This is a genomic window from Deltaproteobacteria bacterium, assembly GCA_022340465.1.
Taxonomy (GTDB): domain Bacteria; phylum Desulfobacterota; class Desulfobacteria; order Desulfobacterales; family B30-G6; genus JAJDNW01.
Genome location: JAJDNW010000020.1, coordinates 57,672 through 115,342, shown reverse-complemented (window position 1 = coordinate 115,342; position 57,671 = coordinate 57,672). Strand labels below are relative to the sequence as shown.

General features: G+C 52.9%; 45 protein-coding genes, 1 tRNA gene and 1 pseudogene (2 of these 47 cut by a window edge). 31 read left to right on the top strand and 16 right to left on the bottom strand.

All coding sequences use genetic code 11. The features are described from left to right. From LJE94_03540 to LJE94_03500, 9 genes are all read right to left on the bottom strand, one after another. Positions 1-91: part of a serine/threonine protein kinase coding region (locus tag LJE94_03540; protein MCG6909182.1), annotated on the bottom strand (this coding region is incomplete at its 3' end). 1,269 nt of the annotated region lie to the left of the window's left edge; the window shows 91 of its 1,360 annotated nt. Positions 92-106: 15 nt separating this feature from the next. After that, positions 107-958, bottom strand: coding sequence for a tetratricopeptide repeat protein (locus LJE94_03535; GenBank protein MCG6909181.1), 852 nt, complete (start codon positions 956-958; stop codon positions 107-109). 53 nt (positions 959-1,011) lie between these two features. Continuing rightward, positions 1,012-3,099 (bottom strand): CsgG/HfaB family protein, encoded by a 2,088-nt coding sequence (locus tag LJE94_03530; protein MCG6909180.1) that lies wholly within the window; start codon positions 3,097-3,099, stop codon positions 1,012-1,014. A 473-nt stretch (positions 3,100-3,572) separates the two neighbouring features. After that, positions 3,573-5,042 (bottom strand): SPOR domain-containing protein, encoded by a 1,470-nt coding sequence (locus tag LJE94_03525; protein MCG6909179.1) that lies wholly within the window; start codon positions 5,040-5,042, stop codon positions 3,573-3,575. A 182-nt stretch (positions 5,043-5,224) separates the two neighbouring features. Continuing rightward, entirely contained in the window at positions 5,225-7,252 is a 2,028-nt protein-coding gene (locus LJE94_03520; protein MCG6909178.1) for a PBP1A family penicillin-binding protein, read from the bottom strand. Positions 7,253-7,462: 210 nt separating this feature from the next. Beyond that, complete coding sequence (locus LJE94_03515; GenBank protein ID MCG6909177.1) at positions 7,463-8,383, bottom strand: hypothetical protein; 921 nt, start codon at positions 8,381-8,383, stop codon at positions 7,463-7,465. A 39-nt stretch (positions 8,384-8,422) separates the two neighbouring features. After that, on the bottom strand, positions 8,423-9,559 hold the full coding sequence (locus tag LJE94_03510) for a hypothetical protein (protein ID MCG6909176.1): 1,137 nt from the start codon (positions 9,557-9,559) through the stop codon (positions 8,423-8,425). 10 nt (positions 9,560-9,569) lie between these two features. Continuing rightward, a complete protein-coding gene (locus tag LJE94_03505) occupies positions 9,570-10,490 on the bottom strand; it encodes a RimK family alpha-L-glutamate ligase (protein ID MCG6909175.1) in 921 nt (306 codons plus the stop codon). Between the two features lie 209 nt (positions 10,491-10,699). Further along, positions 10,700-11,767, bottom strand: a complete 1,068-nt coding sequence (locus LJE94_03500; protein ID MCG6909174.1) for a hypothetical protein — start codon at positions 11,765-11,767, stop codon at positions 10,700-10,702. 355 nt (positions 11,768-12,122) lie between these two features. Between LJE94_03500 and LJE94_03495 the strand changes: the two genes are divergently transcribed. The 9 genes from LJE94_03495 (at position 12,123) to acnA (ending at position 25,854) form a co-directional block, all read left to right on the top strand. After that, positions 12,123-12,962, top strand: coding sequence for a formylglycine-generating enzyme family protein (locus tag LJE94_03495; GenBank protein MCG6909173.1), 840 nt, complete (start codon positions 12,123-12,125; stop codon positions 12,960-12,962). A gap of 43 nt (positions 12,963-13,005) precedes the next feature. Then, positions 13,006-16,227 (top strand): cyclic nucleotide-binding domain-containing protein, encoded by a 3,222-nt coding sequence (locus tag LJE94_03490; protein MCG6909172.1) that lies wholly within the window; start codon positions 13,006-13,008, stop codon positions 16,225-16,227. Positions 16,228-16,393: 166 nt separating this feature from the next. After that, entirely contained in the window at positions 16,394-17,407 is a 1,014-nt protein-coding gene (locus tag LJE94_03485; protein MCG6909171.1) for a glutathione synthase, read from the top strand. Then, complete coding sequence (locus LJE94_03480; GenBank protein MCG6909170.1) at positions 17,379-19,121, top strand: ABC transporter substrate-binding protein; 1,743 nt, start codon at positions 17,379-17,381, stop codon at positions 19,119-19,121. Before LJE94_03485 ends, LJE94_03480 begins: the two co-directional genes overlap by 29 nt. A 248-nt stretch (positions 19,122-19,369) precedes the next feature. Then, positions 19,370-20,347 carry an ABC transporter permease gene (locus tag LJE94_03475; GenBank protein ID MCG6909169.1) on the top strand — a complete coding sequence of 326 codons (978 nt, stop codon included), beginning with the start codon at positions 19,370-19,372 and terminating at the stop codon, positions 20,345-20,347. 79 nt (positions 20,348-20,426) lie between these two features. Next, entirely contained in the window at positions 20,427-21,308 is an 882-nt protein-coding gene (locus tag LJE94_03470; GenBank protein MCG6909168.1) for an ABC transporter permease, read from the top strand. Between the two features lies 1 nt (position 21,309). Next, positions 21,310-22,266, top strand: a complete 957-nt coding sequence (locus LJE94_03465) for an ABC transporter ATP-binding protein (GenBank protein ID MCG6909167.1) — start codon at positions 21,310-21,312, stop codon at positions 22,264-22,266. 32 nt (positions 22,267-22,298) lie between these two features. Next, positions 22,299-23,135, top strand: coding sequence for an ATP-binding cassette domain-containing protein (locus LJE94_03460; protein ID MCG6909166.1), 837 nt, complete (start codon positions 22,299-22,301; stop codon positions 23,133-23,135). Between the two features lie 34 nt (positions 23,136-23,169). Then, a complete protein-coding gene (gene acnA / locus LJE94_03455) occupies positions 23,170-25,854 on the top strand; it encodes an aconitate hydratase AcnA (protein MCG6909165.1) in 2,685 nt (894 codons plus the stop codon). Positions 25,855-26,159: 305 nt separating this feature from the next. On the opposite strand, the gene LJE94_03450 is transcribed toward acnA, so the two are convergent. The 3 genes from LJE94_03450 to LJE94_03440 all read right to left on the bottom strand — a co-directional run bounded on the left by LJE94_03450 (position 26,160) and on the right by LJE94_03440 (position 29,536). Next, positions 26,160-26,438, bottom strand: a complete 279-nt coding sequence (locus LJE94_03450; protein MCG6909164.1) for an integration host factor subunit alpha — start codon at positions 26,436-26,438, stop codon at positions 26,160-26,162. Between the two features lie 261 nt (positions 26,439-26,699). Then, a complete protein-coding gene (locus LJE94_03445; protein ID MCG6909163.1) occupies positions 26,700-28,616 on the bottom strand; it encodes a response regulator in 1,917 nt (638 codons plus the stop codon). Positions 28,617-28,849: 233 nt separating this feature from the next. Next, the gene (locus LJE94_03440) at positions 28,850-29,536 is read right to left on the bottom strand and encodes a CoA pyrophosphatase (GenBank protein ID MCG6909162.1); all 687 of its coding nucleotides are present in this window, start codon (positions 29,534-29,536) and stop codon (positions 28,850-28,852) included. A 310-nt stretch (positions 29,537-29,846) separates the two neighbouring features. On the opposite strand from LJE94_03440, the gene LJE94_03435 reads away from it, so the two are divergent. From LJE94_03435 to LJE94_03400, 8 genes and pseudogenes are all read left to right on the top strand, one after another. Further along, on the top strand, positions 29,847-31,631 hold the full coding sequence (locus LJE94_03435) for a PAS domain-containing protein (GenBank protein MCG6909161.1): 1,785 nt from the start codon (positions 29,847-29,849) through the stop codon (positions 31,629-31,631). 7 nt (positions 31,632-31,638) lie between these two features. Continuing rightward, a complete protein-coding gene (locus tag LJE94_03430) occupies positions 31,639-33,018 on the top strand; it encodes a sigma 54-interacting transcriptional regulator (GenBank protein ID MCG6909160.1) in 1,380 nt (459 codons plus the stop codon). Positions 33,019-33,338: 320 nt separating this feature from the next. Continuing rightward, positions 33,339-33,716, top strand: coding sequence for an SHOCT domain-containing protein (locus tag LJE94_03425; GenBank protein MCG6909159.1), 378 nt, complete (start codon positions 33,339-33,341; stop codon positions 33,714-33,716). Positions 33,717-33,743: 27 nt separating this feature from the next. After that, positions 33,744-36,182 carry a heavy metal translocating P-type ATPase gene (locus tag LJE94_03420; protein ID MCG6909158.1) on the top strand — a complete coding sequence of 813 codons (2,439 nt, stop codon included), beginning with the start codon at positions 33,744-33,746 and terminating at the stop codon, positions 36,180-36,182. Positions 36,183-36,311: 129 nt separating this feature from the next. Further along, positions 36,312-36,782: a SoxR reducing system RseC family protein gene (locus LJE94_03415; GenBank protein MCG6909157.1), complete on the top strand. Its 471-nt coding sequence runs from the start codon at positions 36,312-36,314 to the stop codon at positions 36,780-36,782. A gap of 272 nt (positions 36,783-37,054) precedes the next feature. Continuing rightward, on the top strand, positions 37,055-37,411 hold the full coding sequence (locus LJE94_03410; protein MCG6909156.1) for a metalloregulator ArsR/SmtB family transcription factor: 357 nt from the start codon (positions 37,055-37,057) through the stop codon (positions 37,409-37,411). Between the two features lie 287 nt (positions 37,412-37,698). Then, positions 37,699-38,811 carry a hypothetical protein gene (locus tag LJE94_03405; GenBank protein ID MCG6909155.1) on the top strand — a complete coding sequence of 371 codons (1,113 nt, stop codon included), beginning with the start codon at positions 37,699-37,701 and terminating at the stop codon, positions 38,809-38,811. 123 nt (positions 38,812-38,934) lie between these two features. Beyond that, positions 38,935-39,150: pseudogene (locus LJE94_03400) on the top strand (ferredoxin family protein). A 521-nt stretch (positions 39,151-39,671) separates the two neighbouring features. Here LJE94_03400 and LJE94_03395 read toward each other — a convergent pair. The 3 genes from LJE94_03395 to LJE94_03385 form a co-directional block, all read right to left on the bottom strand. Further along, on the bottom strand, positions 39,672-41,012 hold the full coding sequence (locus LJE94_03395) for a hydroxylamine oxidoreductase (protein MCG6909154.1): 1,341 nt from the start codon (positions 41,010-41,012) through the stop codon (positions 39,672-39,674). Between the two features lie 71 nt (positions 41,013-41,083). After that, complete coding sequence (locus LJE94_03390; GenBank protein MCG6909153.1) at positions 41,084-41,641, bottom strand: NapC/NirT family cytochrome c; 558 nt, start codon at positions 41,639-41,641, stop codon at positions 41,084-41,086. Positions 41,642-41,673: 32 nt separating this feature from the next. Beyond that, a complete protein-coding gene (locus LJE94_03385; protein MCG6909152.1) occupies positions 41,674-41,877 on the bottom strand; it encodes a TetR/AcrR family transcriptional regulator in 204 nt (67 codons plus the stop codon). Positions 41,878-42,178: 301 nt separating this feature from the next. Here LJE94_03385 and LJE94_03380 point away from each other — a divergent pair, with 301 nt between their 5' ends. From LJE94_03380 to LJE94_03320, 13 genes are all read left to right on the top strand, one after another. Continuing rightward, on the top strand, positions 42,179-45,580 hold the full coding sequence (locus LJE94_03380) for an AAA family ATPase (GenBank protein MCG6909151.1): 3,402 nt from the start codon (positions 42,179-42,181) through the stop codon (positions 45,578-45,580). Positions 45,581-45,877: 297 nt separating this feature from the next. Beyond that, entirely contained in the window at positions 45,878-46,399 is a 522-nt protein-coding gene (locus LJE94_03375) for a rubrerythrin family protein (protein ID MCG6909150.1), read from the top strand. Between the two features lie 303 nt (positions 46,400-46,702). Further along, entirely contained in the window at positions 46,703-46,882 is a 180-nt protein-coding gene (locus tag LJE94_03370) for a hypothetical protein (protein ID MCG6909149.1), read from the top strand. Between the two features lie 169 nt (positions 46,883-47,051). Continuing rightward, positions 47,052-47,615, top strand: coding sequence for a flavin reductase family protein (locus LJE94_03365; GenBank protein ID MCG6909148.1), 564 nt, complete (start codon positions 47,052-47,054; stop codon positions 47,613-47,615). A gap of 116 nt (positions 47,616-47,731) precedes the next feature. Beyond that, on the top strand, positions 47,732-48,193 hold the full coding sequence (locus tag LJE94_03360) for a superoxide dismutase, Ni (protein ID MCG6909147.1): 462 nt from the start codon (positions 47,732-47,734) through the stop codon (positions 48,191-48,193). A 233-nt stretch (positions 48,194-48,426) separates the two neighbouring features. Then, complete coding sequence (locus LJE94_03355) at positions 48,427-48,921, top strand: cyclic nucleotide-binding domain-containing protein (GenBank protein MCG6909146.1); 495 nt, start codon at positions 48,427-48,429, stop codon at positions 48,919-48,921. Positions 48,922-49,276: 355 nt separating this feature from the next. After that, positions 49,277-50,623 (top strand): mechanosensitive ion channel, encoded by a 1,347-nt coding sequence (locus LJE94_03350; protein MCG6909145.1) that lies wholly within the window; start codon positions 49,277-49,279, stop codon positions 50,621-50,623. 189 nt (positions 50,624-50,812) lie between these two features. Beyond that, positions 50,813-51,841 carry an aldo/keto reductase gene (locus LJE94_03345; protein MCG6909144.1) on the top strand — a complete coding sequence of 343 codons (1,029 nt, stop codon included), beginning with the start codon at positions 50,813-50,815 and terminating at the stop codon, positions 51,839-51,841. Positions 51,842-52,032: 191 nt separating this feature from the next. Beyond that, positions 52,033-52,260: a hypothetical protein gene (locus LJE94_03340; protein ID MCG6909143.1), complete on the top strand. Its 228-nt coding sequence runs from the start codon at positions 52,033-52,035 to the stop codon at positions 52,258-52,260. Between the two features lie 440 nt (positions 52,261-52,700). After that, entirely contained in the window at positions 52,701-54,344 is a 1,644-nt protein-coding gene (gene hcp, locus LJE94_03335; GenBank protein ID MCG6909142.1) for a hydroxylamine reductase, read from the top strand. Between the two features lie 379 nt (positions 54,345-54,723). Beyond that, on the top strand, positions 54,724-56,163 hold the full coding sequence (locus LJE94_03330) for a thioredoxin (protein ID MCG6909141.1): 1,440 nt from the start codon (positions 54,724-54,726) through the stop codon (positions 56,161-56,163). Next, the gene (locus tag LJE94_03325; protein MCG6909140.1) at positions 56,160-56,444 is read left to right on the top strand and encodes a hypothetical protein; all 285 of its coding nucleotides are present in this window, start codon (positions 56,160-56,162) and stop codon (positions 56,442-56,444) included. Before LJE94_03330 ends, LJE94_03325 begins: the two co-directional genes overlap by 4 nt. 33 nt (positions 56,445-56,477) lie before the next feature. Next, positions 56,478-56,684: a hypothetical protein gene (locus tag LJE94_03320; GenBank protein MCG6909139.1), complete on the top strand. Its 207-nt coding sequence runs from the start codon at positions 56,478-56,480 to the stop codon at positions 56,682-56,684. 103 nt (positions 56,685-56,787) lie between these two features. Here the strand turns inward: LJE94_03320 and LJE94_03315 are convergent. After that, positions 56,788-56,863 (bottom strand) — tRNA-Thr (locus LJE94_03315). A 76-nt stretch (positions 56,864-56,939) separates the two neighbouring features. Between LJE94_03315 and mfd the strand changes: the two genes are divergently transcribed. Next, positions 56,940-57,671 carry the start of a transcription-repair coupling factor gene (mfd, locus tag LJE94_03310; protein ID MCG6909138.1) on the top strand. 2,799 nt of this gene lie beyond the right edge of the window, so only the first 732 of its 3,531 coding nucleotides appear in the window; it begins with the start codon at positions 56,940-56,942; the stop codon falls past the right edge of the window.

Sequence of the window (57,671 nt, the reverse complement as noted above, 5' to 3'; positions counted from 1 at the left end):
CCCTGCAAAGAATGCTTTTGCCCGCCGCCTGCTCCGGTACGAGCAAATCCTTTCCGCACCGGGCACAGGTTGTTTTAATTTTTTTGTGCATCGGGATATGCCCCTTTTACTGCCTGGTTGGCCCTTGATAGAGGTCCAGCTTTTCCGAGAGGTCATCGCTCTGAAAGCTTTGATGGTACTGTCCGGCCAAAAGCCGGGCGATTGTCAGGGCGCCGGATTCACTTTTTTCGTCTTGACGGCTCCGGGCCTTTTGCACCTGCTGCATGAGCCAATCCATGGCCAGCTGACAGTTGTCACGCTGCCCTAGAACGAGGGCCTGCAGCTTGTCTTTATTTCCTTCCTCGGCAAAAGCGATGAAACGGTTCAGAAAATCTTCTAGGGACAAATCATCCGTAATGGGGGTGATTACTTTCTCCCTGGGAAGATGCGCCAGATTTTCGCCGGCGATGTCGATCACCCGCTTATTGTGAGAACACCGGCCCAGTTCAATGGCTTTTTCATAGTATTCCCTTGCCTTTTCATAATCGCGATCAACGAAATGGTAAATAACCGCCAGGTTGTTCCAGGCTTCCGCCAGGTCAGGGTTCAGTTCGGTGGCCCGCTTGAAAAAGGATGCCGCCTGTTGATATTTCCCGAGCCGGTACAAGGCGTAGCCCATGCCGTAGTTGATACCGGCGTTGTCGGGATTTTCGATATAAAGCGATTCTACGAAAGCGGATCCCCCTTCCGGATCTCCCAGGGAGGCATAGCATTGAATCAATCCGCGATAGGCGGCAACAAACGACGGTTCACGGGTCAAGACTTCTTCATAACGTGCCAGCGCCGCCGTGAACTGCTTTTTCTGGAGCAGGGCTTCCGCCGCCTGAAAAGTCTCCCTGTTCTGATTCCCTGCATAAACTGCCGGATTAGCCGCCGACAGAAGGATGATGTAACCGACTGAAAAAAAATAGACTTTCAATTTCCGTCCGCATAGCCGCATTTCGTATCTTCCAAACAGCGCAGTACACGCTGTTATTTTGTTATAACCAGATCCTGTACCTGGATGTCGCCCACTTCAAAATCGGCGATTAATTTTCCTATGGACATATCTTGGAACACACTGACCACCGTGGCCACGCCCAGCTCCTTGGTATCGCTGCCCAATACCTTGCCGGTAACCGGGTGCTTGATGATTTCCCCCTGTTTGAAAACGATGAAGCGCATCTCTTTCTTGATATGCTTGAAACTGCCGAAGTCGGCATAAATTTCGTTGCCGCTGACTTTGATTACCATTCCTTCGATCAACGGGAAGCTGTGTTTGAGCTTCAAGGCCAGGCCATTGGTCAGATACTGAATCTGGGGCAGTGCCTTGTCCTGGCCGAAGACATCTTTGGTTTCCAGAACCGACGATGATTCCGTGTTGACGAGGCGGGCGAAAATTTCAATGGCATCCCCGGTTTCAAGCACGGTGCCCATGAGGACGGCTTCAGCAGCAACCAGCTTTCCAACACGTACAGCGGTTTTTTTGTCAACCAGGTCGGTTTGGCTCAGCCGCTGCTCCCGGAGGACGGCTTCGAGTTCGTCGCCCCGGGTGACGATATGAAAGCGTTCCTGGTCTACGAAGGCATCGATGAGGTAGTCGTAGACCAATTCACTGGCCACCCCGGCATCCCCTTTGAGTTGGAAGGGTAAAACGGCCAGGCTCATGCGCGATCCTATCTGCTGTACGTTGGGCACCCGGTAATTGACGACGGCGGTTTTATCGGCAATGTTGCCTTTTACGTCGGTCACCTCGATGGTGATGGCGTTCCGCCCCTCCTTTAGTTCCAGAAGCTGATTAAAATAAACGGTGCGCCCCGGAATGATCAGGAGAGGCTCGCCGTTGACGGCGACCGAATCGATTTCATAGGTGCCTGTCGCGGTGCCGTCGACATAAAGGGTGTTGTAGTAGACGGTTTGTTCCCCGGTTAGGTCTTTGAAGTTGAGGCGAAAGGCGGCCTTTGACTGAGCGGCTGCGTACATAATGCCGGCGGGAGGCGAAGAAAGCGTGTTTCCGGAAAAAGCCAGGAAGATGGGACTCTCACGGCACGCCTCGAGGAAGCGATTGCGGCCGGGGCGTATTTCGTTTGCCAGCTGGGGCATATAGGTAAGATTCAGCTCACCTGTGGTGACATTGCCAACGGCGTCGGCAGCCGCCAGCAGGATTTTATTTTCGCCTCGTTCGAGGTCGATATTCAGGGCGAAGTCGACCTCCTTTTCCTTGTCGTATGCGATCACCCGGTCGTTGACCCTCAGTTCGGTGATGCCGGTGGCATCGGCAAGGGCGCCGCTGAGGACAAGGGTCGCTTGCGCTACTTCGTCGCCGTCGGCGACGTTCTTCAGCTGCAGGGCGGGTCCTTCAAAGTCGCCGAAGACTTCGATGGTTTTTTCGGTCGTCTTGCCCAACAGGTCGGCGGAGCGAATATCGATTGCATTGAGCCCCTTTTTCAGCTTTATCTCTCTGGTAAAGGGAATTTTCTTGGCGGACAGCTCGATGAATTCGGGTACGTCGTTGATGGTGATCCGACGGGCGTAAAAATCGTCGTCCACCTCTCCCTTGATTTCGAAGCGAAAGCGGTTGGATGCGCGCTGCAAAGCGGCCGCTTCCAGCCTGATGGACGGCGGTGCGGCATCCGCTTTGGAAAGCTCCAGTTTTTTCTTGCGCACCAGGTTCAGATAGTGCTTGGCTTTACCCGTGTCCACCATATCCAGGGAGGTTTCGAGTTCGTTTTCGGCCTGATCGTACTTTTCCTGATGGAAATAGGCGACACCGAGCTCGCGGTGGGGAAAATAATCGACAAAGTGCATCCCGTAGGTGCGGGCCATGCGCTGGTCGGCATCTCTCTGTTCGACGGCCCTTCTCAGGTCGGCAGCCGCGTCTTCCCAGAACTCCCCTGCGGCGAAGGAAAGGCCGCGTTCGTAATAGTTCCACCAGCGGTGCCGGAAAGCGCCTTCGACCACGCCATATTTTTTGCCGTTTTTTATTTTAACCTGGACATCCTGTTGAACAGCGCAACTTAGAAAGATGAAAAAGGTCAAAAGCAGGCAGGGAAAGCCATATGTTTTTAGGTAGGAATACATTGGCTGTCTTGACTTCACTCAGTTCAGGTTCAATGCTGTGATGGTGGTTGATCGAACCTCGACGCTGCAACGATGCGGTGAACGCTCCCCGCGGCAAGCTCAAAGCGACTGCGCCCGTCATCGCGGTTCAACAAGCGGTAATGAAACCACTCCCCATAAATAGTCGTGCGTTTTAGATCTAACTGAATGTTATTAGAGCAAAAAAACGAACCGCAATGACCACCGGGTCTATAAGGTAGATTAACTATCTGAAATGGTGCTGAATTCACTGTATTCTACATTACAGGTCGGAATGAATTCAAGAAAAAAATAGGGATGAATGCGAAATAAACGGCACCTGATCTGCGCGCTTCAAATTTTAAGAGTGCTAATAGATAGCATTCGTCCAAGTTTTTTTAAGCATTCTTAAGATTTGAAACGTTCCACTCAGGTTGCACGCACTGACGGATGCCGCTGGCTCGACCCCGGGGGATCTATTCGGACTTCTGGCCGGGCTTCTGGTAATTGGCCACATAAAAGTCATCGATGATGCCTTTGGACTTGAGGGCCTCCCCGTGTGAGCGGGCCGCCTCTTTGGTGGGGAAATGGGATATGCGCACCTGAAACCAGTTGGATTTGGAACTCCTGGCTTCGGTGTAGTAGGCGTCCTCCCCCATGCTTTTCAGTGTGGCGACGAATTTTTCGGCATGTTCCATCTTGAGATAGGCCGCCACCTGCAGGGTAAAGGGATCGGTGACCTCGATTGCCGCCGGCGGTTTCGGTTCCGGCGGAGGAAGCGTCTTTTGGGAGGAGATCAAATGGCCGGCGGTGTTGATCACCAGGACGACCAGGATGGCCCCGGCCAGACCGAGGACGGCCCACTTCGATACCGGCCGTGTCAGGCGGTGGGTCTTAACATGGTGGTATAGGGAGGCATAGGCGCCGATCGTGGCCCGGCGGGCCGAGATGAGGGTGGCCGACAGAGCGGAAGCGGTCGTGCGGAGTGTCCGTGCAATCGTTTTGAGCGCTTCTTTTTTATCGGGCGCGGCTGCGGTTTGCGGAGGAGACGGGGCAAAATTCGCCCGCATCTTGGCAAGCGTGGTTTCATCCAGCCTGGAAATCAGCTTTGCGGCTTCCTGATACGTACGGGATGTCCGGTCACCGACCGCAAGGCGTTCGACGCAGGCGGCCATACCTACCAGAAGGCGCTTTTTATTCGTGTCGGCCTTGAAAGCCGTCAGATACGCCTGCAGGGCCAAGCGGTCCGTGCGGCGGTCATGATAGAATCTCCAGGCGATGTCGTCGACGATGCCGCGGTCGCCGGGTGCCGGGTCTTCGATAATGCGTTTGTAGATTTTAATGGCCTGGTAGTCGCTGCGTTCGGACCGAAGACAGGCATGGGCAAGCATACGCTGAAGGTCTTTGTTTTCAGGTTGGGCATCGCTCAAGGCAAAGACCAGGTCCTCGTGTTTTCCGGGCAGATTCCCACGGGAGCCGGATTTTTCGAGCCACATATCACTGGCCTCGGCATCCTCCGGATGCCTCTGCAGGTAGGCGACGACGAACCCTTCGGCTTGCGGGCCCGGCTCAGGCTGGGACAGGTATGAGCGGGCCATGCGGGATGAGATCTCGCGGGAATATGCTTCCCGGGCCACGGGTGATATGAGAAAGCTGTCGAAGATCGAGACGGCCTTTTTTAAAATTTTTCCGGATCGTCTGAAATTGCCGGCACGCTCCCATATGCCGGCTTCACGCATCAGAATGCCGATCCACCGTATGCCGAGGGTATTGCCGATCCAGCCCACCAGGAAAAAGAACACCAAAAAGCCTGCCAGGGCCGCCCAGAAAGCCAACCAGGGACCCTGTTGCCCCCCGATCACAGGGAAGCCTATGAGTACCGCCAGGCTAGTCAAAATCAGGCTGGCCCAGAGCCGTGCGGTATAATGACGAAGGAAGTGGATCATGCCTATCGATGCCTCAATGGGTCAATTCTTCAGTTTTAGGTTTTACGTTTTATGGTTTAGGCGGCTATCGGTTCTTGGTTTTTGATGCTCACAGGCCTGCGCTGTGCCTTTTGCGACTTAAAACCTAAAACATAAACCCCAGTCCGGATAAACCGGAAAAGATAAAGATCATTAAAAAGAATTTAATGTGTATTAAGATCGAAGGGGTCCCCTTCGAGGGTTTGCCCCTTCCTCAAAGCAACCCGCACGGGCTTCTCGGTGTAGTAGCCGGCTTTTTTCCCGGTAATCGGGTCGACGCTTTCAAAGTGGATGCCCCGGGGGATGTTGAATTCCCGGGACGGCTCGTCGGCCAGGGACAGCTTCATAAATTCGGTCCATATGGGGGCCGCCCCCCGTCCACCGGTAATGCCTATATTACGGCTGTCCCGCAATCCGATGTTTCTGTCGAACCCCACCCACACGGAAGTACAAAGCGTGGGGGTGAATCCGGTAAACCAGGCGTCTTTGTAACGGTTTGTCGTACCTGTTTTTCCTGCCGCCGGCATTTTAAAACCCAGGCGCCGAACCACCGAGCCGGTGCCGTCATCCACAACACCGCGCATCATGTCCACCACCTGGTACGCGATGGATGGATCCAGCGATCTTTCACCGCTCACTATTTTTTCTTCCAATACCTGTCCAAAAGGGTCCTCCACCCGCCAGATAAAAAACGGGTCGTGGCGGACACCGCCCGTGGCGAGGGTTGCATAAGCCGCCGCCATCTCCAGCGGGCTGACACCCGATGTCCCCAGGGCCACCGAGTAAACCGGTGAGAGGTGGCTTTTAATACCGAACCGTCTGGCGGTCGCGATGACATCCTCCGGGCCGGTCTTTTCCACCAGTTGGGCGGCGATGGTGTTGACCGAATCCAAAAAGGCCTGCTTCAATATCATTGGCCCTTGAAAGTCGCGTGAGAAGTTTTTGGGGACCCAGACAGGAGCGCCCGCCGGCGCAATTTTCACCGGCCGGTCTATGAATACGCTGGCGGGATTCAAATCGAGCTTTTCAAAAGCGGTGTAGTAGAGAAACGGCTTGAATCCCGAACCCGGAAGGCGGTTGTTTTGAACGGCGCGATTGAATTCCGACTGAGAGTAGTTCCTTCCGCCCACCAGTGCCTTGACGGCACCGGAATTGGTCTGTATCGCCACCAGTGCACCCTGGGGACGCTGTTCGGTCGTCAGGTCGACTGCTTCAAAATCGTCGTCAAAACCCATGGCGCCGTCAAGCTTTTCCAGGCCATCCCGGACGGATTGAGCGGCCCACGTCTGCATCTGGGGGTCCAGCGTGGTTGTGACTTTAAGCCCCCCGTGAAATACGACTTCCGGTCCGTAGGTTTTTTCCAGCCGCTTGATCACCGTGTCCAGAAAGTAGCTTCCGGTTCGTGCCCTGGCAGGGCGCTGGCGGAGTCGGAGGTCGGCCCGGAAGGCGCGGTCGGCATCCTGTTGGGAAATAAATTTAACGGCGACCATCCTCGAAAGCACCACCCGCTGCCGTTTTTTTGCGCGTTCGAAGTGGTGATACGGGTTATAACGCGTGGGCGATTTAGGGATGCCTGCCAAAAGTGCGGACTCCTCCAGGTTGAGGTCGGATGCCGATTTCCCGAAAAAGGTCTGGGCGGCATTCTCGATGCCGTATGCCCCCACGCCGAAGGGAATCTGATTGACATAGGCTTCCAGGATGTCGTCTTTGCTGTATCGGGCTTCTATTTGCAGAGCCACCATCAACTCCTGGAGCTTGCGCATGTAAGAACGTTTGAAACTGAAAAACAGGTTTTTAGCCAGTTGCTGGGTAATGGTCGAAGCTCCCTGGACCTTTCCCGGTACGAACAGAGTGATCGCCATGGCCTTGAGGGTGCGGAGCTTGTCGACCCCGTGGTGCTCCGGAAACCGGTGATCCTCGGTTGCCAGGATGGCCCTGATAAAGTCCGGGGAAACGCGGTTCAAGGGGATGGCCTCGCGCCCGCCCATCAGCATGATTCTTTCCCCCGTGGCCGCAAATATTTCGGTGGGCTCGGTCTCTATGATGCGGCTCAGGGGCTCGGGAATGCGGGGCAGGTCTTTGACGATGAAAAAGAACATGCCGGCGACGATCAGCGCACCGATGCCGGCGGTGAAAGCGGACAGATAAAAAAGCGTCGTCAGGATTCGCAGTATTTTGGTCGTTTTGGTCATAGATGTTCGGTGTTCGGTATGTGTTCAAAAAACCGTTGGACGTAAGACGTTAGGCGTGCTGCTCGTTTCACGTTTCACGGTACAGGGTATAAGGTTTGCGGTATACGGTTTACGGCGCAGGGCGCAGGGTGTCCGGAGCTCTGAAGACCCCTTGCACCTTACGGCTCACGTCTCACCCTTCACGTTTTACGTCTCACCTTTCACGTTTCATTACCGGGCTTCGTTGTTGTGCTGCCCCATGGTTCTTTTTTCCAGCCTGGACTGCAACTGCCGGACAGCTCTCTCATTACCGTTCATCAGAACAACGGCATGCCGTTCGGCATCCTCTATTTCAAATCCCAGTTCGACATAGCCGAACGTGGGCCGACGGGATATGCCCACCCTGACAATTTTCCCGGAGGAACGCAGCAGCCGGTCGGGTTGTGGTATGGCCTCCCGGCGCAGATCGCTCTTGAGGCTGTTGAGGGCGTTAAAAAAAGTGGCGGCCGGGTATATCCGATTCGAGAACTGGGGCAGGCTGTCAAGCGATTCGTCGAATTCGACCTGGCTTTCACCCATAGCGTGAAGCAATTGGGGCGGTATAGCCAGCTGCCTCAGAACCCGGTTCTCCGTGTCGAGAAGGTAAATCGTAAGCCCGTCGCCCTCTTTTTCAAAATAGGTCCGCTCCCAGTTGTTTTCATTGATGAGCATCAAAAGATCCAGCGACGGTATGATTTTTTCGGCCGCGACCGGAGCCAGTTGGAGATAGAGCCGGCGAAAGCGTTCGGGGGGGATCATGACCCACTGGTCGGGCTGGATGGTGGCGGCGATGTCATTGAAGCTTTGGGCCTGCCTGGTTTCCTCCTGAGAGGTCCGCCGGTCGGACACGATTTGTTCGAGCGTTTTTCTGGCCGTGCGTGTCTGCCGTCCGGTTTCCCAGATGGTGCCGGATTCCGGTCGCTGTCGGTTCGTGGACACCAGAAAGGAGCCCACGACTCGTTCTACCCAGTCGAAACGCATTTCCGACATGAACAGGGCAAAAATGCAGAGAAATAACACCAGGGGGCGGACGGCGATCACCCGTCGGGCCCATTCACCGATGTTTTCAGGCTCGGTCCAATGGTAGCGTTTATGATTCTTGGTGTAGTGCATATACCTTATCGAGGCCCCATATCCAAGGCCTAAATGCGTTCAGTCCACCTGGTCATTGCATAACATGCTTTTGATCGTTTGCACCAGATCGCCACGGCCGCGTTTTTCAAGCAGCGGCAAAAGTTCCCGGTAAAAAGGCTCCCGCACCCGAATGCGGATGTTGAAGCTGGCCAAAAGGTCCGGGTCCAGGTCGTCCTCGACAAAGGCCCCGGTATCCTGCAGCTTGCCGATGGCAACCAAGCCCGCCATGGTGCGCACGCATTTTTCACATTTGCCGCAGTTGAGGCGGTCTTTGACATTTGCCAGACAGACCCGGAAATTTTGAAAGGCCACCTCCCAGTCGGCTACGATTTTCAGCTTTTCCACCCTCGAGAGATGCAGGTCCCGGTGCCTGATCCTGAGATCGTAGCTTGAGAATTCCGGATCCAGCAGGGGGTGCGACCCGCAGGGGTGTATGTTGGGAAGATCGTAAGAGGACCCGATGTAGATGAGGTCGTTGCGCGGGACGAAGGCATGCCCCACGGCGGCCAGCACGGCACCGAAGAAATAATTCAGCCACAGATCCCTTTCATCGCACAGGTGGCGTATGTTGGTATACACCGGAATCAAATTGACACTGGCATCCTCGGCCACATCCGCAAGGGCCGCTTTGGCACGCTCAAACACGTGGTATTTCATACCGCGTTCGACGACGCCGCCGATGTCGAAGCCGTGTACCAGGTAGCAATCCTTGATCGAACCGGGGTGATCTGAGGGATAGGCCAGGCGGTTGAGCCTCAGGGCGGCCAGGGAGTCGAACCCGCCGGACAGGAATAGCCCGGCCTGGCGTTTGATATTCTGAAAAGGAGCCAGCGAAGCGGTGCCGGTTTCCAGGGACAGGGGAAGGTAGGCTCCGTGCGACCATTCATGCATCAAGGCCATCACCAGGTCCAGGCCTTCCTTCAGGTAGGGGCAGACGGCCGCATCGATTTTCAGGCGTTTCTCCCCGAAGTGCATGGCCGGGATGATGCATCCCACCAGAAAGGCATGCGGATTGCAGGAAAAGCTTTCCGCAAAGGTTTCCTCTGTTTCGATGTAAATGTTCTTGTCCGGCTCCCGGCAGGTTTCCCATCTGACCGTAGCGGCGGCACGCACGAGGCCGGCGGCGTTTTCCATTCTGAGGTTTTCGATGCGCATTTTATTGTGTTTAGTGTTTGGTGTTTGTTTTTTTAATTTTACCCGCCTCCCGGGCGCCGGACTTGGCTGCCGCACAATCGATCATGCAGCCGGCGATGTCCAGTCCGGTGGCTTTTTCCAGCCCTTTGAATCCCGGCGAATAGTTGACTTCGACGATATAGCTCCGGCCGTGGCCGTCTACGATCATGTCCACGCCGGCGATGTCCAGACCGGTGGCGCCGGTCGCCTCCAGGGCCAGCTTTTCATGCCCCCGGGCAAGCCGGACGGCACGGCTTTCACCGGTAAGATGGAAGTTGGCCCGGAAGTCTCCCTGCCGGGGTTTCATCTCCATGGCGCCCGCGATTCTTCCGGCCACCACCATTACCCGTATGTCACGGCGGTTGGCGGGGGGGATAAAGCGCTGCACCAGGATTCCGGCGCGCCGATCGAGTTCGTTTGCGATCACCGCCTGCGCCCGTGCGCTATCTTCCACCAGGCGGATCCCGGTACCCTGGCGGCCGCTGACCTGTTTGACCACCACGGGATAGCCGCCCAGCAGAACGACGGCCCTGTCGAAGCCGGCCGGCGAGTTGACGAACAGGGTTTCCGGCACCGGCAGCTTCCTGGTCGCCAGTGCCTGCAGGGTTAAAATTTGACTGCGGGACAGGCGGACGGCATCGGCATCATTGACCAGGGGTAGTCCCATGCAGCCGAGGTGGTGGAGGAGCGCCAGGCTGGAATCGCCGATGGTGGCTCCCTGGCGCGGCAGGACCACATCCAGGGATTGGGGATCCGGCTCTCCCTGGCATCCCAGCCCCCGGCTGTCTATCCAGGGCCACAGCCTGTAGGGGTGGATCAGCTCCGCCCGGTGGCCGCGTGCGGCCGCCGCCTCCATGAGCCGGCCGTTGGGGTGGTAGCTGCCGTCGCGTACGGTGATGATGCCAATTTGCATTTTTCAACCACAAAGACACTAAAGAACACAAAGTAAATAATTCTGATAGCGGCGAAGCGTTCAGTTTGCCGGCAATTAACAGAAAACCCCGGGGACAACCCCGCGGGAACCCCCTCACTGTACATCAAATCTGCCCGTAATAACAGCGGCGCAGCCGCGTCACAAAAAAGATTCTGTGCGCATTCCCCCTGGAATGAGCGCAGAATCGTTTACTCGGGGACCCAAACCCCCACTTCCTTGCCTGCTTTTTCACTGAAAAAGGTGGCTATCTTACGCGTCCGGTTGCGGGTCGCTATTTTCTGGGTGGCGACGTTGTCTTCGGCAATGATCGAGTAGAGTTTTTTCCCACCGGTGCGTTTGGTCAGTCCTTCAAGCAGCCGCGTTCCGATCGCCGCCCCCCTGTATTCAGGCCTTACGGAGGTGTATCCCCTCTCGAGGTAGCCAGTGAAATCGAGTCCGGTTTGCCGGTTCAGCCTCGTTATGTACGCCGGTCGGGGGTGCTTCAGGCTGGAATTGCCGACGATGCAGTTGAATTCCATGGCATAGGCGATCAGAAAGGCTCTTTCGAGGTTGTATCTGACCTGCTGCATGGCAACAGAGCCACCGGCCCCCACCATTTTGCAGATTTCTTCCATGAAGCCTTCGGGGAGTTCGTGCGGCCGACGATAACAATAGACAATGGACCGACCGATGCGGTGAACCCGGTTGTCTTTTTTCATCAGCATCCAGTTCCGAACCTGCCGATGACCGAATCGGTTCAAGAATTGTAGCAATAATTCTGGCGTGCCCAACGTTTTCCAAAGCGGCTTTCCCGGCAGCGGCTTCACCCGCGCGTATTTTTGGAGGGATGCCAGGCGCTCTTCCACCCCGGGGATGGTGGTGACGATCCGGTCAGCGCAAAAACTGTAGGAGTTGACGATATTGGGATTGTTCAGGGCAAACCCCAAAAGAGCGTCATCCGCGCGTCTGTTTTGCGCCGAAAACACAAGGTGGTTCCACACCCCGTTTCGAGAGGCCTGCCACAACACCTGCTGCATGGCATCCGCCCGGCCGGAACCGGCCTCCCAAAAAATCGATTTCAGGCCTTCAATGCCGGTGATTTGTGTCAATTGCCGGGCAGTGGGAAGCGCCCCTTCCCACATGAGGCCCAGGGATTGAATGTCGGGAAACCACCGGCAGGGGGTAGGCGACATCTCCATATCGGACGGAAAATCACCGCGGCGGATCAGCCGGCATTCAGAAGCGCCGGCCTGCGCCAGCCTCGTCAGGGTTGCCATGTCGGCAGGATTTTCAGTTTCATCTTGGCTAAAGGGCGCTGTCATGAGAAAAAGGGGAACGAATCCGGATGATATCGATTTCCATAAGTCTGTTCCGATTGAAACTCGATTACGATGGACGCTATTCGGAATGTTTTTTGGGCAACCGCTTTCTCGTTTCATTTTCCTGGCGGGAAAAATAGAGGAAGGGCAACGGCGTGTCAATCAGTTTCCCGTTCGAATCGCAACCGTGCCCCGGCCGGCGAGGGCTTGTCCGCGGATGGAAAACAGGGGTAAATTCAATTTTATTTAGCGGTAATATGTGATAATATTCAATTAACCACAACAAGAGGCGGCAACTGTGAAGGGGGATGTCATGCACACGAACAGCACAGTCAGACACACACCTTTTTATCTTGTCCTTCTGGTTTTGCTGACGGCGCTGGCGGGTCCGCAACCCAGCCTGGCCCTTGAAAAAACCTATCGCAACACCATCGGTATGACCTTTGTCCTTATTCCGGCAGGCACGTTTGTCATGGGCAGCCCGGAAAACGAAGCCGGGCGGGACAGACACGGCGGAGAGGAACAGCATACCGTCACGCTGACCAAGCCGATATACATGCAGTCCACGGAAGTGACCGTCGATCAGTGGGAAAGCATCATGGGCAAGCCGCTGATTGGGTGGCGACGGGGCGCCGGCAACATGCCGGTTACCCGCGTTTCGTGGAATGACTGCCAGAAATTTATCGAGAAACTCAACGCGAGGGGCGAAGGGGTGTACCGGCTGCCCACGGAGGCGGAGTGGGAATACGCCTGCCGGGCGGGTACGCAGACGCCTTTTTCGTGGGGGGACAAGATCGAGTGCGACAAAGCCATGTACGGGAACAAAAAGGGGTCGGGGGCCTGCCTGCAGTACCTGCATACGCTGAAGCTTGACGCCGGAAAACCGGCCCCGGTCAAGACCTTTGCCCCCAATGCCTGGGGGCTTTACGACATGCAAGGCAACGTCTGGGAATGGTGCCAGGACTGGTATGGCGATTACGATCTGGAACCCGTCAAGGACCCCACGGGCCCATCCGAGGGCAACCATCGGGTGCGCCGCGGCGGTGGCTGGGCTTCGAAATGGTATGACCTGCGTTCCGCCAACCGGGCCTATTCACACCCGTCCAACCGGATCAAGATCATCGGGTTCAGAGTGGCCAGGGAAGCGCTTTAACAAACGGAATCGTAGCCGGAATTCATCAAACAGGATGACTTGAATGCTGAAAACCCTGCGCAGCTGGCTGAACATCTATGCGGATGAAACCGGGCTGTTTTTCTGGACCCTGGTGCTGCGCTTCCTGCTGGTGGGCGGCTTCATCATCCTGAGCAACTACGCCGACACGACCTTTCTGTCACGGTACGACGTACAGAAGATGCCCATCATCATGTTCCTCAACGCGATTCTGGCGGTGGGCATCATCAGTTTCCTGTCCGGGTTCATCGCCCGCATGCCCGGCACCCGCCTGCTAGCCATTATTTTCATTTTCTGCGGCACGGCCATCGGCATCCTCCGGTTGCTGATTCCCATGGGATTCCCTCTGATCTACCCGGTGCTGTATGTGTTGAAGACGCAATTCGAGTCGGTGATCAGCCTGCTGTATCTGAATCTGACCAACGACCTTTTCAACGTCCGCCAGTCCAAAAGGCTTTTCCCGCTGATTTCCGCCGGTGCCATCGTGAGCCAGATCATTTTGAGCTTCGGCACGCCCTACATGGCGCGAACCATCGATCTGGACAACCTGCTTTTGATCTATACTCTGATCATGCTTGCCGGGGCCGTGGTGCTGGGACAGATCGGAAAAAATTTTCCCACACTGCTGGTGAAGGAAAAAAGGGGCGGCGGAAAGAAAAAAAAGCCCGGTTTCCTGGACCAGTTCAAACGGGTGAGGCCGATGATCAGGGGATCGCTGCTGATCAAGATCCTGATCCTGCTGTTTCTGCTTCCCAATGTGGTCCTGCCGATCATGAACTTTCAGTTCAATGTGGTTGTCGACGAAAGTTTCAACCTGGAGCCGGGTAAACTGGCATTCTTGAGCTATTTCAGGGGCACCATGAGCGCGATCAGCCTGGTGATCCTGCTGTTCGTGGGCAGATTCTACGGCCGCTGGGGTCTGCCCACGGCCTTGATGATTCATCCGGTGAACTACATTCTGGCCTTTGTAGGGCTGCTTTTGCGGTTTAACAAGTTTGCAGCGGGTTATGCCCGTTTGTCCACCAATGTGCTGAAATCCACCATTCACCTCCCGGCCCGGGCGGTCCTCACGGGGCTGCTGCCGTCCGACCAGCGGGCCGTGATGATGCCGTTTTTAAGGGGCTATGCCATCAAGGCCGGGACACTTACCGGGGCGGGCCTCATGGTCGTTTTCAACCAGCTGTTTCACCCCCGCTACCTCTCGCTGGTGGCCCTGCCCGTTGTGGTGGCCATGGCCATCACCCCCTACATTCTAAAGCGCAACTATTCCAGGATATTGCTGAATCTGATTTCCAAGGGGATGCTGGACCTGAAATCCATGGAAAAGCGGGATATGGACGAGCTTTTCCGGGACAGGAAGATTCGCGAACAGCTGATGGAGACTTTCCGCGCGACGCGTGGGAAAGAGTGCCTGTGGTATGCGGGCCTGATGAAGTCGCTGGCGGTCGAAGAACTGGACGCCAACATTCTGAACATGTTGCAGGAACAGGACGACCAGACCCGCATAGGACTTCTCGCCCTGCTTTCTTCGGCACCGGAGGCGGAGGCGGCCGAGGTTTTTCCCAAACTGGTCGACTATCGCAAGCCGGCCCTGATGGCCGCCATCATTACGGCGGCCAACCGGCTGGACCTGGCGTTGTCTTGGCAGCTCAATCGCGAGGCGTATGCGCAAGCGGAGGCTCCCGAGGTCAGAGCCCTTGCAGCCGCGGGCCTCTGCCGCCGGGAGCCGGAAAAGTACTGCAATATCATCGACACGTGGCTGCAGGCCTCTTCCCGGGACGACCGGCTGGCGGGTGTCATTGCCGCCGGGGCCTCGAAAGATGCCCGCTTTGTTGAACAACTGAAGGAGATTCTGGCGGAGGAAGAAAACCACTTCATGGCCCACCGGGTGATCCAGAGCCTGCATCAGCTCGACGCACCCGGTATCAACGGACTCGTCAAGCCCTTTCTCGGTCACGACGATCAACAGGTGCGCCGGTCCGCCCTGGAAGCGTTCAACATCGAAGATGATGACACGCTGAGGGTGGCGATAGCCATGATGGGCGACGCTTCCGAAACACTGCACCGCCTGGCCAGGGAAAAGATCAAAGCGGCCGAGTACCAGAACGGCCAGTTGCTGATCGAGTCGCTCAACATACCGCGGCGCAAGATCCGCGAAGGTGTTTTCGACCTTTTGGAAACGCTGAATATCGGCGATATCGAAGCCTATCGTTTTGCACGGACGCAACTGAATGCATGCTATGCCTATCTCGTGGCGGTGGCGTATGTCAAAAGGTATCCCGATTCCGAAGCCCGCAGCCTCCTGGTGGATCACCTGGAGCAGAAAAGCAGACTGGAAATCGAAAATGTGTTGCGGGTGCTGGCCTTGCAGGACAAAACCGGACAGATGAAGATCGTCGGACGGGGAATTTATTCTGCGGACGGCATGCAGAGAGCCAACAGCATGGAAGCGTTGGACGATCTTCTGGACCGGTCCCTGTCGAAGATTCTGCTGCCGCTTTTAGGGGGGGCGTCTTTCTCGGAGAAACTGGCTGTCGGGAGGCGGCACTTCAAACTTCCCGCGTTCGGTGAGGGCAAGCAAAGCTATCTGGAGTGGCTGGAAGAGCGGAATGAATGGTTGTCGCTCCACCTCTATCTGAATCTGATTGCCCCGGAGCGGTTGGAAGAGACGGACCGGGACGCCTTGATGACTCTCGAAGCGACCGCGGAAGATTCCCTGAAGAAGGCCGCCCGCAAGGTGTTGATCAACGCCGGGCTGCTGGAACGTGCAAAGGAGCGTGACATGGCCAAAGAGGTTGTCATTACCGACAAGATACTGCTGTTGAAGAAAATTGAAATGTTCGAGGGGCTCACCGTATCGGAACTGGCGGCCGTCGGATCGGTGACGGAGGAGGTGCAATATGAACCCGGTGAGATCGTCATCAAAAGAGGGGACATGGGAGAAACCATGTACCTGATCATCAGCGGGGAGGTGTCCGTTCACATCGGCGATGCCGGGGGAAACGAAATTGAAGTGGATCGTATCCGGGAGGGGGACTATTTCGGGGAAATGGCACTCTTCGAGGACGTCCCCCGCTCGGCCACCATCCGTACGGAAAGTGAGTCCCGATTGCTGGTCCTGCACAAACAGGAATTCAACGAAATCGTCAGGGAGTATCCCCAGATAGCATTGACGATCTGCAAAGTGTTGAGCAGCCGCATCCGCACCCTGCATGAAAAAATAAAGCAGGGGTCCCATCCCGGGTAAACTGTGAAAGATTAAAGATCATTTATCACGACTTGAACCGAAGAAAGCGAGCGCATTCCCCGCAGCTTGCGACGGGGAATCTTCAATAGTTGAATTTTGTATCTGTTTGCATTTTTGTTTGAAGAAAGGTATGCTGCGCGAATTATTCTCACAAACCGAGGATCGCATGGAAATCGCCTTTATGATGGACAATCTGGAAACGATTGATCCACAATGGGAAACCACCAGTTACTTGATGTACGAATGCAATCAACGGGGGCATACGGTCTATTTTCTCGAGCCCCACGATGTGTACATCAGGGACAACCGGGTGGTGGCAAGAATGTGGAACATCACCGTGCCGCCGGATCTGGGCATTGTCGACTACTGGAAGTGCCTGATTCAATGCCTGCAAAAAGACGACCTCATTTTCGAGATCCTGACGGATCTGGACGCCTTGTTTTTAAGGAAAAACCCGCCCTTGAACTACCAGGTCATGGAATTGCTGGCGCCCGTGAACGGCAATGTATTCATGATCAACAGCACCGGCGGCCAGATATTGGGCAACAGCAAACTCTACATCCTCAATTTTCCGGGTATCATTCCCGAAACCCATGTCTCCAGGGACCCCTTGCGGCTAAAGAAGATAATCGACGATTTCGGCGGTGCCATGGTGATCAAACCGTTGCAGCGGTTTGGCGGAGAAGGGGTCATCAAGGTAAGCAACCGCGACCAGGAAAACCTCAATTCCCTGATCGGCTACTATGTCAAGGACTACAAAAGGTACCCCGAACGTGAACAAATCATGGTACAGGAATACATCCATGTCGTAAAATCCCACGGCGATGTCCGCATCTTGCTGCTGAACGGCGAGATAATGGGCGCATACCGCAGAACGCCCAGAGAGGGGGATTTCCGCACCAACGTCCATGCCGGTGGAACCGTACACAAACATCGGGTCGACCGGAAGCAGCGTGAGATATGCGCGGCCATCAAGGACAAGCTCATTTGCGACGGCCTTTATTTTGTGGGAATCGATCTGATCGGAGATAAACTGGTGGAGATAAACTGCGTGAGCCCGGGCGGCATACCGAGAATCAACCGTCTCGATGGGGTCAAACTCGAAGCGGATGTCATCGATTTTATCGAACGGAAAGTGGCAGAACTGAAGCATGAGAACACAAGACCGTACAGAAAATAAAAAGAGTGCCGCCGGCAGATGGCCGGCCTGGATGCTGTTTACGCTGGTTTTGACCCTGTTTGTTGCCTGTCGGGGTGACACACCGGAGCGCATGCTGCGCATCGGTTTGCCCGAGGAGCCCAGAACGCTCAACATCTGGCTGGCAAGCGATGCGAATTCACGCAAGATTTTGACCCAGATCTACCAGGCGTTGTATATCCGCGACCCGAAGACCCTGGAACTGATACCATGGTTGGCGGTCGAAGCACCGGTGTATGATGAGGAAAACATCTCCTACAGGATCGGGCTGAGAAAAGCAAAATGGGCTGATGGATCGGATTTCACCGCCGACGATGTGGTGTTCACCGGCAGGATCATCACCGATTTTAACATTCCGGGTTATGCCAGCAGATGGAAGGCGATAAAAAAGATTGAGACACCGGATGCACACACGGTGATTTTTTATTTGAAAAAGCCTTCGGCCACCTTTTTATCCAGGGCGCTGATTGCACCGATCGTTTCTAGCAGGGAGTGGAAAGCACTGACCGAGGCGGCCCAAAAGGCCGAGAAGCCGCTTAGAACGCTGCAGAGCTTTCGGATCGAACACCCCATGGGAACCGGCCCCTTCGTGGTCAAGGAATATAAAGCGGGTGCCTACCTGCACATGGTGAGAAATCCCTACTTCTTCGGCAGCGGCCAGGAGATCGGCGGGCATTTGCTGGGGCCCTTTATCGACAGTATTCTGTTCGAGTTCTACGGGACTTCGGACGTGGCCATCCTGGCTCTCAAAAAGGGCAACATCGACATGTTCTGGTGGGGGATCCAACCCGGCTACATCGAGAATCTGACGCTTGAGCCTCACATCCGCGTATTTCACAATCAGAAAAGCGCTCTTTATTACATGGGGTTCAATGTCCGCAAACCGCCCTTTGACGATGTCGTTTTGAGGAGGGCCATCGCCACGATCATCGACAAGGAGTTTATCATTTCACGGATTCTGCAAGGGTACGGCACCGTGTTGAATTCGGTGGTGCCGCCGGGAAACGCGTTTTATCACAATCCCCGGGTTGTACGCTACGGCGAGGGGCTGGACCATGATCGGCGTGTCAAACTGGCTTATGAACTTTTGAAGGCCAGGGGATACAGTTGGGAGGTTCCGCCGGTTGACAGTCAGGGCAGGGTAACCAGGGGTGAAGAATTGCGCTTACCGAACGGAACCCCCATGCAGCGGATCACGATCCTGACGCCTCCGGCCGACTATGACCCCCGGCGGGCCTTTGCCGGGTTGATGATTCAGGAGTGGATGCGTGATCTGGGCATAATGGTCTATGCCCGCCCCATGGCCTTCAGCGCCCTTCTGGAGCAGGTGAAGGGCAAACGGGATTTCGACGCTTTTATCCTGGGGTATGGAAAACTCAATCTGGATCCTGATTACGTGGGGACGTTTTTCTATTCGAAGCAGGACAAGGAGCGCGGCTGGAACATGAGCGGCTACCGGAACAAGACATTCGACGCACTCAGGAACAAGCAGCGCGGACAGATGGATCGATACAAACGCCGTGAAACCATATGGGAAATGCAGCGGATACTAATGGAGGACGTTCCCTATATACCGCTGTACAACCCCAACGTGCTGGAGGCGGCCCGCACGGATCGTTTTTCCGGATGGGTGGAGATGGTCGAGGGGATCGGCAACATCTGGTCGTTCTGTTGCGTCAAACCCATTGATGGCTGATGCGTGTCGCGGGTTGTCCTCCGGCAACCGGGATTAAAACTACTGATAGATCCCTGCAATACATGGTTTTCTGGTTCAGGCTAAGTAGACCGAGGGTCAATTCACGTGTCATACGATTTGCCATTTGAAAATAAAAACGGGGCAGGAACGTTATATTTTCTGCTCGGTGTCACGATGTTCAATGGCCGTGTGGAACGGACAGGCTCAAAGAAGTAGGGCTTCCGCATATATATACAGAGGCAGAAAATATGGAGCTCAGAAAATTCATACTCAGGAGGCTGGTGGAAATTGGCGTCATATTCTTCGTGATACTGACGGTTCTGTTCGTGCTGTTTCGGATCGCGCCCGGTGATCCCGTTGCACGCATGGTGGACCCCATGTGGACGCCCGAAGACGTGCAGCACGTCATTTCTCAGTTGGGATTGGATCAACCCATATGGACACAGTATCTGTACTATCTGAAAAATTTCTTCGGCGGCAATTTCGGCATTTCGTTTCACTACGGTGAACCCGTGCTCGATATCATCTGGAAGCGCCTGCCCAACACCATTCTTCTCTTCACCACCTCCACTATCCTGGCAGCGCTGGCCGGTGTGTTTTTAGGTAAGATTGCCGCCTGGCACAAGGGCAGGAAAAGTGACACCTGGATGACGCTCGGTGCGCTTGTCTGCCATACGCTGTTTGTTCCCTGGTTCGCATTGATGCTGGTGTGGATCCTGGGATACAAGGTCGGGTGGTTTCCGCTGAACGGTATTATCTCACCCGAAGTGTGGGTCAGGGGAAATTCCAATTTTCTGGTAAAGGGGTTGGATGTGATCCACCACATGCTGCTCCCGTTAATGACCCTTTTCGTGATTCAGACCGGATCCTATCTGCTGCTCATGCGCAGCAGCATGCTGGGAACGCTCAAGGAGGACTACATCGTCACGGCCCGCGCAAAAGGGCTGACGGAAAAGGCGGTGAGAAACCACCATGCAGCCAGGAACGCGGCGCTTCCCGTTATAACCAGCGTCGGCTTGAGCCTGGCGTTTTCCATTAACGGCGGTGCCTTGACCGAAACCGTTTTTACCTGGCCGGGTATCGGCAAGGAGCTGGTGTTTGCCGTAAGCAACAATGATTACCCTCTGGCCCAGGCCTGTTTTTTATTGATAGCCGCGGTCGTGTTGACGGCTAACCTGATTGTCGACGTGCTTTATGCGTATCTGGATCCGCGGATCCGTTACTAAAAAGTGCGGCGCATTTTTTAGGTAATTAAACTTCGTTTAGTGAGAAAACCAAATGAGTAACCTATCGGAAAGAGTTCATTTGTTTGACAGGTTGGCCAAGGGGTGGGCTATTTTCAGGGAAAATCTTCTGGGAAAGATCGGGTTGACGCTGCTGGTTCTTTTCGCGCTTATGGCCGTGGCCAGCTTTTTTACACCGCTTTTCGGCCCGATGTATGATCCCATGACCGGTGTGGATCCGCTGATCTCGCACGCTACCGGACCGGGCTGGCGCCACTGGCTGGGTACGGACTTCATCGGGCGGGACATATTCACACAATTGTTGGAGGGCGCCAAAATAGCCTTCATGGTCGGCCTTTCGGCAGCCTTCATCAGCATCGTGCTGGGAACGATCGTCGGCATGCTTGCCGGATATATGGGCGGATTCGTGGATATGCTGCTCATGCGGCTGGCGGATATGATCATGGTCATGCCGTCCCTGTTGATCCTGCTGCTCCTGGCGGCACTGTTCGGGCAGCTTAACATATGGCTGATCGTGCTTTTGATCGCCCTGTTGCGCTGGCCGGGGGTTTCCCGCGTTATCAGGGCGCAAACACTGACCCTCAAAGAGCGGCCGTTCATCGAAGCGGCCAAGGTGGCGGGTGCGTCGCACATCAGGATCATATTCCGGCACATTATGCCCAATGTTCTGCCCCTGTCATTTCTTTACATGACGTTTCGAGTGACTTCCGCCATTCTTGTTGAGGCGGCGCTGGCATTCCTGGGATTCGGCGACCCCAGCCAGGTGAGTTGGGGGATGATGCTGCAGTGGGTTTGGAAAACGGGTCACATGTTTCAGGCACCTTACTGGCTTTTGCCGCCGGGGATCTGCATCTCCTTGATAACCCTTTCTTTTTACATGTTGGGAAGGGCCATGGACGAAGTCCTTGATCCGCGGTTGAGGAAAGAGGAGTTTTCGGAATAATATGACGTTGATATCGGTCGAAAATTTATGTGTCAGCTATCAAACCAAAAAAGGGGTGCTGAAAGCCGTCGACGACATTTCGTTTGAGCTCGAAGAGGGCCGCTCGCTCGGCTTCGTCGGTGAGTCGGGCTGTGGAAAGACGACCCTGGGCATGGCGCTGATGCGCCTTCTTCCCGAAAACGGCCGGGTGACGCGGGGCAGGATCCTGTACGGTGGCCAAGACCTCGTTCAACTGTCGGATAAAGGCATTCGCGAGGTTCGCTGGAATGAAATCGCCATGATCTTTCAGGCGGCCATGAACGCACTGAACCCCGTTCACCGTGTCGATGCGCAGCTGCGAGAGGCTATCGCCACCCACGAACCCGGCATATCGAAGGAGGCGTTGCAGGGACGCGTCGAGGCACTCTTCGACCTCGTGGAGATGCCCAGGGAGCGCATGAGGGCTTATCCGCATCAGTTCAGCGGCGGCATGAAACAACGGGCCGTTATTGCCATGGCCCTGGCATGCAACCCCAAACTGGTCATAGCGGACGAACCCACAACCGCTTTGGACGTCATCGTACAGGATCAGATCCTGCAGGAGATCCGGTCCATTCAGGACAGAATGAACATCAGCGTGATCTTCATTTCTCACGATATCGCCGTTGTGGCCAATGTCTGCCATGATATCGCCGTGATGTATGCCGGGCAGATTGTGGAGTTCGGTTCCCGGGAGGAGGTGTTCAACACCCCCATTCACCCCTACACGCGTCTTTTGCTTACTTCCTACCTGACGCTGGAGGGTGACCGGCCGGCACCGCTGGAAATGATAGGGAGAACGCCCGACCTGATTGCAGCGCCGACCGGGTGCCGGTTTTATAAAATGTGCCCGCATGCATCGGCGATGTGTGAAAACCGTGCGCCCGAATACCGGCAGGCGACACCGACCCACAGGGCCCTTTGTAGCTTGACTTCTTAGCGCCAACCTTGAAAAACAAGAGGACGGAGAAGATGGCGGCAATTGAGAGCAAGACGATCATGCGGTTGAACGGCATATCGAAGACATACAAAGCGAGCACAGGTCTCTTCGGTGATTCCGGGCAACGGGTGATCGCTTTAAACGATGTCTCCCTGGAAATAGGCAGGGGGGAAATCTTCGGCCTTGTCGGACAAAGCGGCAGCGGCAAGACCACCATGGGGCGTTTGGTGGTCAAGCTGGAAAATCCCGATAAGGGGAGCATCCGCCTGGGAGACGATGAGGTTGGGCACCTTAAGGGGGCGGGTTTGAAGGCATTCCGCATGAAGGTGCAGATGATTTTCCAGGACCCTTACCAGTCGCTCAACCCTCACCTTTCGATTCTCGACACGATTGCGGAACCGCTGGCCATACACGGCAAGGGATCGAGGAGGGACCGGCGGGACAAGGTGATGAAATCCCTGGAAGTGGTGGGCATGTCCCCGGGCACCGATTATTTGTACCGTTATCCTCATCAGCTCAGCGGCGGGCAGCGGCAGCGCGTGGCCATCGCCCGTGCCATGGTGTTGAAACCCGAATTCGTGGTTGCCGACGAACCCGCTTCCATGCTGGATGCAACCATCGCTATCCAGTTGTTCCGTTTGCTTTTGGATATCCGGGAACGCCATGGCGTCACTTTTTTATTCATCACGCACAATCTTGCTGCCGCGCGCTATTTATGCGACAGAATCGCGGTGATCCATCAAGGCGAAATCGTGGAGACCGGCAAAACCGAAGAGATCATCCGCGCCCCGCAGCATGCGTACACCCGCCGGTTGATTGCGGCCCAGCCCAAGTTTGCCTATGGTGGCGCCGAGGGCAAGGCACGGTAGAAAACCGGTTGCATCGAGGAGATGGAGAATCATCATGAAATCTGAGTCGTATGTACGCACGATAGAAGTGGACGGAAAAAAATACAACATTGTCGACATATCCTTACTTGAGAAAAACGGAATCGCCGACATTCAGCGGCTGCCGTATTCCATAAGGGTTCTGGTGGAAAACCTTCTGAGAAAGATGGACGGCAGCATCGTCGGCGAGGATGACCTTAAACATATTGCCGGTTGGCGGCGGCATTACCCGGAGCCGGTGGAGATTCCGTATCACCCGGGCAGGGTGTTGATGCAGGATTTTACGGGAGTTCCGGCGGTTGTGGACCTTGCCGCCATGCGGGATGCCGTCCGCGAGCTTGGCGGCGACCCGGGAAAGATCAATCCCCTGGTGCCCGTGGAACTGATTGTCGATCACTCCATCCAGGTGGACTACTACGGCAGTCCGGACGCTCTGGGAAAAAATGTCGCCATGGAATATGAGCGCAACCGGGAACGCTACGAACTGTTGAAATGGGCCCAGAAAAGCTTCGACAATTTCAAGGTGGTGCCCCCCAATTCAGGTATCTGCCACCAGGTAAACCTCGAGTACCTCGGCCGGGTTGTCATGACCGAAAAGTTGCCGGACGGATGGATCGCCTATCCTGACACACTGGTGGGAACCGACAGCCACACCACCATGATCAACAGTTTGGGAATCATGGGCTGGGGGGTCGGTGGTATCGAAGCGGAGGCGGTCATGCTGGGGCAACCCTACTACATGTCCATCCCCGAGGTCGTCGGGGTTCGCATGACCGGATCCTTGCGGCCGGGGGTAACCGCCACGGACCTGGTTCTGACGGTTACGGAAATATTGAGAAAGAAACGGGTGGTGGAAAAGTTCGTGGAATTCTTCGGCGAAGGGATGCAGAGCCTGACGCTGACCGACAGGGCAACCATCGCCAACATGTCCCCCGAGTTCGGTGCAACCATGGCTTTTTTCCCCATCGATGAAAATACCATCAGCTACCTGAAAATGACCAATCGGTCCGGGCAGGCCGGGATCGTGGAACGCTATGCCCGGGAGACCGGCCTCTTCTATGAGGGCGAACGCGATCCCGATTACAGCGACATCGTGGATATCGACCTCGCCTCCATCGAACCGTCGGTTGCCGGCCCCGCAAGGCCGCAGGACAGAATTACGGTCGGCGCCTTGAAGGCGCGCTTTCAAACGATCTGTGCCGGTGCCGCCGATGGCGCAACTGCAGCTCCGGATGGCTTGTGCGTCAAGGATGTCACCGTAAAACTGGAAGGCGGGGAAGAGGAAATCGGCAACGGCAGCGTGGTGATCGCCGCCATTACTTCCTGCACGAACACCTCCAACCCTTTTGTGATGATCGGTGCCGGAATGCTCGCCAAAAATGCGGTGGAAAAGGGGTTGAAGGTGCCGGCCTACGTGAAGACCTCCCTTGCTCCGGGATCCAGGGTGGTGCCCGACTACCTTGAATCGTCGGGTTTGATGCGCTATCTGGAAAAACTCGGCTTTCATCTGGCCGCCTTCGGGTGCACCACCTGTATCGGCAACAGCGGACCGCTGGCGCCCGAGATAAGCGATGCCATATCCAGGGAGAATCTGACAGTGGCCGCCGTGCTGTCCGGGAACCGGAACTTCGAGGCCCGGATCCATCAACTCGTCAAAGCCAACTTCCTGGCATCCCCCATGCTCGTCATCGCATACGCACTAGCCGGCCGTGTGGACATTGATCTGGAAACGGAGCCCGTCGGCGTGACGGCTGAGGGTGAAGCGGTGCTTTTGAAAGATATCTGGCCCGACGTTGCCGAAATCGAGAAAATGGTAACCGCCAATATGGATCCGGAGAGCTTCCGCCAGGTGTACGCCGAGATTTTCAAGGGCGACCACTTCTGGGAGGACCTCACCGTTGGAGAAGACACCACTTTTCAGTGGAACGAGCGGTCGACGTATATCAAACGCCCCCCCTATTTCGAAAATTTCGGACTGGCGATGGAGAAACCCGGCGGGCTGGATCGGGGGCGGGCGCTCCTGCTCCTGGGAGATTCGGTAACCACGGACCACATTTCACCCGCCGGTGCGATTCCGGAGGAATATCCCGCGGGAACGTATCTCACCGCCCAGGGAGTGAAGCCTGAAAATTTCAATTCATACGGCAGCCGCAGGGGGAACCATGAGGTGATGATGCGCGGGACCTTCGGAAACATCCGCATTAAAAACAGTCTCGTGCAACCCAGAGAGGGCAGTTTTACCCGCAAGTTCCCCACAGGCGAAGAGATGTTCGTCTTCGATGCCGCCATGCAGTATATCCGGGAAGGCAAAGCGCTGGTGGTTTTGGGGGGCAGCGAATACGGTACAGGCTCCTCGAGAGACTGGGCCGCCAAGGGAACCAGTCTGCTCGGCGTCCGCGCCGTGATTGCACGATCGTTTGAACGAATTCATCGGAGCAATTTGGTCGGCATGGGGGTTTTGCCGTTGATTTTCAGGGGTGACGACAGCTGTGAGTCTTTGGGGCTTACCGGTTCCGAATCCTATACAATAGAAGGCATGGAAAACATGACGCCCAGAAAGACGCTCACGGTTCGAGCAGCCAGGGACGATTCAAGCGAGGTGGTTTTCGAGGTGACGGCCAGGTTGGACACCGCCGTGGATGTGGCCTACTTCGAGCACGGCGGCATTCTGCCATATGTGTTGAGGCAGATCATGCAGTAAATTTATTCCAGTTTTTAAAACCTGGCCCTCTGGGCCAGGATTCTTTACTTTGAAAAAGTGACAACCTTAGATCAGGACTTGATCGAGTCAGAAGTCAGACGCCTAGCGCCTCACGTTTCGCGTCTCACGGTATACGGCTCAGGGCTGAGGGTGCAGGACCCAAGGGGCAGACCGTTCAACGCATGATGCTTTGAGATTGTCTTGCGCCTTATGCCTTGCGCCCTACGTGTTACGTTTCACGGTTCACATTTCACTTTTCACGACGTAACACGTAATCACTCAACGCCCAACACCGGGTTATTTCATTAGCTGTTGACCCTGTCTCTCAGTTTGCCGGAACATTTGAACGTAACGACTTTCCTCTCCCTGAGGAGCAGGTCCGAACCGGTAGCCGGGTTTCTGCCGCGCCGCTGATTTTTTTCCTTTACGCAAAATTTTCCGAAACCCGATACCAGCACATCATCCCCCCGGGCCAGCGTCGTCTTGATAATCTCCAATAAAGACTCGATGGTGTCCACGGCCTTTTTCTGAGTAAACCCCAGTGCATGAACTTTTGTCACGATGTCGCTTTTGGTTAACGCCATGGTTCCCCCTGGTTTGGAAGGTTTCCCGGAGCCGTGCCACCAGTTTTTTACGGCAGTGGGGTTTTTTGTTTACATATTTTCCTGCGGTCGCGTTTCTTCGGCTCTTCCGGGATCCTGGTGGTTAATTTTTTCGATGATGGAATCGATGTTTTTGATAATCGCTTCCATGGCTGCTTCGATCTTTTGCTCTTCCGGGTCTTGCATGCATATTTCCTTTCGAATTTGATGTAACTATCTAATTATACTAATTTTAGCAAATTGTCAAGATGATAAGATATCTCTGATCCTGTGGGAGAGATGCTGTATTTTGAATGGTTTTTGGATAAAGCCGCGGCAGCCTTCTTCAATCATTTTTCTGGCTTTCCAATCGATGCTGTAGCCGCTCGACAGCAGAACCCTGACATCCGGATCTATCCGTTTCATGCGGGTGTAAACCTCCTCACCACTCATGTCGGGCATGATGATGTCCAGCAGAACGAGATCGATCCGTGAATGGTGGGCATCGAAAATTTTCAGGGCGGCAGCTCCATCTTCGGCAGTCAACACATTGTAGCCCAGTTCTTCGAGCAGCTTTTTATCGACGTTGATAATGATGTCTTCGTCGTCGACCAGCAGGATGGTGGTCGATCCCGCTTGGGGCCCGCTATCGGCTCTGACGCTATCGCCGGCTTCCGCAGGGGATACGGGGAGGTACACGTTGAAGGTGGTCCCTTTGCCTTTGACGCTGAGGCATTCAATGATGCCATGGTGATTTTTCACGATACCGAAGGCCGAGGCAAGCCCCATTCCGGAGCCCTCGCCGACATTTTTGGTGGTAAAAAAAGGTTCGAAAATTCGCTGCCGTATCGCGGGATCCATGCCGTGGCCGGTGTCGATGACGGAAATTTTTACATATTTTCCGGGTTCGACGTCGAAGGATTTGACAAATGATGGGTTCAGGGTGACATTTTCCGTTTTTATCCGCAGGATTCCGCTTTGGGGCATGGCCTGGCAGGCGTTCATGAGCAGGTTCATCATCACCTGTTCGATCTGCCCCTGATCGACCTCGACGGACCACAGGCCTTCCTGATATTTTTCCTGGAAGCGGATGTTTCTGTTGGTTCTTTCAAACATCCGCTTTAACTTTTCGATCATTTCGTTGAGGCTGGTGGACTTTATCACGTATTTGCCGCCGCGGGCAAACCCCAGCAGCTGTTTGGTCAACCTGGCGGCACTGTCGACGCACCTTTCGATACTGGCAACCTCTTCGAAATGGGTGTCTCCGGGTTTGAGGTCGAGCATCATCAATGAAATATTGCCCTGAATCCCCATGAGCAGGTTGTTGAAGTCATGCGCCACCCCGCCGGCAAGCGTGCCGACTGCTTCCATCTTTTTGGCCTGTTGGAGTTTCTGTTCAAGGCGCTTCTGTTCGGTGACATCGGAGAGAATGATAATGCTGGTGTCGGGTTCACCCTCCAAAGGAAAGCTTTTAATGTTCACCTTTCTACTGTGCAGATCGAAGGTTTCATCCTTGGTGTTGTCCATGTCATCCGGCTTGTGGACCATTTTTTCGACAAACGGTTTGGCGCCTCCCTCGAACAGGTCGGGCGGATAAGCATACAGGAGATGTTCAAGGCTGACTTCGAACATCTGCACCGCGGCTGCGTTGGCATATACAACGCGATCCGAGTATATTTCGAGAAATCCCTCGGTCATGCTTTCAAGGATGGTTTCCAGGTGGCGGTTGCGTGAAATGAGCTCCTTGGTCAGCTGCCTCGAATAGACGGCATCCAGGCCCATGATCGATCGAGGCTCATCCTCCCGGACCCGCGCGTCGGAGGCGTTGACCGCTGCCAGGACGTTTTTGGCCATATTGCTGAAGGAGCCCTTGGCAATACATGCATTGGCGCCGATTTTGGTATAGTCTTTCCCTGTTTCTGCGATTCCGGCCGATAGAATGACCAGATAACAGTCTTTGAGGTCTTCTCTTGCGCGCACGATCTGGCAAAGTTTGTCCCCGTCGATTTTCGGCATGAAGAGGTCGACAAACATGACATCGGGGGCAAACTCTGAAAGTACATCCAGTGCGGCAAGACCGTCCTCGGCCGTTCGCACCTGGTGACCGGCCCGTTCCAGGTGGGTGGAAAGGAATTTTCTTAGCAGGCGGTTGTCGTCGGCGATGAGTATTTTCTTTTTCATAATGATGTTTATTATAAGATTTACAATGGTTTGTCAACTTTAAGCCGCCGTTGGAACTGGCAAGGGGAACGGCCCCTGATCACGGAAGCACGAAAGTTTGAAAACGGGAAAAGATTTATGGAGCGGCGCAGCCGCGTTTTGTAATTTTTTACGGCCGGGATTCAACCATTTCAATGCGATCGACTGTGTGTGATGGTGAGGCATCGGTTTTTGATATCGTCGGTCGTGAAAAATCAGTGCCAGGCGAAGAGCGGCTGGTCGTAATGCGCCACGCGTGTATCCCTTCCGCGGAGAGCCACCTCCCGGAATTGATAAAGCATGGCCGCCGTTGGAGCCGCGATCCAGTTGTTGCCGACCGGCATTCGCAGAACAGGGTCTTTGCCGTGCGGCGTGTCTTCGAGAATAGGCGCATCCTTTCGCAGGAATTCGGCCAGGGGGATGCGGTGGATGGATCGTACCTCGTTCGGGTTCGGCGCGAGGATTACACCGGGGCCGCCCCAGACCACCACGGGTGAAATGCTGAAGCCCGATCGCGTGGTGAAGTCATCCAATCGTCCCAGGACGCTGTTGCGGGCCAGTTTCAACCCCACCTCTTCTTCGAGTTCTCGCAGCGCCGCTTCCTCCGCAGATTCACCGTCCTCCATGCGGCCGCCGGGCAGGGCCCACTGACCGGAATGGTTTTTCAATTTCGTGGACCTGCGCGTCAGGATGAGGGCGGCCTCCCTGCGGGGGGTGTCGAAGACCGGCAGACCGTACACCCCGGCCCCGTGGCCGGCATCCACGACGGTCAGCGCCACGGCGGCTTTGCTGGCTCCGTTTTCCGAATGGGGCTGGACGATGAATCGTTCGAGGTTGCAGCGGATGGTGCGCTGCAAGCTTGGATCACATTGCAGGTGGTGTTTTTCATCTCTATCGACCATCAACCGTTCCTTTTGCGCCCCTTAAATAGCCGGCCCCGCCGTCACCGGCAGATGCGGCGGTAAATCATGGAGATCGCCTTGCAGCTTCGATCTTGAACCAGGGGCTTGTTTTTAAGACACCCTCTGAGGGGTATATAACAAATTCGGCATCCATACGCCAGACGAAGATTGGGGCGCTATAGAGTCAAGCGTATAAATATTATACGCATCCTCCCAGGTGACGGAACAAAATATGTTTACAAATTACACGCTATGGTTATGTTAGAAAAATAAGCCGTTCAATCCGTGAGGGAGGTGGGAAAGAGAAACCATGGTCAAGAAACCGGTAAACAGTTCGCGAACCATGATGCAGACATCACCGTGGATCATATTGGGGTCCACGATTATTCTCCTGTTTGTGATTCTGGTGCTGGCGTATCAAAACACGAACCGTGAGCGCCGCTATATGTCCGAGCTTCTCAGTGCCAAGGGGGCCGCACTTATTCGTGCCGTAGAGGCCGGCGCAAGGACCGGTATGATGGGCATGATGTGGGGAGGCCAGCAGATCCAACGGCTGATTGAAGAGACCGCCCGATTGCCGGATGTGAAATATATGGCCGTGATGGATCAGGCGGGTCTGGCCGTGGCGCACAGTGATCCCTCAAAGATCGGGCGGCCATTCGCCCCCAACCGAAAAATAACGCACCTGGGGCCCGACCAGCATGAAAATTGGGAGTTGGTCACGTCGGCGGACGGCCAGCGGATATTCGAGGTTCACCGGCACTTTCGGCCCCTGACGGTATATCAAGAGGGCGAATTCAAGCATATGCAGGGGATGATGCGACGCCACCAAATGATGACGGATCGTTCCGACGACTGGTTTTCCCCTGAAAAACAAAGTCAGTTTCTGATTATTGTGGGGCTGGATGTGACCCCCTTTGAAGAGGCGATTCAGAGTGATATCCAGACCACCGTCATACTGTCTGTTGTGATGCTGCTGCTTGGGTTCGGTGGAACTGTTTCTTTGTTTTGGATGCACAGTTATCGATCTGCGAAAAAGTCCTTGCAGGATACCAGTGCCTTTGCCGATGAAGTGGTCAGTCATCTGCCGGTGGGCCTGATCGCCACCGATCGTTCGGGGAAAATCACATTTTTCAACGAGGCCGCCGAAAAAATAACCGATTTGAAAAAGTCGCTTGCGAAAAACCGGAAACCGGATGCCCTCCTGCCCGATGGGTTGTGTGATGTGCAAAATAGCCTCGATCAGGGGATGGAAATTTCAGAGCAGGAAATGGAATGTGTTTTCGCCGAAAGCAGGAAGGTCCCGGTGAGCGTCAGTGCCACGCGTATCAACAACGAGGCCGGGGAGTTTGTCGGTCAGGTATTGATATTGAGGGACTTGAGAGAAATTCGCCGATTACAGGATGAAATCCGGCGGCAGGAAAAACTGGCGGCCATGGGAGGCCTGGCAGCCGGGGTTGCCCATGAGGTCAGAAATCCCCTGAGCTCCATCAAAGCGCTGGCCACTTTTTTTTCAGAACAGTTTGCCGAAGGCAGCGATGGAAAAGAGGCGGCAGTGGTCATGGTGCAGGAAGTGGATCGCCTCAATCGGGTGATAACCGAACTTCTGGATTTTGCACGTCCCAGCGCGATGAGAAGAGAGCCGAGCGATATCAATGAGATGATTCTGCGATCGATACAACTGATCCGGCAGGATGCCGGCAACAAAAACATCGAAATTAAAGTCGACATCGCCGATGACCTATGCCCTGTATGGATCGACCCGGACCGGCTGGCCCAGTGCCTGCTCAACCTGTATGTCAATGCCATACAGGCGATGGATACCGGTGGAACGCTCACGGTGAGGTGCTTCGCGGCGGATACCGAACATGTCGAGATCGTCGTGAGTGACACCGGGCGGGGGATTGCGGCGGAGAATCTCAATAAAATTTTTGATCCTTATTTTACCACCAAAAAGAAAGGCACCGGTCTGGGGCTGGCCATCGTGTATAAAATAATAGAGGCCCATGAAGGGCGCATAGACGTCATGAGCACATTGGACAAGGGAACGACGTTTACCATATCGATTCCGTGCAATTCAAAAGACAAAGCGTGAGGGAACAATGACATCATCCAAAACAGCAAAGATACTGATCGTTGACGATGACCCCGGTCATCTGGCTTCGGTGAAAATGATCGTTCGCAGCTGGGGCTATACCGTGGAAATCGCCGAGGACGGCGATGTGGCGGTCGACATGGTCAAGTCCGGGCCCGTCGACCTCATTCTCATGGATGTGCGCATGACCAATATGAGCGGTATCGAAGCCCTGCAGGAAATCAAAGCCTATAATCCGGCGATCCCGGTTATCATCATGACCGCCTACTCGTCGGTCGGTTCGGCTGTCGACGCCTTAAAATCAGGCGCGTACGATTATCTGATTAAACCGCTGGATTTCGAAGTTCTCAAGCTTACCATCGAAAGAGCCAGCGAGCATGCCGGGCTGAAGGAGGAAATCAGGGCGTTAAAGACCCATTTGAGGGAAGATTACGACATGGCCAACATCATTGGCCGCAGTCCCTCCATGACCAAACTGCTGGAAATGATGTCCATGATTGCACCCTCAGAGGCCACCGTATTGATCACGGGCGAGAGTGGCACCGGTAAAGAATTGATCGCCCGCTCGCTGCACTTCAACTCGCCGCGCAGAGAAAAGCCGCTGGTAGTGGTCAACTGTGCAGCCATTACGGAAACGCTGCTGGAATCGGAGCTTTTCGGTCATGAAAAGGGTGCCTTCACCGGCGCAGACAAGCGCCGTGAAGGCCGGTTCAAACAGGCCGATAGCGGTACGGTTTTTCTGGATGAAATCGGTGAAATGTCACCGACCATGCAAGCCAAACTGCTGCGGGTGCTCCAGGAAAGAGAAATTCAGCGGGTTGGCGGGGAAGAGACGATGCAGGTGGACGTTCGCGTTATTGCGGCCACCAACCGCGATCTGGTGGCCGAGGTTGCCCGGGGGCGGTTTCGTGAAGATCTTTTCTACCGTCTGAACGTAATGCCCTTGAACGTGCCCCCTTTGAGAGAGCGGCAGGAGGACATCCCCCTGCTGGCCCAGCATTTTATGGAAAAATTTGCCGAAAAAAACCGCAGGGCTGTCAAGGGCTTTGTGCCTCTGGCCATGGACATGCTGGTCAATTATGAATGGCCCGGAAACGTCAGAGAGTTGGAGAACGCTGTGGAGCGGGCGGTAATTCTGTTGACGGGCGAGTACATTACCGAACAGCAACTTCCACTCAACATCACCGAAACGTATCCTGGCCCGACGCAGGCGCAATCGCCGGAGGTCAAGGTCACAGACGGGTCGCGTCCATTGGAGGAGATAGAAAAAGAGGCCATCCTGGAAACGCTGAAGGCCAGCGGAGGGAATAAAGCCGAAGCGGCACGCCGCCTGGGCATCACGCGAAAGACGCTTCACAACAAGCTGAAACACTATGATTTGTTTTGAAACCGTTCAATCGGGACCCCGGCATCCCGGAGCCGTATAATTATTACCCGGTTATTGGCTTTCAAAGGAACCGCTAAGATGGATCTGATTTTATCAAGATAAATGTATATGAAATATTTCGTTTAATATCAGAGTGATGAGGGGCTATTGGTCTGGATGGCGGAAGCCTGTGGCACGGCATTTGCTCACTTATTTTCCAACGATTCGATCGGTTCGCATGAGGAAAAAATGGATGACGTGCCTGCACACGGCCGTTGGCCACAGGGCCGGTCACGGCAGTGAGAGAGAAACCGACAGGTTTGCAGAAAGGATAAAATGAAATGAACCGTAAGACTTCAACCCTCATCAGCATCGGCGTCTCCGCCGTACTGGTTGCCCTGGGCGTGTGGTTTCTTTACCGGCATAATATCGGGTTCTGGCCGGAAAACGAGCGATGGTCGATGGGACACCACAGTCTCATGGGAGCTGGCATGGGAGGTTTCATGGGGGGTGGCGTGGGAATTATTATGATTATCTTTTGGGTTCTTATTATCGGGGCGGTTGCGCTGCTGGTATCGGGCGCGTTCAACGGGATCCGCGGTGCGGCACAGTGGGATGGAAAAAGTTCCGACCCACTGGAGATACTCAAGCAGCGTTACGCCCGGGGTGAAATCGACAGGATCGAGTACGAAGAAAAGCGGCGTGTTCTGTCAAGCTGAGAAATATTCAATGGAGGGGGTGTTCTTATGCCCGAAGAAACTGTATCGCTGCCCGTGACCGGCATGACCTGCGCCAACTGCGCCGCCAATATCGAGCGGAGCCTCAATAAGTTGAACGGCGTCCAGGAAGCCTCGGTCAATTTTGCTTCCGAAAAGGCCAGTGTGCGCTTCGACCCCGGCCAAATCGACGTCAAGGCCGTGGTGGAGAACGTCGAACGGGCCGGTTACGGTGTGGTCACGCAGCATTTGGAATTACCCGTAACCGGCATGACCTGTGCGAACTGTGCCGCCAACATCGAAAGAACTCTCGACAAGAAAGTGACGGGCGTCACGCAGGCATCCGTCAACTTTGCGTCCGAGCGCGCGGCCATCGATTTCATACCGGATGTGGTGGGTGTCGACGATATCGTCGCTGCCATCGAAAAAGCCGGCTACGGGGCCATTCTTCCTGAAGAGAGCGCCGATGGTCAAGATGCCGAGCAGATTGCCCGCCAGGCGGAGATTCACAACCAGACGCGCAAGCTGATCGTGGGCGCGATTTTCGCCCTGCCGCTGTTTGTGTTGAGCATGCTGCGGGATTTCGGGTTCATCGGTCCCTGGAGCCATGCGGTGTGGGTCAACTGGCTTTTTGCAGCGCTGGCCACGCCGGTTCAGTTCTACACCGGTTGGGATTACTATGTGGGCGGCTTTAAAAGCCTCCGCAACAAAAGTGCCAACATGGACGTGCTGATCGCGATGGGTTCGTCGGTGGCCTACTTCTATTCCTGGGTCGTCCTGCTGTTTCCGGCAGCCGGCCAGCATGTCTATTTCGAGACCGCCGCGGTGATTATCACCCTGATCAAGGTGGGCAAGCTTCTGGAGGCCCGCACCAAGGGAAAGACCGGCAATGCCATTCGCAAACTGATCGGACTGCAGCCCAAGACCGCCTTCATTGTCGAAGACGGACAGGAAAAGGAGATCGCCCTTTCCCAGGTGAAGAAAGAAATGACGGTGGTCGTGCGTCCCGGGGAGCGCATTCCGGTGGACGGTGCGGTGATAGAGGGACGCTCGGCGGTGGACGAGTCCATGCTGACCGGCGAACCGATCCCGGTCGACAAGAAGAAAGGCGACACGGTTGTCGGCGGCACCATCAACGGCGAAGGCCTGCTCAAGTTTCAGGCGACACGGGTGGGGCAGGAAACCGCCCTGGCCCAGATCATCCGTCTGGTTCAGGAAGCCCAGGGGAGCAAGGCGCCGATCCAGGCGTTGGCCGACCGGGTGGCGGCGGTTTTCGTGCCGGGGGTGATCCTGATCGCCTTTATAACCTTCGGCATCTGGTGGGGGGTGACCGGTGAGTTCGTTCCTTCCATGATCCGCCTGGTGGCCGTGCTGGTGATCGCCTGTCCGTGTGCGCTGGGGTTGGCGACACCCACGGCAATCATGGCCGGTACGGGCAAAGGCGCCGAGAACGGCATTCTGTTCAAACGGGCGGAAGCCTTGGAGACCGCCACCAAACTGGACACCATCGTTTTAGACAAAACCGGTACCATCACCGAGGGCAAGCCCACCCTGTCCGATGTGGTGGTCTTGGACGGCGCCGATATGAATGAAAAAAGCCTGCTTTGGCTGGCCGCCTCCGTGGAGCAGGGGTCCGAGCATCCGTTGGGCAAGGCGATTGTCCAGGAGGCTAAAGAGCGGGGGATAGACTTGGCAGCCATTGACAAGTTTAGCGCTCACGGCGGTTTCGGTGTTGAGGCGACCATTTCAGGAAAAAAGGTACGGGTCGGAAAGCCCAAGTGGTTTGATGCGGCTGTTCTGGCGGCCGCCGATGGGAATGTCGACCGGCTGCAGGCGCAGGGTAAGACCGTCATGGTGGTGACGCTCGAAGACCGCATGGCCGGGTTGCTGGCCGTGGCGGATCAGCTGAAACCCGATTCGGCCGAGGCCATCGAGAGCCTGCACCGCCAGCACCTGCATGTCGTCATGCTCACAGGGGACAACCCCAAGACCGCCAGGACCATTGCCGAACAGGTGGGCATCGATGACGTTCACGCCGAGGTGCGCCCGGAAGAAAAGTCTTCGGAAGTAAAGAAAATCAAGGACAGCGGCCGGCGTGTGGGCATGGTCGGCGACGGCATCAACGATGCTCCCGCCCTGGCGCAGGCCGACGTGGGGATGGCTATCGGTACCGGCACGGACGTGGCCATTGAAACCGCCGACGTGATACTTTCCAGCGGCAGCCTGAAAGGCATACCGCGCACCATAGCGGTTAGCCGCCAGACCATGCGGACCATCCGCCAGAATCTTTTTCTGGCGTTTGTCTACAACGTCATTCTGATCCCCGTGGCAGCCGGTGTGCTGGCACCCTTCGACGCACTGCCCGAAATGCTGCGGCACCTGCATCCCATCCTGGCGGCGCTGGCCATGGCCATGAGCAGCATTTCGGTGGTGAGCAACAGCCTGCGCCTTTATCGGGCGAAGGTTTAATCTCGTATTGACATTCTGGCCCTTAGGTCCAGGTCAGAGATATTTGGGTTAGCGAGTAACGCAACAAACACAACAAACGCAATGAACAGAACAACTCAATTTTCGATGCTGGGCAGGAGGTGATGCAAGATGCCCGAAAACATAGGTGTTGTCATCAAAACGGAACCGAATGGGACCGCACAGGTTTTACTGGATCGTAAAAGCGCCTGCGGCGGATGCCAGTCGGCCGGCAGTGGATGTCACAGTTGTCTCACAAGCGCCAACAAAATTCAAAGCCGTGCGATCAACGCGGTCGGCGCCCACGTCGGCGATGTGGTTAAAGTACAGTTGTCCTTTGGCAGCCTGACCACCGGTGCCGTCGTTCTCTATCTTTTACCGGTAATCGGTATGCTTTGCGGGGCTTTTACAGGACTTCGGCTGGCGAAACTGTTGAGTATTGCCGAAATATCGGGTTCGATCCTCGGTGCCGTGAGCGGACTGGTCGTCGGTTTCATCATTGTCGTCTTCGTCGACCACAGCCCGCGAATGCGAAAGAAAATGACGCCGACCGTCACCGGGGTAGTGACCACGGGTATTCCCATGGCGGGGATTAAGGGGTAAATGCGCTTCAGGTGATTACGTGTTCCATCGCGAAAAGTGAAATGTGAACCGTGAACCGTGAGGTGTAAGACGTGAACCGTGAAACGCAAGGCGATAGACGCCTGATTTCTGACCTCTAACTTACGGCCTCTGATCTCCGGCCTCTCGGCTCTTACCCTCGGGCCATTGACATGTCACCTTTTTAGGGATGGTGACTGGCTTTGCTTGACAGGAGGCGGCGTAAGAAATAACATGGTGATAGTTCGTTAAATGGCGAATTATGAGAGGTATGCATGTTTGAATTAATGAATATCACCAAGGCATTGGCCGACGAAAACCGCATACGTATCCTGCTGGCGCTGAACGGTCGGATGGAGCTCTGTGTATGCCAGTTGATCGACATGCTGCAATTGGCTCCCTCCACGGTATCCAAACACCTGTTCATTTTGCGTAATGCGCGGCTTGTTTTAGGCCGCAAAGAGGGCCGCTGGATGTATTATCGGCTGAACACAAGCGAAACGGCATCTACCGTGAACGACGCGCTGACATGGGTGATCCGGTCGGTGGCCGACGACCCGTTGATTTCATCGGATCAAACCTGTTTGGCCGACATTCTACCGGATTCGTCGGGTTTGAAATGCTGCCCCTGACCCAACACCAAATACGCAACCGACCGTAAGTCAGAATTTTTCGCAAGCATGATGCGATTTGAACAAATAGGTGCTAACTCCCTTCATAAGCCACCGGCTCAGCCGCTGAGAATTTAAATGGTTCTACCGATGCGGTGAGGTATCCATAAGACAACCGTGTTTCCATAACGATCGCCGGTGGAAGATGAAGGGAGTTAAAATGCTGAGGGAACCACATGCCCGAATCTTCTATAGAAAGAAAAAATACACCGGACCGTGAAAGATTCTGCACAACAGGAGTGCAGATCATGGATGCCATGCCCGGGGCAGGGAAAGGTGACGGTGATTTAGATGCCGACCCCATGGCGCTTTACGAGCAGCCCGGCTACAAGCTGATGCATTATGTCGAAGGGTTTGTAGAAACGGAGGTCGGCCCGGTGCCTCTGATCAAGACATATTGGGAAAAGGCGGACTACCTTGCGAACGGCCTGGTCAGATGCGGCGTCAACCGCTACAACTACAAACTTGTACCGGGGCTCTATGCGGTGGGACAACCGACCCGGGATTCCGAGATCCTGGTGACGGCCAACTTCAAACTGACCGTCGATCATTTAAGAAGGGCGATATCCGGGATCGACGCCTGGATTCTGGTTTTGAATACCAAGGGGATCAATGTTTGGTGCGCGGCCGGGAAAGGCACGTTTTCAACGGCGACACTGGTGAGGCAGATCGTGGAGGCGCAGCTGGATAAGATTGTCAGTCACAGGCGTCTCATCGTTCCTCAATTGGGCGCAACCGGCGTTTCGGCAACGGCGGTAAAAAAGGAATCCGGTTTCAGGGTAGTATACGGCCCTGTGAAGGCAACGGATATTCCGGCCTTTTTTAAAAACGGCTTTGTGGCGGACCAACAGATGCGGATGGTGACGTTTACCTTGTTCGAGCGCTTGATTCTGTCTCCGATCGAATTGCAGACGGCATTGAAACCGGCCATGCTGTCGGCGCTGGCCATTCTTATTCTGTCCGGTATCGGTCCGGGTGTCTTTTCCATAACCAATGCCTGGACACGGGGGACCACCGCCGTATATGCCCTCGCTGCCGGCATAATCTCGGGGGCCGTGATAACACCGGCACTGCTGCCCTTTATTCCCGTGAAGGCGTTTGCCCTCAAGGGAATCATTACCGGTTTGGTAACGGCCGTTTTTTTTATTTTTGCGTTTTTTACGGCGGCTATTTCCTGGAAAGCTGGCATCGCCCTGTTGTTGTTGATTACGACCGTCAGTTCCGTTATGGCCATGAATTTTACCGGAACCACCCCCTTTACTTCCCCTTCGGGAGTTGAAAAGGAGATGAAACGCTATATTCCGATCCAGTTTATCGGACTGCTGGCATCAATAGGGATCTGGATCTACGCCGCCTTTTAGCCCCTTTCGTGTTTTGGGACTTTCGTGTTTTCGTGATAAATGTGCTTTATCTTTTCCGGTTTGTCCGGGTTGGGGAAAAGCGGTGCCGAACGCGTGTGCGGCACGAAAAAGGAAAGTGATAAGATGGAAGCCTTCAGGTACATCGAAGATGTGAGTTCTCTGGTCTTGGATCCGGAAAAATGCATCGGCTGCGGCCTTTGCACCCAGGTCTGTCCTCAACATGTCATGGAGATGCAGGGCCGAAAAGCGGTCATTATCGATTTTGACGCCTGCATGGAATGCGGTGCCTGCGTAACCAATTGTCCGACCGGTGCGTTCGAGGTCAATCCCGGGGTTGGCTGAGCCGCATATATTATCCAGGTCTGGATAAAAGGCAAAGAAAATGCGACTTGCGGCAACGGCATCTGCTGCTGAAACAGATGTGCAATTGCCCGGGCTTAGGTTCAGTCGGATGCCGGCTGGTGAAATCGGCCGGGCAGCTTTCATCACCTGTACTTCAGCGGCCCGATCTCCATCGTGGCGGTGGGCGCAACCTTCGGCGCCTTGGAAGTCGTGCCGCTCGCTTTGATCGGCTGTGAGGCATGGGAGGCCTGTCAGAAGTCGCGCATGGCGGATTGGAAGGAAACGTACCGCTGGCCCATTCGTTGTTTTTAATCGGCGTTGCCGCGCTGGCATGGTTCGTAGCAGGGCTGTTCACCGGTTGGTCTTACGAAAAAGAAGAAATTGAACCGAGATAGCGAGCGCATTCCCTGCAGCAAGCTGCAGGGTAAGCGAGCGAATCATAATTGATAGAATTCCTTACGGTGAAGATTCCCCTTACGCTTGCTGCGGGGAATCTTCAATAGAGCTATGTTTTCTGGTTATTTAAAGACTTCTTTTGGTTTGGTTGTACTCCCCGTGGCATTTGGATAGTCCTTGGCCACATAGGCCTTCTGATTGTTGTCGATCAGGTGACGGGCTTCCTCCATAAAGTTGTTGTAGCGCTTTTTGCACTCGTAAAACCCGTGCCACCAGGAGTAATCCGGCGCCATCATGGCGGCCCCCATTCTGGCGCGGCGGCCCTCGTGGTGCCAGAGTTCGTAGTATTCCACTTCAAGGCGCTCGTCGAAGAACTTGCTGCTGTCCAACAGGCCTTTTGCGTACAGATCATCGAGCATGGCCTTGGCTGGCTTGAAGTAGACGTCATTGTATTCCTGAACCACCTTGTCGAGCTTGACATAGTGATCGTCCACCCAGACCTTGCTGTGACACTGGGTGCAGACCGCCTTCATTTTATCACGCTCCACTTTCCAGTCGGTTTTAGCCGGTAACGCGGCAAACTCGAACGGCCTCACGGTAAGCGGTGCCTGGAGTTCCCAGGAGAGCCTTTCGGTGACGTCATGGGTGGTCAGTGTCGTACCGGCACCGGACATGTGGCAGACGGCACAGGTTGGGCCCCGGAAATCGACGCCCGGCGACCAGGTTCCCGGCGCGGCGGTCCAGTTGTAGTCATCCCCATGGGCCGTGTAGATGTCGCCATGTTTGGACTCCATATAAATTTCGATCTGGGGGTGGTCGGGCCCTAAGTGACACTGGCCGCAGGCTTCCGGCTTGCGGGCCTCCATGACCGAAAACATGTGACGCGTATGGCAACTGGTGCAGCTTCCCTTGCTGCCGTCCAGGTTGATTCTGCCCACGCCCACATTGGGCCATGTATCGGGCGTCAGCTTGCCTTCTTTCTGTTTCAGCACCGTGCCGTGGCAATGGTAACACCCGGCAACGCGTTCGAAATCACTGTTCATGCCTTTGTTCAGCCAGGGGTCGATCTTCCAGATAATCTCGATCGTATTGGCATGCTTGCTCCGGCTGTACTGCTTGGCCTCATCCGGGTGGCAGCGCGAACAGTCCTTAGGCGTGACCACAGCAGAGATCGGCACTTTGTATTCTTTCTTCCCAAACGGCTGGTCTGAGCGTTGATATTGCCGGTAATGCGCCTGGCTGACGTCCGGGTCGAATTCTTCGGCCTTGTGGCAGTCGTAGCAGGTAATGTTGGCGCTGGCGTGACGGCTGCGGGCCCAGTCGGAGAAGATCCCCGGATGCTCTCGTTTGTGGCATTCGATACAGGCAATCGCCTCCGCGGGCATGCTTCGTTCGATGCGAAATTCCTTTTCCTTGGGAACATTCTGGGCCATACCTGCCGTTGCCAGGGCAAAACAGATCATCAGCGCCGCCGGCAACAATAAAAGCCCCCGTTTTCGAATCATCGATGACCTCCTTTCTTTATGTGTTCAGTCTATAAACCGACTCCTCGATAGGAATCCTGGTATTGTTTGTATGCATAGGCCTGTTTCGGCTTGTGAACCAGGTTCCGGTGGCAGTCCACGCACTTTTTTTCGTAGCCTTTTCTCGCATAAAGCACAGCCCGGTGTGCCAGCATGGCGCCTCTTTTATTGGGGATGTAAAGAATATTGCGGTGGCATTTCTGGCATTGGTCGTTGGTGAAAGAGGCATAGGCTTTTTCTTTTTGCAGCGCATGGTCGTAACGGTCCGGGCCCTCTGTCAAATGAACGTAGATGTCATTGATGCCGTGAGCGGTTTTGGCATAAAAAAAGTTGAAGGTGTCGTGCGGGGCCGGGAGGTGGCAATCCATGCAATCGGCCACGAAGCCGTGGGCGTTGTTGACGTGGGTGCTGGTTTTCCAGGTATTGTAGGCGTACTGGATCTCATGGCAGGATGCGCAGAATTGCGGCGTCGAAGTCCTGATCATTGTATAATACCCGATACTGAAGAGGGGAAAGGCAAGGAGGATGCCGATACCAACAAGGATGGCTGCAATCAGGTACTTTTTCATGGTACCTCCCACCAAATTACTTTTCGTATGAGCTATGAATTTGCCTTCTCAATGGCGGCTGAAAATAGTTCCCAGGCATTTTTGCGATGCCGGTATACAGCCGAAGGAACCAAGCCGACCCGTTTGGCCACAGCGGCCACATTAAGCCCTTTGAGACCCGCTTGGTTGATAACGCTGAGCGCGGCTGGAGCGATCTGGTCGTGCCGAATATGCGTTCTGAACCGGTTTTTTACCATCGTGGGAGAATAAGTGAATTAAGATTCCCATAGTAAAGATCAAAATAGATGTCAACGATATTTCACCTCAATTTAGGTCTACCCATCTGGACCGTAGTGTTTCCGTGGTGTTGACTATATTTAACCAATTTGACATAAAATCCACACCGTAATATAAATCCATCTATCTCCATCTGACTGTATTCTCAAATAAATCGTTCTTGGAAATAGAAATGGGCGCAAGCCATGAAATGCCCGGAATGCAACTCGATATCCCTCTGGCGCCGTTTAAACTGTATAAAATTTAGTGGAGGGCTTCAAAATGCGGTGTCCAAAGTGTAATTTTGAAAATCGCAAAGGCGTGAAGTTCTGCGAAGAGTGTGGTTTTAAATTTGAGTTGGAATGTCCATCCTGCAAGGCGAAAATCCCCTTTGAGAGTAAATTCTGTGGTGAATGCGGTTTTAATCTGAAATCTTCAAAAGAAGCTTTCAACATAAAAACGGAGACCGACAGCCCGCCATCTGAGCCCTTAGTTCAAAACGCCATCGACATCGCTTTCCCTATTGAAGGCGAACGCAAACATATAACGGTTCTCTTTTCGGATCTTACCGGGTACACCTCGATGAGCGAAAGATTGGACCCCGAAGACGTCAAAGATATCACCGGCAGGCTATTTAAGGAAATTACACAAATTATTCTCAAATATGGCGGGTTTGTTGAAAAGTTTGCGGGCGATGCGGTTATGGCGCTTTTCGGTGCGACAGAGGCTCATGAGGATGATCCGGTGAGAGCGATCATGGCTGCCCAAGAAATTCATAGAGCAGTGGATTTGTTAAGTCCCCAATACGAGGAAATCATTGAGCATCCTTTGGCCATGCATTCCGGCATCAACACCGGACTGGTTGTCACCGGAGATATTAATTTCGCAAAAGGTACCCATGGTGTTGCTGGAGACGCTATAAATGTGGCAGCCCGATTAAGTGCTCTTGGTAATGCTGGAGAAATATTGGTTGGACCAGACACTTTTTATCAGGCAGAAGGATATTTTGATTTTGAAGGACCGGTGTCGACCTCAATAAGAGGTAAGTCTGCACCAATCCGAGTTTACAAGGTTCTGTCGCAAAAGGAACACCCCCTCAAAACTCACCGAATACACGGATTTAAGGCCGAATTAATTGGGCGAGATGTGGAATTAAACCAACTTAAAGATGCTGCCTACAAGCTTAAACACGGGGCAGGAGGTATTTTTTCCATACATGGTACCGCCGGCACCGGGAAAAGCCGACTAATACAAGAATTTAAAGAAGGAATAAACCTCAACGAGTTCCAATGGCTGGAAGGCCAGGCATATAATTACAGCCAAAATGTATCGTACTTTCCTTTAATTAATCTTTTAAGCCGATCGTTGGGAATTGAAGAGGGTGATCCTCCCGAAGAAATAAAGACGAAAATTGAAAAGGGGTTAAAATCTCTAATGGGAAAAAATGCTGATTTAATCCCTTATGTGTCCAGTCTTTTTTCGATCCGGTATCCCGAAATCGAAAACGTCAGTCCCGAACACTGGAAAGCACAGCTGCAAGCGTCGATTAAGATTGTTTTAAGCGCTATTGCTGAAAGAGGCCCAACCATCATCTGTTTGGAAGACCTTCACTGGGCTGATCCATCTTTTTTGGAGCTTATCCGTAATGTTCTAACTGATATCAGAGAGCCTATTTTATTTGTGTGTATTTACCGACCGGTAATAGCCTTGTTTACAAGCCACCAAATAAATGCCATGGCAAATCCCTATAAAGAAATCCGGTTGCAGGACATGTCTCCTTCTGAATCGTATGAGATGGTGGCGTCCTTACTGAAAACAGATACGATTCCATCTGAATTGGTAGAGTTCCTTCAAGATAGAGCAGAGGGAAATCCCTTTTACGTTGAAGAGATGATTAACTCCATGATCGAGTCGGGAATTTTAGTACGTGATAGTGAAGTTTGGAGACTCACACGTTCAATCGCTGAATCTGATATTTCATCCACGATTCACGGCGTAATTGCTGGTAGATTAGATCGTTTGGATAAAGAAACCAAGCAGATAATTAAGGAAGCTTCGGTTATTGGAAGAGCTTTTCTATATGAAATTTTGAAAAGAATCACCCTGCTCCAAGATCATATCGATAACAGTTTAAATGGTCTTGAAAGACTTGATCTCCTCCGAACACGTTCAGTTCAACCGGATTTAGAATATATATTCAAGCATGCGCTGACTCAGGAGGTGGTTTACGATGGTTTGCTGAAAAGCGAACGCAAAATAATACATGGGCGTATCGGTATTGTGATGGAGCAATTATTCAAGGACAGACTTCCCGAGTTCTATGAAACATTAGCTTTTCACTTCAGCCAAGCAACCTCATTGCATAAAGCTGTCGATTATCTGATCAAATCAGGCGAAAAAAGTCTGAAAAGATATGCGGTCGAAGAATCTCATCAATACTATCAACAAGCATACAATCTTTTAACAGAAAAGCAGTCTAAAGCTAAAGAAAATTTGGAGCTTCTTTTTGATCTATTGAACAAATGGTCTTTAGTTTATTATTACCGGGGTGATTATAAGGAACAGACTCAACTCTTAAAGCGCCACGAAAGTGAAGCAGGACTGGTAAAGGACAAAGAAAAGCAAGGGATGTTTTATGGGTGGCTTGGTTTTAATCTTCAATTCAGATGGGAACTGGAGGATTCAGTAAGATACCTTCAGAAAGCAATTACACTTGCCGAAGCCTCTCATGCCAAGCAAATAATTGGCTATGCGTATACCTGGCTTATATATGCCTATGCCCCAATGATTAAATACGAAGAGGGTTATTCCTGTTGGGAAAAAGCCGTGTCTATTTCCAAATCAATCGAATCTGACGCTTATCTATATTTTAAATCGATTGCTGGCATCAGCCATATGGAAAGTTTCACAGGAGAAAACAAGCACAGCTATGAAATCGGAAACCAGCTTATCGAATATGGAAAAATGAATTTCAATATTCGATGCCAGGTCGTTGGCCATATTTGCCTCGGACACAGCTATTTTTCTGAAGGCAATATGACCAAAGCAGTTTTGTGTTATCGAAAGGCAATCGAGGTTGCTGAAGACCCATTTTACACTCAGTGGCCCCGACTTTATCTGGGGGTATGTTGTATCCTGAACAAACAAATGAAAGAAGGGGAAAAAGCGCTAAATGAAGTCGCATCCTACGCGCATAAATTCGGATGTGATATTTTTAACCCAGTAATTGAGCCAATTCTCGGGATAGTTTTAATCAAAAAGGGAGAAATGTCAAAAGGGCTTAAAATGATTGAAGAAACATATGCGCTCAGCAAAAAAAAGAATCTTGTTTATGGTATTGTGCTATCAGAGTTTGTGTTAGGGAGTGTTTTTTATGAAATTGCTTACGGTGAAAAACCGACCCTTTCGATTATTAGAAAAAATGCCGGATTTTTAGCAAAAAACATTCCGTTTGCCGCCAAAAAGGCTGAAAGCTATTTCAACAATGCGATCGATAACTCCAAGCGCTCCGGTATAAAGGGTTTCCAAGGAATGGCATATCTTGGTTTGGGAAATTTACACATAGCTAAAAAAAGGAAAGAATTAGCAAAGAAATGTTTGTCAGGCGCCATCGAGATATTTAAGGAATGCGGAGCTAACGTGTATCTTGAAGAGGCCAATGAGTTAATTGAAACTTTAAAATAAGGGCGGTTCGGTCATTTTCACCGATTTGATTTAACCGGCAGGTTTTATTTTTACATTTTCGTGAGGAAAGTGGTTTCGGTATCAGCGTATTAGTGAAAGCCGGTGGTGGTAACATCCATCGGAAACCGTTATTTTCTTGTACGAAAATGCCCGATGGCCTCCCTATCTCTCAGGTGCGGACATTGTAGGATTGCCAACTAAACAGCCCGTCAAGACGTTTGGAACACCCCATTTCTTGACCCATCCATCAAAATAAGGTATGTACCTCATATTCCATACCCAACAAAAGGAGAGAACATGAGTAAGACAATAGAAAATCTGAAGGCTGCCTTTGCGGGAGAGTCTGAAGCACGCAACAAATACACTTTTTTTGCCGAAGTCGCCCGCAAAGAAGGGTACCGCTACATCGCAAAAATTTTTGAGGAAACCGCCGAAAATGAACAGCAACACGCCAAAGATCACTTGCTGTTGCTGGATGGTATCGGGGACACCTTGGCCAACCTCAAGGAGGCTTGGGGCGGGGAAGATCACGAAGTGGAGAGCATGTACCCGGAATTCGCCAAAACAGCCGAGGAGGAAGGCCACAAGGAAGCCGCCATGGCGTTCAAGCAGGTCGCCAAAATCGAAGCCCACCACAGGGCACGGTACAAAAGACTAATCGCCATGGTCGAGGCCGGCACGGTTTTCAAACGCGAGGCACCAATCAAATGGAAGTGCAGTGTCTGTGGTTACATACATGAGGCCACCGAGCCCCCCAAGAAATGCCCTTCATGCAAGCACCCGCAAAGGTACTATGAGCCGGCTTATTTGGATGTTTAAAAGAGCTAGCTTTCGGCTATCTGTGTGCCGCAGGCTTCAAAACCTGCGGCACATCATCTCAAATTAACAGTGATTGACATTCTGGCTAACTTCAGATCACGGCTTACGATTGACATCACCAGATGGCATCTTAGAAATAAGAAAAATATCGGTTAGTTGAGATCATCTCCATTTATCTGTAACGCAGAAGCCACCATTTCTTGACCCGACCAAAACCATTCTGTATATTCATGGAATCGTAGTTAAACCTCATCCACACAGTATCATCTTCTGCAACCCACAATCCAGAGGAAGGTGATCAGTATGCCCAACGAACAAAACGTAAAACGAAAGCTCAGAGCCATCCTCAGCGCTGATGTGAAGGGTCATAGCCTCCTGATGGCAGATAACGAGGTTTTCACGATCCGAACGCTCAAAGCGTATCGTGAAATTATGGCTGAACTCATACTAGATTCTTTTCTAAAAGCGGGGCTTCCTGGATAAACATATTAACGTTAACTTGACATTACTCCAACGTATAAAATATTCCTGATAGTTACAGGTCGTTTGAGGATCACCACCAGTTGGCCTAAATGTGTGATACTGGCTCAAGGTATCTGCCGGTTTACAATGCTCCGCTATTATGCCAACAATAAATGAAAGGATGAGAAGAATGAAAGTAAAGCTTGATGCTGTTAATGCCCTGTATCCTACGCCTACAACACTTGTGGGTGCTATGGTCAGCGGAAAACCCAATTTTATAACCATTGCCCATATTGGCATTATGACCCACAACCATATTTCGCTCGGCATGGGAAAAATTCATTATACCAACACCGGAATTAAGGAAAATAAAACTTTTAGCGTCTGCCTGCCTTCTGAAAATCTTGTTGTCGAGACGGACTATTGTGGAATCATGACGGGGAAAAAGACAGATAAAGCGGTTTTATTCGAGATATTTTACGGTGAACTGAAGACGGCCCCGATGATACAGCAATGCATGGTATGTATGGAATGCCGACTTGATCGGATTATTGATTTTCCTACCCATGATGTCTTTATCGGAGAAATTGTTCAGACGTATGCTGACGAATCGATTCTCTCCGGGAAAAATATTGATATTTCAAGATTAAAACCGCTACTGTTTGATATGAACAGTAAAAAATACTGGTCGATAGGCGGTGAAATCGCTACATGTTGGCATATTGGAAAACAACTCAAAACCGGCAAAACCTGATCGCAACGGTGAAGATTCCCCTTACGCTTGCTGCGGGGAGTGTTCAATGCCGTTTCCGGGGGCATCATGCTGTCTGGTGCCATTTTGCTTAAACCAATTCAACAATGGAGGAAAAAATGACAACAACAAATTGTAAGACCACTTTATTGCTCGTTGTATTGATTTCTACCTTCTGGTGTATCGCACCGCTTACTGTATTTGCACACTGCCAGATACCTTGTGGTATTTATGATGACTATGCGCGTATAAAAGCGATGTTAGAAGATGCTGCCACCGTGCAAAAATCAATTCGGTTGATTGTTGATCTATCCCAAAAAAATGATCCTCAATCAATAAACCAAAGAGTACGCTGGATAATGAACAAAGAAAAGCATGCCCAAAATATTATCGATACTATAAGCAACTATTTTCTTGCCCAGCGCGTCAAACCGGACCAGGAAAATTATAAAGAGCGTCTGGTCAAACACCATACCGTTATTGTTCTGGCCATGAAAACAAAACAGAGCGTTGACGAAAAATATGTCAACCAACTAAAAATAAGTATTGAGGCTTTAATACCCTACTACCCAAAGAAATGAGCGGGGCAAGCGCGCAACTGCGAGCGATCAATTCAAAGATTTATGCGGTCGAAGACAGAACACCCCGGGTTTACCCGGGGGAATCTATTGATTTTCCTAAGGGTGGTCATATTCTCCATCAATCACCACCCCGTTGATATTTGATTTTAGATACAGGGTATCTGATTAGAAGGAGAATATGGGTCGATAGGATAAACGAGATTGTACCGAGTATCCGAAGGGAAGGTTATAAAATGAAAGAATCTCAATATTTAGAACAAAATGAAAAAATAATATCTGATTTGAAAAAGATGCCGGTCTTCGAGCCTCTAACGATAGAAGATCTTAAAGTCTTTATAAAAATGAGCAAATTGCGCATGTACAAATCCGGGGAAACTATTATCAGTGAGGGTAGTATTGACCACTGGATGTATTTTATAATCTATGGGAGGGTCAAGATCACAAAAGGGAACAAAGAAGTCGCTGTACTAAAAAGGAGGGGTGATGTATTTGGTGAAATGAGATTTATCGATAGCGCTCCAAGGTTTGCATCAGTGCGTGCCGAAGGAGAGACTGTTTGCCTCGCTGTGGATACCGATCACATAGAACATATGGCTGGAGCAGAAAAGATCACTTTCCATTATGTGCTTTACAGAATTATATCCGAAATATTAGCTGAAAGATTGCGACATGCGACCAGAGAATTAATCGAGCATAAAGGCAAATCAAATATAAATTTCTGGTCATAATTTTAACTGCAATACAAGAAGAAGGGTATCACAGCCTTTTGATTGACTTGATTTGAGGATGTAGACCGATATACAAATGCCCTCCGCAAGGCAGGTCTCCCCGATTGACCATTTCAACCGTGCTTGACCGTTGATTTATCAAACTTACTCAGGGTTTCTGATAGTTACAGGCTTTTTTTTAGAGCATCACCACCGACATAAAATTTAGCCCATCTGCATTCTCGTGTTATCAGAGGGAGCGATCGTTCCAGCGGTTTTCCCTCTTTTGCAAAATTGTAAGAAAAATGGTATCAGTTAAACGATTGACTTTATATCTTCGGGCGCGATGGCGTTCGCTCCTCTGACGGAATAAAATATGAATACCCTGTTAAATCTCGAAATGCTGAATCAGCGTATGGATGAAGTGAAGCAGTGGCTTTACCATAATATTTTTGTTTGGGAAAACCTGATAGAGCTTGCTTTACAGGTATTTGTCTTGCTGGCAGCCAGGTTGATTGGAACACTGATCGGAACATGGTTTCGAAATGTTGTTAAAAATCGTTTTCAGGAAAAAATCCGGAATTATTCCTATTTGTCAAGGTTTGTGAATCGTTCGATAGAACTCATGCCGCTCATTTTCAGCATCTTTATTCTATGGTTGTGTGTCCAAGGGGTCAACAGTCTTGGGCACAGCACCTTCCTGATGGCGCTGATTTTGAATCTATCGGTGGCTTGGGTCATTATCCAGCTGGCTGCCTCCATCATTTTGGATCACTTCTGGTCCCGGGTTATCGCCGCGTTAAGCTGGTCGATTGCGGCATTGAACATCATCGGCATCCTGGATGAAACCATTGCAATTATGGAACGCACAGGGTTTCACATTGGAGGCATTAATCTGACACTGCTTTCCATCATGAAAGGCTTGGTTATATTGGTTGCCTTGTTAAAATGTGTCGGCTGGTTCAGTGCCTATCTCGAAAAGAGACTTGTCGGTGTACCCGAAATATTGCCCTCGACACGTTTGATGATAACCAAAAGTGTCAATATTATCCTGGTGTTTTTAGTTTGTTTGGTTGCTCTAAATAGCATTGGAATCAATTTAACGGCACTGACACTTTTCAGCGGTGCCATTGGTGTCGGTATCGGTTTCGGTTTGCAAAAGGTCGTTGGAAATTTCGTCAGCGGCCTTATCCTGCTATCTGATAAATCGATCAAACCAGGCGATGTGGTGCAACTTGCTGATGTATACGGGTACGTAAATCATATGGGGGGGCGATATGTCTCGGTGGTAACCCGTGATGAAAAGGAATATCTAATACCCAACGAAGATCTGATTGCCCAACAGGTCATCAACTGGTCCTATTCTTCAAAAAAAATTCGGGTCCGGGTTCCCGTAGGTATAACGTACAAGGCTGATCCGCATGCTGTTATTCAGATGATTGCCAAAGCAGTCAAGGGCATCAAGCGCGTACTCACAGATCCGCCACCGGTATGTCTTTTAAAGGGTTTCGGGGAAAACTCCGTTGATTTGGAACTGCGGTTTTGGATTGAAGACCCTCAAAATGGGGTCGCCAATGTAACCAGTGAAGCGCTACTCAAGATATGGGATAGCCTCAAAGAAAATCACATTGAAATTCCGTTTCCCCAACGTGATGTACATCTTCTTGTAGACAAAAATCTCAACGAAATTGGCCTGGCCAACCAAGAGAAGAAACCGTCATGATTTCAATTTTTCACCAAATAATCTTTGTCGACTTTTTTGCCGGTAAGTTTAATATACAAAGGTAACTTTAGGAAAAGAGAGTCATTGAAAAACTAGCATTATTTATTTGCATTCCAAGAGATTTGCTAGTTTTTTAGTAAACCACCACCTGCATTTTGCAGCGCATAGGAACACGGAAGGATATTGAAGATGAAATACAGACAACTTGGAAGAACCGGATTGCTTGTCTCTGAATTGTGTTTCGGAACCATGACCTTCGGCGGCAGAGGATTTTGGAGTTCGATCGGACAACTGTCCCAGGGTGCAGCAGACAGCCTTGTCGGCAGTGTGCTCGAAGCTGGGGTCAACTTTATCGATACGGCCGATGTGTACTCCGAGGGAGAATCGGAAAAGATGCTTGGTAAAGCACTGGGAAATCGCCGTAAAGATGTGGTGCTGGCAACGAAAGTATTTGGTCGCATGGGGCCTGGACCCAACCAAACCGGTCTATCGCGCAGTCATATCATGCAGGCGGTTGAAGACAGTTTGACTCGGTTGGGGACCGATTACATCGACCTGTATCAAATTCACGGGTTCGACCCCGTCACCCCCATGGAAGAGACCCTTCGGGCCCTGGACGACCTGGTGCATTCGGGAAAGGTCCGCTACATCGGCTGTTCCAATCTGGCGGCATGGCAATTGATGAAATCGCTGTGGATTTCCGACAAATTCAAGCTTTTCCGTTTTGAGAGCTTGCAAGCCTACTACACTATCGCCGGCCGTGATCTAGAGCGGGATATCGTGCCGGCCCTGCAGGACCAGAGCCTGGGCCTGCTGGTATGGAGTCCTCTAGCCGGCGGCCTGCTGTCCGGCAAATTTGACCGCGAAGGCAAGGGGCCTGCAGGTGCCCGTCGTGTTGATTTCGATTTTCCGCCGGTGAATAGGGAACGCGCATTCAACTCCGTCGATGAGATGCGGGAAATCGCTCGCCAAAAGAATGTGTCCGTGGCCCGGATCGCCTTGGCATGGCTGCTGCACCAGCCGGTGGTCACCAGCGTGATCATCGGTGCCAAAACCCCGGAGCAGCTTTCAGATAGCCTCGCCGCATCGGATGTGACGCTCTCCGACGCTGACCTGGGTCGCTTGCAAAAGGTCAGCGAATTGCCCGCAGAATATCCCGGCTGGATGATCAAAACCCAATCCGCGAACCGTTTTCCGGAACCGCCGGAAGACGCTTGAGTGCATCTGCCTAAAGTTAATCAGATTCTAATGAAGAAAAGCACTTCTATAACTATTTTTTCTCTACTTGGTACCGTGATTTTCCTATTTTTTTGGTTCCATTTTTTATCATCTGGTTACCACATGAAATCCTGGCAGAGTTTGGTCATGATATCGAGTATAACAACAGGGTATTTCAGTATGTTGGTTTGGTGTTTATTACCTTGGGGGTTGCTGCATATATTTGGTGTTCAGCCAGTTTTGTGATTTATGCCAAGGGAACGCCGATACCTTTTACGCCAACCAAAGAACTTTTGGGAACTGGACTCTACAAATACGTAAGAAACCCTCTTTACATAGCTGGAACCCTCGTTTTATTAGGAGCGACGTTGCTGTTTCAATCTAAAGGTATCTTCATCTTTCCAGTAGATTTGCGATAGCTCCAATTACCGCAATTGAACACTCCCCGCAGCAAGCTCAAGGGGAATCTTCACCGTAAGGAATTCTATCAATTATGATTCGCTCGCTTTCGCTGCAGCAAGCTGCAGGGAATGCGCTCGTTATCTCGGTTCAACGGCCCTCGAGTCGGGATAGAGGCCACCTTTCAGACCCTTACCGCGGCTGCCGCCGGGTCGAGCCTTGTCCACTGAGGCAATGCATCACCAAACAGAACCTCTGGCCCCTGAAGTGATTGAAGAACTATATAAGATGCAAACGCACTGGAAATAGATTCTCGTGTGATTGACAATTCTGATTGGGTTGTTGTATCCTGATTACATAATCTCAGCGATTCCGTGCACCTCAAGTCTTACTAGAGACGAAACAATAGAAAATTCTTTCCAGGGTTGAAAATCAAGCCAATGCATAGGGGAGGTAAAAAATGTTTTGTTTTCAATGTCAGGAAACAGCAAAAGGAACGGGGTGCACCATCCGGGGAGTATGCGGGAAGGAAGAAACAACAGCTAACCTTCAGGATTTAATTATTTTCCATTGCAAGGGGATTGCAGTCCTTGCAAAGCTTGGGAGTCGATCCGGCATAGACAAGATCGAGGATGCTGGTCGCATCATTACAGCTGCTTTGTTTACAACCATCACCAATGCCAATTTCGACAACGAGGCCCTTACCGCCTGTGTAAAGGAAACCCAGGCATTTAAGGCTGAACTGAAAGCGTCTCTCGTGGCTGCCTTGCCTGATAACCTTCACGATGCAGCCAATTACATCAACGAAGATGCGTCACAGTTCCAGGAAAAAGCCAAGACCGTCGGCATTTTGTCCACGGAAGATGAAGATGTGCGCTCCCTCAGGGAAATCGTCGTTTTCGGATCGAAGGGCATCAGCGCCTACGCCCACCATGCGGCCATGCTGGGGGTCGAGAAAAAAGAAATATATGCCCAATTGATCGAGGGGCTGGCGTCTACGACGGAAACGCTGTCCACCGATGAAATGGTCGCCATGGTGTTGAAAACAGGTGAATGCGCCGTTTCAACCATGGCTGCATTGGATGAAGCCAACACGACCGCATACGGACACCCGGAGATAACCGAAGTTAATTTGGGTGTCGGCACCAATCCCGGAATTTTGGTCAGTGGGCACGACCTCAAGGACCTGGAAGAATTGTTGGCCCAGACCGAGGGCAAAGGCATCGATGTCTACACCCACAGCGAGATGCTGCCGGCCCATTATTACCCAGGGCTAAAGAAATTTGCCCACTTGAAGGGAAACTATGGCAGCTCCTGGTGGCACCAAAACCAGGATTTTGAAACCTTTAACGGCGCGATCCTGATGACCACCAACTGTGTTATCCCCATCAAAAAGAAAAATACGTACGGCGAAAGGATCTTTACGACCGGGGCCGCAGGGTATCCAGGGGCGCCCCATATTGCCGACCGGCAAAATGGAGCGGCCAAGGATTTCAGCGCATTGATCGAACGCGCTGCGCAATGCGAAGCCCCGCAGGAGATCGAGACCGGTACGCTCGTTGGCGGTTTCGCCCACAACCAGGTGCTGGCTCTGGCAGACAAAGTGATTGAAGCGGTAAAATCGGGCGCCATCAAACGCTTTATTGTCATGGCCGGGTGTGATGGAAGGATGAAGAACCGGTCCTATTTTACCGAGGTGGCGCAAAAGCTGCCTCGAGACACCGTGATCCTGACTGCCGGGTGCGCCAAATACAGGTACAACAAACTGAATCTCGGCGATATCGGGGGCATCCCCAGGGTGTTGGATGCCGGCCAGTGCAATGACTCCTACTCGTTAGCGGTTATCGCCATGAAACTCAGAGACGCTTTTGGACTGGATCACATCAATGATCTGCCGTTGTCTTTCGACATCGGCTGGTATGAGCAGAAGGCAGTGGCCGTCCTTTTAGCCCTGCTGTCTTTGAACATCAAGGGGATTAGGCTCGGGCCCACCCTGCCGGGGTTTGTTTCTCCCAATGTGCTCAAGGTCCTGGTGGAAAACTTTGACATCAAACAGATCGGCGATGTGGACGACGACATTGCAGCGATGATGGCTGGTAATTAATGCAGGGACCGCGGAGTTTTAACTTAAACCCTTTGTTATTCCTGCGCAGGCAGGACACACAGTATAGTGTCAGCGCTATCCAGAGAGCGATTAGCCGAATGATCTGGATCAGTGGCTATAATCGCAAAAGGGGACATTCTTCCCTAGACGTTAAAACCCAGAATGAGGTTTATTGCGGTTTACCCTATTCGCTCGCTCGGGCAGCCTGATGTCTAATTTATTTCCAACTTTTGACGATTGCTTAACTCGCCCTTCAGGTGACCCAACCTTTGAGGCCACTGCCGTTCGGAAGCATGAGATCGATGTGAAACATCAGGTGCCCGCGTGCGGGGCGGGACAGGGCGGGTTGTAAAGCGAATACTGAATTGGGAGTCGATCCATGGAAAAACCGCCGGATGGGTACATTGTGTTTTGCAAGCGGGCGTGCGAGACTTGCGCCACGGTCGTGCCCGCCATGAAGGAGATCGCCGAAGCCATTGCGGCGCTCACCATTTATTGCCAAGATGATCCCGGGTTTCCCGAGGGATTGCCGGGCGTGATCGACGATACGGCACTGGAAACCTCCTTTTACTTCGATATTGAAACGGTCCCCACGCTGATCAGAATGGAGGACGGCCAAGAGACAGGGCGCGCCGTGGGATGGGACAGGGCCGAATGGCGGAGGCTGTCCGGCATGGACGGTCTGGGCGGTGACCTGCCCGAGTTTCGGCCGGGGTGCGGAGCGAAAAATGTGGAACCCGGCATTGCCGAGGAACTGGCCGTGCGGTTCGGCAAGGTCCCCCTGGCTTCGAGGCGCATTGAATCTCCGCAGCTGGAAGACGATGTGGAGACTTGTTTTACCCGCGGGTGGACCGACGGACTGCCCGTGGTTCCGCCCACCGAGGTCCGCGTGGTCCGCATGCTCCGGGGCACCGACCGGGCAGCGGACGAGGTTGTGGGCCGCATCCCTCCCAACCAGGCACCCTGTACCGTGGAAAAAGTGGCAATCAACGCAGTCATGGCCGGGTGCAAGCCGGAGTATATGCCGGTCGTGCTCGCTGCTGTTGAAGCGGCTTTAATAGACGACTTCTGCCTGCATGGTCTACTGGCCACAACCTATTTCTCAGGGCCGGTGGTGGTCGTCAACGGCCCCGTGACCAAAGCCATCGGCATGAATTCGGGTGTCAACGCCCTGGGTCAGGGAAACCGGGCCAATGCCACCATCGGCCGCACCCTGCAGCTGGTGGTTCGAAATGTAGGCGGGGGCCGGCCGGACGAGATCGACCGCTCAACGCTGGGAAACCCCGGCAAGTACACCTTCTGTTTTGCGGAGAAGGAAGACGATTCGCCATGGGAACCGCTGAGCGTTGAGCGAGGATTTACAAAAGACGCATCTACGGTGACCCTGTTCGCTGGAGACGGGGTTCAGGCCGTTTTTGATCAGCTGTCCCGCACGCCCGAATCCCTTGCGCGGACCTATGCCCTGTGCCTTCGAAACGTGGCACATCCCAAGATCCCCATGGCCGCTGACGCCATGCTGGTGGTGTCCCCTGAACACGGCCGCATATTCAGCAGGGCGGGATGGACAAAATCGAGACTGAGGGAGGAGTTGGACGGCCTGCTCCAATTTCCCGGAGCGGACCTGGTTCGCGGGGCAGGCGGCATAGCCGAAGGCGTTCCCGAGGCACTGAAGGAGGCAACCCTGCCCAAATTCCGGCCGGACGGACTTCACATCGTTCATGCCGGCGGAACCGCCGGGCTATTTTCCGCCATCATCGGGGGGTGGGTAGCCAGCGGTCCCAAGGGGAGCCAATCCGTAACAAAGGAGGTCCGATCGTGACGAAAACAACCATTCTGCTGGACCCGACATCTGAAAACGCCCCTGAAAGGCGGAAAAGGTTGCCCAGGCCCGCGGATCTTCAGGGGCTTACGGTGGGCCTGCTGGACATCTCGAAGGCCCGCGGGGACATATTTTTAGACGAAATCGAGGCCCGGCTTTCCGGAAAGGGCATGAAGGTCAAACGATATCAGAAACCAACCTTTGCAAGAACAGCCCCCGTGGAACTTCAGCAGAAAATCAGCACACAATGCGACCTGGTCATTGAAGCCCTTGCGGACTGAGGGTCGTGCACGTCGTGCAGTGTGCACGATATCGTGGAATTGGAAGGCCGGGGCGTTCCGGGCGTATATGTGGCCTCATCGGAGTTCAAGGCTGCTGGAGAGGCCCAGGCCCTGGCTTTGGGGTATGATCCGGCGGTCGTGTTTGTACGCCATCCCATTCAGGACCGGACCGACGACGAAATGCGGACGATTGCACAACATGCAATGGAAGAACTGATCAGGGCAGTGAGTGCTTCGTAGCCTTTATACACAAAACTGTCGATTTTGAGTCTAATATGCGCTATTATGCGCGAAAAACGAAAGGGGACAACAGGCGTAAATGCCTGTAATCCCCTGATTTTATTGGAGCCGATGAGCGGACTCGAACCGCTGACCTGCTGATTACGAATCAGCTGCTCTACCAGCTGAGCTACATCGGCTGACGGCATCTCTTTTAACGTTGCATCTCCCATCGGTTTCAAACCGTATGGCAGAGTAGATTGCACTACTTCGTTTATGCATCAAAATCAAGGAAAATTTACAGTCGATACGCTGCTGCGGGCCATTCCCGCAAGAACGACCGCCCTGAACTGCACCGGGTTTTCAGGCGCGGAAAAGGCCTATACCGTGGCCCGCCTGTATGAAGAATTGAAACGTCCCATGGTTGTGGTCGCGGCCTCTCCGAAAAGTGCCCTCGCGTTCCGTGATGACCTGCTCTTTTTTTTGAGAAACGATCCCGACCACATCGTCGAATATTTTCCCCCCTACAATCTTCTGCCTTTCAAATTTCTGGCCTCTCACAATGAGACCGCGGCGGCAAGGATGCGCACGCTTTATAATCTGACCCAGCGCGAAAAGGCGCCGGTGGTGGTGACAACGGTGGCCGCCCTGATGAAAAGGATCATTCCGAAAGCATCCCTGGTGGCCTACGCCGATATTGTGCTCGAAGGGGAGGAGGTCGACAGGGATGACCTGGTGACGAAGCTGATTGCAGGCGGATACACCCACGCGACCATCGTCGAGGAACCGGGCGATTTCTGTGTGAGGGGAGGGATCCTCGACCTGTTTTCGCCGCTGTACGAGAATCCCCTGCGCATCGAGCTTTTCGGTGATTTCGTGGAAAGCATCCGTTTTTTTTCGGCTGCCAGCCAGAGGACCCTGAATCCGGTGAAGGAAGCGGTCGTCATTCCCTCCAAAGAAGTGATTCTGAAAGAAGAGGACAAACGGGCCCTGATCTCCCGGGTAAGA

What these genes read in the sequence shown, in the direction of transcription:
- LJE94_03410 (MCG6909156.1), top strand. Translation starts at nt 37,055, where the DNA reads ATGTTTGAATTAATGAATATCACCAAGGCATTGGCCGACGAAAACCGC.
- LJE94_03345 (MCG6909144.1), top strand. Translation starts at nt 50,813, where the DNA reads ATGAAATACAGACAACTTGGAAGAACCGGATTGCTTGTCTCTGAATTG.
- LJE94_03390 (MCG6909153.1), bottom strand. Translation starts at nt 41,641, where the DNA reads ATGAAAAAGTACCTGATTGCAGCCATCCTTGTTGGTATCGGCATCCTC.
- LJE94_03395 (MCG6909154.1), bottom strand. Translation starts at nt 41,012, where the DNA reads ATGATCTGTTTTGCCCTGGCAACGGCAGGTATGGCCCAGAATGTTCCC.
- LJE94_03380 (MCG6909151.1), top strand. Translation starts at nt 42,179, where the DNA reads ATGCGGTGTCCAAAGTGTAATTTTGAAAATCGCAAAGGCGTGAAGTTC.
- LJE94_03505 (MCG6909175.1), bottom strand. Translation starts at nt 10,490, where the DNA reads ATGCAAATTGGCATCATCACCGTACGCGACGGCAGCTACCACCCCAAC.
- LJE94_03425 (MCG6909159.1), top strand. Translation starts at nt 33,339, where the DNA reads ATGAACCGTAAGACTTCAACCCTCATCAGCATCGGCGTCTCCGCCGTA.
- LJE94_03525 (MCG6909179.1), bottom strand. Translation starts at nt 5,042, where the DNA reads ATGATCCACTTCCTTCGTCATTATACCGCACGGCTCTGGGCCAGCCTG.
- LJE94_03460 (MCG6909166.1), top strand. Translation starts at nt 22,299, where the DNA reads ATGGCGGCAATTGAGAGCAAGACGATCATGCGGTTGAACGGCATATCG.
- LJE94_03415 (MCG6909157.1), top strand. Translation starts at nt 36,312, where the DNA reads ATGCCCGAAAACATAGGTGTTGTCATCAAAACGGAACCGAATGGGACC.
- LJE94_03330 (MCG6909141.1), top strand. Translation starts at nt 54,724, where the DNA reads ATGGAAAAACCGCCGGATGGGTACATTGTGTTTTGCAAGCGGGCGTGC.
- LJE94_03385 (MCG6909152.1), bottom strand. Translation starts at nt 41,877, where the DNA reads ATGGTAAAAAACCGGTTCAGAACGCATATTCGGCACGACCAGATCGCT.
- LJE94_03495 (MCG6909173.1), top strand. Translation starts at nt 12,123, where the DNA reads ATGCACACGAACAGCACAGTCAGACACACACCTTTTTATCTTGTCCTT.
- LJE94_03350 (MCG6909145.1), top strand. Translation starts at nt 49,277, where the DNA reads ATGAATACCCTGTTAAATCTCGAAATGCTGAATCAGCGTATGGATGAA.
- LJE94_03500 (MCG6909174.1), bottom strand. Translation starts at nt 11,767, where the DNA reads ATGGCAACCCTGACGAGGCTGGCGCAGGCCGGCGCTTCTGAATGCCGG.
- LJE94_03490 (MCG6909172.1), top strand. Translation starts at nt 13,006, where the DNA reads ATGCTGAAAACCCTGCGCAGCTGGCTGAACATCTATGCGGATGAAACC.
- LJE94_03485 (MCG6909171.1), top strand. Translation starts at nt 16,394, where the DNA reads ATGGAAATCGCCTTTATGATGGACAATCTGGAAACGATTGATCCACAA.
- LJE94_03510 (MCG6909176.1), bottom strand. Translation starts at nt 9,559, where the DNA reads ATGCGCATCGAAAACCTCAGAATGGAAAACGCCGCCGGCCTCGTGCGT.
- LJE94_03375 (MCG6909150.1), top strand. Translation starts at nt 45,878, where the DNA reads ATGAGTAAGACAATAGAAAATCTGAAGGCTGCCTTTGCGGGAGAGTCT.
- LJE94_03520 (MCG6909178.1), bottom strand. Translation starts at nt 7,252, where the DNA reads ATGACCAAAACGACCAAAATACTGCGAATCCTGACGACGCTTTTTTAT.
- acnA (MCG6909165.1), top strand. Translation starts at nt 23,170, where the DNA reads ATGAAATCTGAGTCGTATGTACGCACGATAGAAGTGGACGGAAAAAAA.
- LJE94_03355 (MCG6909146.1), top strand. Translation starts at nt 48,427, where the DNA reads ATGAAAGAATCTCAATATTTAGAACAAAATGAAAAAATAATATCTGAT.
- LJE94_03475 (MCG6909169.1), top strand. Translation starts at nt 19,370, where the DNA reads ATGGAGCTCAGAAAATTCATACTCAGGAGGCTGGTGGAAATTGGCGTC.
- LJE94_03435 (MCG6909161.1), top strand. Translation starts at nt 29,847, where the DNA reads ATGGTCAAGAAACCGGTAAACAGTTCGCGAACCATGATGCAGACATCA.
- LJE94_03515 (MCG6909177.1), bottom strand. Translation starts at nt 8,383, where the DNA reads ATGCACTACACCAAGAATCATAAACGCTACCATTGGACCGAGCCTGAA.
- LJE94_03360 (MCG6909147.1), top strand. Translation starts at nt 47,732, where the DNA reads ATGACAACAACAAATTGTAAGACCACTTTATTGCTCGTTGTATTGATT.
- LJE94_03465 (MCG6909167.1), top strand. Translation starts at nt 21,310, where the DNA reads ATGACGTTGATATCGGTCGAAAATTTATGTGTCAGCTATCAAACCAAA.
- LJE94_03450 (MCG6909164.1), bottom strand. Translation starts at nt 26,438, where the DNA reads ATGGCGTTAACCAAAAGCGACATCGTGACAAAAGTTCATGCACTGGGG.
- LJE94_03405 (MCG6909155.1), top strand. Translation starts at nt 37,699, where the DNA reads ATGGATGCCATGCCCGGGGCAGGGAAAGGTGACGGTGATTTAGATGCC.
- LJE94_03420 (MCG6909158.1), top strand. Translation starts at nt 33,744, where the DNA reads ATGCCCGAAGAAACTGTATCGCTGCCCGTGACCGGCATGACCTGCGCC.
- LJE94_03365 (MCG6909148.1), top strand. Translation starts at nt 47,052, where the DNA reads ATGAAAGTAAAGCTTGATGCTGTTAATGCCCTGTATCCTACGCCTACA.
- LJE94_03530 (MCG6909180.1), bottom strand. Translation starts at nt 3,099, where the DNA reads ATGTATTCCTACCTAAAAACATATGGCTTTCCCTGCCTGCTTTTGACC.
- hcp (MCG6909142.1), top strand. Translation starts at nt 52,701, where the DNA reads ATGTTTTGTTTTCAATGTCAGGAAACAGCAAAAGGAACGGGGTGCACC.
- LJE94_03445 (MCG6909163.1), bottom strand. Translation starts at nt 28,616, where the DNA reads ATGAAAAAGAAAATACTCATCGCCGACGACAACCGCCTGCTAAGAAAA.
- LJE94_03430 (MCG6909160.1), top strand. Translation starts at nt 31,639, where the DNA reads ATGACATCATCCAAAACAGCAAAGATACTGATCGTTGACGATGACCCC.
- LJE94_03370 (MCG6909149.1), top strand. Translation starts at nt 46,703, where the DNA reads ATGCCCAACGAACAAAACGTAAAACGAAAGCTCAGAGCCATCCTCAGC.
- LJE94_03440 (MCG6909162.1), bottom strand. Translation starts at nt 29,536, where the DNA reads ATGGTCGATAGAGATGAAAAACACCACCTGCAATGTGATCCAAGCTTG.
- LJE94_03480 (MCG6909170.1), top strand. Translation starts at nt 17,379, where the DNA reads ATGAGAACACAAGACCGTACAGAAAATAAAAAGAGTGCCGCCGGCAGA.